The organism is Amycolatopsis sp. NPDC058340, from assembly GCF_042723975.1.
Classification (GTDB): Bacteria; Actinomycetota; Actinomycetes; order Mycobacteriales; family Pseudonocardiaceae; genus Amycolatopsis.
On sequence record NZ_JBHXIB010000049.1, the window covers coordinates 1 to 55,382 of the forward strand.

Sequence of the window (55,382 nt, forward strand, 5' to 3'; positions counted from 1 at the left end):
CACCACCAAAGCCGCACTCCGAGCACTCAAACGACACCTCACCAACACCATCTACCAAGCACTCAAAGCAGACTTGACATAGAAGCTTCTTTCGCAACCTTGAACGTTGCGAAAGTGGCTTTCGCGACATCCCTGGCTCCGGCGAGCATGGATCAGCCGACCGGGTGGCGTCGAAGGCCGAACTCGCGTGATTGAGGCCGTAACTCGCGTGATTGGAGCCGTAACTCGCGTGATTGGAGCCGGAACTGCGTGTTCCGGCCGGAGACACGCGAGTTCCGGCTCCGATCACGCGTTATCCGGCCGGGTGCAGCTGCCGTCCCGGGATCACCTGCTGTGGAGTGTTCGGGCTGGACCACAGCAGTTTCATCGACGCCTCCCCGCCGCGTTCGGTGTGTTCGAGCCGGATCGCGTACGACCGCCCGGCGACCAGGTCGAGTGTCGCTTTGTCGACAGTCGGGCCGTGTGGGGTGGTGTTGTCGATCAGGAGTTTCCCGTCGACCCACAGCCGCACGGTGTCGTCCGAGACCGTGGTGAACGTGTACTTCCCGGTGTCGCGCGCGGTGACCCGCCCGGTCCAGCGCGACGAGAAGGACTCCGCCGGGATCTTCGCGTCCGGTGAGCCGGTGAACTTCCAGTTGTGGTTCACGCCCGGCTCGACCCGGCGCACCGACGGGGTCCCGGTGAAGTCCGCGTTCGGCCAGTACTCCGCGGTCAGCCCGGTCCCGCGACCGGCGGGCGCCTGCGGCAAGGGATCGACACTCAGCTCGATGACGGTCGCGATGTCGTTCGTCCGGCCACCCGACGGCGTGAGCTTCACGCTTCCGGACGACTGCTCGACCCGCACGCGCTGACGGCTGCCGAGCACCCGCGCGTCACGCACCCGGAAAGACGCCAACGCGTCGAGCGTCAGCGAACCGCCCGACGCGGGCCAGTCGAACACCGACGCGTAAAGCTTGTCGCCACGACGGCTGACCACACCCCAGCCCGGTTCGGCGACCAGGCCCGGCGCGCCCGCCCCGTAGGCGGCGGCGGACTGACCGTTCGTCCGCAGCCACCGGCCCATCTGCTTCAGCCGGTCGATGGATTCCCGCGGCACGCGGCCGTTGCGATCGGGCCCGACGTTGAGCAGGAAGTTCCCGCTGCGCCCGGCGATCGAGAGCAGTTTCCTGGTCAGATCCGCCGAGGACTTCCAGTTGTGGTCCCAGTCGGTGTATCCCCAGCTGCCGTTGAGGGTCATGCACGATTCCCACAGCTGCCCGTCGACCGGCTTGTCCGGGATCTCCTGTTCGGGTGTCCCCGTGTCGCCGTCGACCACCCGCCGTTTGCCGACGCGGTTGTTGACCACAATGGACGGATCGAGGCTGCGGACGTAGGCCTCCAGCTCCTCCCCGTCCCGTTCGGTCCACGGGTTGTTGGGCCGGTCGGTGCTCCATTCGCCGTCGAACCACAGCACCGCCGGGTGGTAGTTGTCGACGAGTTCCTTGAGCTGGGCGTACATCCGCTCCTTGTACTTCGGGAACGTCGCGGGATCCGGGAAGTCCGGGTCGTGCCAATCCCAGATCGAGTAGTAGAAGCCGAGTTTGACGTCGCGCGCGGCCGTCGCGCGTTTCAGTTCGGCGAGGATGTCGCGGTTCTTGTCGAACGCCGAGTGGTCGCGGAGGTTGAACTTGTTGACCTTCGTCGGCCACATCGCGTAGCCCTCGTGGTGCTTCGACGTGATCACCACGTACTTCTGCCCGGCGTCCTTCGCCGACTGCGCGATGGCGTTCGCGTCGAAACCGGCGGGGTTGAACTTCGCGGCGATCCGCTCGTATTCGTCGCGCGGGATCTGGCAGTTCCGCTGGATCCATTCGGCGTCCTGGCAAACGCTTCCATCAGGGCGGGTGTACTTCCCCTGCAGCTGGGAGTACGCGCCGAAATGGATGAACTGGCCGAAGCGGTCTTCGCGCCACCAGCGCGTCCGGTCGGCGGTGAACGGGTCGTCGTAAGCGTGATCGGACGGGAGTGGCGCGGCTTCCGCGGCGGGCACGACGCCCAGTGCGGTGGTCGCGATGACGAGGGCCGCCAGGGCCCGGAGTGGCTTGCGGCGATTCATGCACTCCTCCTCGCTGAGGTGTGGACGTCGGGGACTTTAGGAAGCCAGAGATCGGATGTGAACCCCCGAAAGGTCCATCGATGAGCTAGTTCACCCGGAAAGACGGCAGAAAGGTCGGATCTCTGCCCCGCTGATCGGGACTGTAAGCGCGACATAAGCAACATCGCTTACCGCCCCGGAATCGCCGTCTCCGTAGAAATCGGTGCGCCAAGACGACCGAAGGAGCAGCGATGCGGAAACGACCCATGGCGGTACTGATCGCCGGAGCGGTCTTCGCGCTGGTGGCCGGTTGCGGCGGTGGCGGGGACGGCGGCGACAAGGTCGCCTCGATCTCGTCGCCGCCGGCTCCCGGCGCCGCCGGAGACGGGAAGCAGGCCGACAACGTGTCCGACGAGGACAAGATGCGCAATTTCGCGAAGTGCATGCGCGAGCACGGGATCGACATGCCGGATCCCCAGACCAACGGCGACGGGAAGGGGATGATCTCGATCGAGGCCGGCGAGGGCAGGCCCGACGAGAACAAGATGAAGGCCGCCAGCGACGCGTGCCGCAAGCTGCTGCCGAACGGCGGCGAGATCAAACCGCCCACGCCGGAAGAGCTCGACAAGATGCGCAAGGAAGCCAAGTGCATGCGCGAGCACGGCATCGACTTCCCCGATCCCGATCCCAGCGGCAAGGGCGCCGCCATGACGATGGACGCGGGCGACCCCAAGAAGTTCGAAGAAGCGGCGAAGGCCTGCGGTCTCGGCATGAGCATGAGGGCGGCCCCGGCGAAATGAGCGAACACGAAGGACCCGGCGGCGCACGGCGTTCGCGCCGGGCACGCTGGTTCGTCATCGCGGCGGTGCTCGTCGTCGTGGTCGGGACGATGTCCGTGGTCGTGCTGACCAGGGTCACCTCCGAGGCCCAGCAGGTCGGGCAAGCGCCACCGCCGGTCGAGACCGCGAAGGTCGAGAAGACCGACCTGCAGGAGGAAGAGGAAGCGAACGGGAAACTGGGCTACGGCGGGGAAAGCTCCATCGCGGGCCGGAAACAGGGCACCATCACGTCCCTTCCGGACGCGGGTGCCGTGCTCACCCGCGGCAAGGCCGTGTACGGGGTCGACGCCAAACCGGTCCCGCTGTTCTACGGCACGCTGCCGTTCTTCCGCGACCTCGCCGACGGGGCCACGGACGGCCCGGACGTCAAACAGCTGGAAGAAAACCTGAAGGCGCTCGGTTTCGGCGGTTTCGGCACGCCCGACAAGAAGTTCACCTCCGCCACCGCCGCCGCGATCAAGAAATGGCAGAAATCGCTGGGCCTGGAGCAGACCGGCGCGTTCGGCCAGGGCGACGTCGTCCTCGCGCCCGGTGAGATCAGGGTTTCGCAGCTCGCCGCGCAACTCGGCGGCCCCGGCGGCGGCGAACTGCTGAAGTACACCGGCACCGAACGTCTCGTCGAGGTCGAACTCGACGCCGCCAAACAGGCCATCGCCAAGGCGGGGGACAAGGTCGGCGTCGACATCACCGGCGGCAAGACCACGACCGGCGTGATCACCGACGTCGGCAAGGTCGCGGAGAACGGCAAGGACGGCGCCGGACAGGACGACGGCAAGCCGAAGATCAAGGTGAAGATCAAACTGGACGATCCGGCCGCGGCGGGATCGCTCGATTCGACACCGGTGTCCGTGCGGTTCACCAAGGAAGTCCACAGTGGAGTGCTGGCGGTCCCGGTCGGGGCGCTGCTCGCGCTCGCCGAGGGCGGATACGCCGTCGAGGTCGACGAAGGCGGCAAGCGGCGCCTCATCGCGGTGAAGACCGGACTGTTCTCCGGCGGACGCGTCGAGGTCACCGGCACCGGCCTCGCCGCCGGGATGCGGGTGGTGACGACGTCATGACCCCGGTGCTGGCCGTGCGCAACGCCTCGCGCACCTACCCCGGCGGCGTACGCGCCCTGCACGAAGTGACCCTGTCCATTGAGGACAGGGAGATGGTCGCCATCCTGGGGCCGTCCGGTTCCGGCAAGTCGACGCTGCTGCAGCTGATGGGCACGCTCGACCGGCCGACCAGCGGTGTCATCGAACTGCGCGGGCACGACGTGGCGAAACTGCCCGATCGCAAGCTTTCGGCGTTGCGCTCGCGCTGGATCGGGTTCGTGTTCCAGCAGTTCTTCCTCAGCGAGGGGGTGAGCGCGGTCGACAACGTCGCGACGGGCCTGCTGTACGCGGGGGTGCCTCGGCGGAAACGGCGCGAGCGGGCGCTGGCCGCGCTCGACCGTGTCGGGCTCGCGCATCGGGCCGAGCATTTCCCGAACGAGCTCTCCGGCGGGGAACGGCAGCGCGTGGCGATCGCGCGGGCGGTGGTCAACTCGCCGTCGATCCTGCTGGCCGACGAGCCGACCGGGAACCTCGACACGGGCAACGGCGCGGCGATCCTCAACCTGCTCGCCACGTTGAGCTCGCAGGGGACGACGGTCGTGATCATCACGCACGACCGGGAGATCGCGGCGGGCATCCCGCGGCGCATCGAGCTGCGGGACGGCCGGATCCGGCTCGACACCGGGACGGGGGTGCTGGTGTGAGCGCGCCCGTCCTCGAAAAGACACCGGATCCGGCCCGGCTCGGCCCGCGTGACGTGCTGAACCTCGGCGCGCACGGGATGCGGACGCGGCCGATGCGGGCGGTGCTGTCCGCGCTCGGCATCGGGATCGGGATCGCCGCGATGGTGGCGGTGCTCGCGATCCCGGCGTCGGGCGCGAAGGCGTTGCAAGACCAGCTGGCCGCCCTCGGCACCAACCTGCTCACGGCGGGGCCGGGCAAGACGATGTTCGGCGGCGACGCGACCCTGCCGGACAGCGCGGTGCCGATGGCGAAGCGGATCGCGCCGGTGACGGCGGCGTCCGCGACCGGCACCACCAGCGCGACGGTGCGGCGCACGGACAAGATCGACAAGGACGAGACGTCCGGCCTCGGGGTCTACGCGGCGACGCCGGACCTTCTCGACGTCATCGGCGGCGCGGTCCGCGACGGGCAGTTCCTCCGGGACGCCACTCGCGGCTATCCGGTCGTCGTACTGGGTTCGGTCGCGGCCGCGCGGCTCGGGATCGACCACATCGACCCGGCCAAACCGCCGCAGGTGTACATCGACGGGAAATGGTTCACCGTTGGCGGGATCCTCGGGCCGACGCCGCTGGCGCCCGAGATCGAACGCTCGGTGCTGGTCGGCTGGGACGCGGCCAAGCGGCTCCTCGATTTCAAGGGCCACCCCACGACGGTGTACGTGCGGGCGAAGGATTCGCAGGTCGAGAACGTGCGTTCGGTGCTCGCGCAGACGATGAACCCGGAGGCGCCGAACGAGGTCGAGGTCCGTCGTCCCTCGGAGGCGCTTGAGGCGCAGAAGCTGACGGAGAACACCTACAGCGCGCTGTTCCTCGGGCTCGGCGGGGTGGCGTTGCTGGTCGGCGGGGTCGGGGTGGCCAACACGATGGTGATCTCGGTGCTGGAACGGCGCCGTGAGATCGGCCTCCGCCGGGCGCTCGGCGCGACGAAACGGCAGGTGAGAGGCCAGTTCCTGGCCGAGTCGGTACTGCTGTCCGGGCTCGGCGGGATCGCCGGGGTCCTGGTCGGGGTGCTGGTGACGTCCGGGTACGCGCTCAGCCAGGGCTGGCCGGCGGTGCTGCCCGTCGGCGCGCTGCTCGGCGGGGTCGGGATCTCGGCACTGGTCGGTGCCGTCGCCGGTGCCTATCCGGCGATGCGCGCGGCGCGCCTGCCCCCGACCCAGGCCCTCGCCTAGCTCGCGGGGGCTGAAGGGAGCTTTCCCCGCATGTCACGCGGTGAAAGCTCCCTTCACCGCGTGACATGCGGTGATGGTCCCCTTCAGCCCCGGGACGCGGTGGGTAATCTCGCCGGGTGCTGGTGGGATTGTCGGGGCGGAAACTCGCGGGGGCGTTGATCGCGCTCGAAGCCGTCGTGGTCGGCGTGCTGTTCACGCTCAAGGTGTTCGACGGCCAGGACCTCGAGGTCTACATCGGTGGTGCGCGGCTGCTCGTCGACTCCGGCGACCCGTACGGCGCGTGGGTGCAGACGCACGGCGGCTGGCTGCCCTTCACCTACACGCCGTTCGCGGCCGCGGTCTTCCTGCCCGGCACGCTGCTGTCCGCCGCGCTGGCCACGAGACTGGTCGGGCTCGCGTCGATCATCGCGGGCGGGATCGTCGTCTACCTCTTCGTCGCGACGCTCAACGGCTCGCTCACCGACCGCGCGAACGTCCGCGGCCGCGCCATCGCCGTCCTGGCGGCGATCGGGGCACAGGCCGTCGGCGGGATCATGGAGCCGGTCCGTTCGACGCTCGGCTTCGGCCAGGTGAACACCCTGCTGATGCTGATCGTCGTCCTCGACGCCCTGCTGCCGGGCCGCGCCCGCACGAAGGGCCTGCTGATCGGGGTCGCCGCGGCGATCAAGCTGACCCCGGCGTTCTTCATCCTGTTCTTCTTGTTCCGCAAGGACTTCCGCTCCGCGGCCCGGGTGGTGGCCGGTTTCCTCGGCGCGGGCGCGCTGATGTTCCTGACCGCGCCGTCCGCGTCCGCGAAGTTCTGGACGGACATCCTCTTCGACACCGGCCGGATCGGCGATCGCGCCTACGTCGGCAACCAGTCGCTGCGCGGGATGCTCGCGCGGTTCGGGTTCGGCTCGGCGGAAGACGTCGTCTGGGTGCTGGCCTCGATCGCCGTGGTCGCGCTGACCGCGTTCGTGATCGTGCGCGTCGCGGAGCCGGTGTTCGCGCTGACCGCGTGTGCCGTCGGCGGGCTGCTGGTCTCGCCGGTGTCGTGGACGCATCACTGGATCTGGTGCGTGCCGATCCTCGTGCTGCTGATCTGGTCGCGCTCGGTCGTTTCGTACGCGCTCGCGGCCGTGACGGTCGCGCTGTTCGTGATCGCGCCGATGTGGCTCGCGCCGCGGCCCGCCGGGAGTTTCGGCTGGTGGCTGGCGACTGAGTCCTACGTGCTGTACGGCCTTGCGCTCCTGCTCTATTCCGCCCTGGTAGCGCGTGAAGGCCCCCTTCCCTCGGCTCAGCCGAGGGAAGGGGGCCTTCACGCGTGAAAAGAGTCCTCAGCCCAGGCGCTCGACGACGTACTCGATGCTCTGGGTCAGCTTCGTGATGTCGTCCGGGTCGATGGCCGGGAACAGGCCGACGCGCAGCTGGTTGCGGCCCAGCTTCCGGTACGGCTCGGTGTCGACGATCCCGTTGGCGCGCAGCACCTTCGCCACCGCGGCGGCGTCCACCTCGTCGGCGAAGTCGATGGTGCCGACGACCTGCGAACGCAGCGACGGGTCGCTGACGAACGGCGTCGTGTAGCTGGTCTTCTCGGCCCACTCGTACAGCCGGGTCGACGAGTCGCGGGTCCGCGAGGTCGTCCACTCCAGACCGCCGTTCGAGTTCATCCACTCGATCTGGTCGGCCAGCAGGAACAGCGTCGACACCGCCGGGGTGTTGTACGTCTGGTCCTTGCGCGAGTTGTCGAGTGCCGTGGTCAGCGACAGGAACTCGGGGATCCAGCGGTCGCTCGCGCCGATCTCGCCGATGCGCTCGACCGCGGCGGGCGAGGCCAGCGCGATCCAGAGGCCACCGTCGGAGGCGAAGGACTTCTGGGGCGCGAAGTAGTAGACGTCGAAGTCCTCGGCCTTGACCGGCAGGCCGCCCGCGCCGGAGGTGGCGTCGATGGCGACGAGGGCGCCTTCGCTGCCTTCGGGACGGCGCACCGGCACCGCGACACCGGTCGAGGTCTCGTTGTGCGCCCAGCCGACCAGGTCGGCGCCGGACTCGTAGGCGATCTCGGGCGCGCTGCCCGGATCGGCCTTGACGACGATCGGGTCGGCGAGGAACGGGGCGCCCTTGGTCACCGTGGCGAACTTCGAGGAGAACTCGCCGTAGGTGAAGTGCTGCGCACGTTCCCGCACGAGCCCGAACGCGGCGGCGTCCCAGAATGCGGTCGTCCCGCCGTTGCCGAGGACCACTTCGTAGCCTTCGGGCAGGGAGAACAATTCGGACAGACCCGCACGCACGCGGCCGACGAGGGACTTCACCGGCTTCTGACGGTGCGAGGTGCCGAGGTAGGTGGCACCGGATTTCGCCAGGTTGGCGAGCTGCTCGTCACGGACCTTGGACGGTCCGCAGCCGAAGCGGCCATCGGCAGGCTTCAGGTCCGCGGGGAGGGTCAACTCAGGTGCGTCGGTCATGTGCCCAGTCTCTCAGGTCGGGATGACCCTGCTGAAAGTCGGTGTCGCCTGTCCGGTATGTGGGATCGGAGAACTCGCTCCCGCGGGTGCCACTCGTGCGGGTAGCTTCTCGCGTCATGGCGACAGTGCACGAGCGATTCTCCCTGCCCCCTGAAGCGTTGTGGCAGGCCCTTCCGAACGGGGTCGCGGCGGTCAAGGGGAAGAACCCTTTCTACGACGCGGCCGCGGGCTACGTCACCTTCTCCACCAGCATGGGCCTCTTCAGCTACGGGCAGACGGTCACCGTGAAGGTGGAGCGGACGACGGAGGGCTCCGGGCTGGCGATCCAGACGAGCTTGAAGTTCGGTTTCGTCGACTGGGGCGAGGGCAAGCGCATCGCGCGCAAGTTCATCGCGGCGGTCGGGCAGCCCCAGCCGGCCTGATGCCCGAACCGTGGAGACCCAGATGGGGTTTCCTGTTCCTGTACGTCCTTGTCGTCGTCGTTCATGTGGTCTTCGCGGAGTGGGACGAGACGGCGGCGATCGGCGCACCGCTGGGTTTCGTGGCGACGCTTGTGCTCGTGTTCGTTCCCGGCTTGCCGCGCTGGGTGCACGGAGACGGGCCGGACGAGATCTCTTCGCCGAAGACCCGTCAGTGGTGGGCGGCGTTGCGGTTCACGATCCGGCGTCGTAAAGGCGTCCTCGACGTCGTGTTCGGCCCCTGGACGCTGGCCACCGCGACCCTGGATCCGGCCGCCGTCACCGCGCGCGGGTGGGCCGTCCTCGACGGCCGCCCGGCGAAGTTCGTCATCGGGCACTGCCCGGACGAACTCGCCGAGTCGCTACGCGGGCGGCGCCGCATGTGGGTCGTCGGCGACGCCGAGTGGAGCGACGTCCTCGTATGCGCCGACGGCGGCCGCGAGTTCACGACCGCCGCCGTCCGCTTCCGCTAGCGCCAGCCCTCGGGATCGACGCCGCCCGGGATGGGCGCGGCCGGGTCGAACGGGGTCCGCGAGAAGATGAACGTCGCGAGGTCGAGGTGGTTCGGCTTGCCCGCCGAATCCCGGCCGACACGCAGCGTTTCGCCCGCGTAGTAGGCGTCGAGACCGACCCAGGTGTCGTCGCCCACCGGAGCGAACCGCGACGCGCGGCCAGGGCCGTCGGTCGGCGCGAGGGAGAACAGGCCGCCCGGGAGCAGCCGCAGGTGGTACGGCGTCGGGCCCCAGTGCCACAGCCCGGTCAGTTCGAGCAACTTCGGGTCCACAGTGGACGGTTGCCATTCCGCGGGCATGGACGGCTCATGCTGTTCCGTCAGGTTCATCAGATCGAGGCACAGCTGCGTGATGCCGACACCCGCGGTCGAGTTCGTCAGCACCAGCGCGCCGATACCGGCGTTCGCGTCGACCAGCGAGCAGGCGAGGAAGCCCGGCATCGATCCGGTGTGCCCGGCCAGCCGCCTGCCCTCCGTGCGGACCAGCATGACGCCGAGGCCGAATCCGGTGGTCCAGGTGTCGCCGTCGTCCACGGTGACCATTTCGCGCATCTCCGCGACGGTCTGCTCGCTCAGCACGCCGCCGGTGTGCCCGCCGAGGAACGCCGTCCAGCGGGCGAGGTCGGTGGCCGTCGACCACAGCTGCCCGGCGGGTGCCATCGCGCCCGCGTCCGGCGACGGCTCCGGCATGAGGAGATCGGCGAAGGGATGCACGGCGAACCCGTCCGCGTGCGCGCCTTCCGGATGCGGCGAGGTCCGGTTCATCCCGAGCGGGCCGAGGATCTCGGCGCGGACGACGTCGAGCCAGGACTGTCCGCGGTGCCGGGCGACCAGCTCGCCGAGCACCCCGTAGCCGACGTTGCTGTAGTGGAACCTGCTGCCCGGCCGCAGCCGCGTCGCGCCGTCCTTGAGGCTCTCGACGAGCGCGTCCCAGTCGGCGCCCACGGTGCGCTCCCACCAGGAACCGGGCGATTCCGCGGTCAGGCCCGAGGTGTGCGAAAGCAGCTGCGCGATGGTGGCCGAACCGAACGCGGTGCCGGGAAGGTGCTGCTCCAGTGGGTCGTTGAGGTCGAGCTTGCCCTCGTCGCGCAGCCGCATCACGGCCGTCGCGACGAGTGTCTTGGTGATCGAGCCGAGCCGGTACTGCGTGTCGGCGCCCGGTGTCTCGCCACCGACGCGCCCGCGCCCTCCTGACCAGGCGAGTTCCCCGTCGCGGACGACGGCGGCGACGATGGACGGGGCGCGGCACGAGGATTGCTCGTGCGCGAGGCGGCGAAGCAGCGCCAATTCGGTCGAGGCAAGCATGGGACGCATTCTGCCTACCCGAGCAGGCCCAGTCGCATAGCGGTGGTCACAGCGGCCGTGCGGTCCGAAACGTCCAGTTTCCCGAATACGCGCAGCAGATGGGTTTTGACCGTCGCCTCGCTGATATGGAGCGTGCGGCCGATGTCGGCGTTCGTGCTTCCCTGCGCCACCAGCCGCAGCACCTCGATCTCGCGTGCCGACAAGGGCGACGGCGCCGGGTTGCGCACCCGGTTCACCAGCTTCCCCGCGACCGAAGGCGCCAAGACCGTCTCGCCGCGCGATGCGGCACGAATCGCACCGGCCAGCTCCGCACGCGAAGCGTCCTTCAGCAGGTAGCCGGAGGCCCCCGCTTCGACCGCGCGCAGGATGTCCGCGTCCGTCTCGTAGGTGGTGAGCACGACGACCCGTTGACCCGGCCGGTCGGCGAGGATCTTCCGCGTCGCGCCGACGCCGTCGAGCCCGGGCATCCGCAGGTCCATCAGGATCACGTCCGGCTGCTTGACGCGGCTCAGCGCGACGGCCTCGTCACCGGAGCCCGCTTCCCCGATGACGGACAGGTCCGGCTCGGCCTCCAGCATGCCGCGCAGGCCTTCCCGCACCACGGGGTGATCGTCGACCAGCATGATCGTGATCACGCGGGCACCTCCAGTTCCAGTGTCGTCCCCGCACCGGGTTCGCTCTTCAGCGTCACGATGCCACCGACCTGGCCGGTGCGCGTGCGCATCCCCGCCAGGCCGAAGCCGGCGGTGGGCGCGGCGGGGTCGAATCCGGTGCCGTCGTCGGTCACCGTGAGCCGGACCTGTCCATCCATAATGGACAATCGCAGGGCGGCCTCGGTGGCACGGGAGTGCTTGCGGATGTTGCTGAGCGCCTCCTGTGCGCCTCGCAGGAGGACGACCTCGGTGGCCATCGGGAGCGCGGGCAGCGGGCCGTCGACGTCGATCGACGTCTCGATCCCGGTCTCCTCGGTCAGCCGTTCCACCTGACGGCGCAACGCTTCCTCCAGTGAAGTGGCGGCGAGCGCCGACGGACCCTGAGCCGCGACGATCGCCCGTGCCTCGGCCAGGTTCTCGCGCGCCGTCCGCGCCGCGAGCTCCAGATGACGGCGGGCCGCCGCCGGGTCGGTGTCCATTTCGGACTCGATGGCCTGGGTGAGCGCGACGATGCTGGTGAAGCCCTGCGCGAGCGTGTCGTGGATCTCGCGGGCCATACGCTCGCGTTCGGCGGCAGTTCCCGCCTCTCGTGAGAGCCGGGAGACCTCCGCCTGGCTGGCTTGCAGCTGTTCGATCAACGCGGCCCTGCTCTTGCTCTGGTCGATGATCTGGGTGGTGTAGCGGCCGGCGAGGAGGCTGAAGATGATCAGGATCGCCGTCATCGGCAGCAGGACCGGCTGCTCGTCGAGCCCGCCCCGGACGAGCAGGGACGCGGGGCTCGACAGCACCGCCGCCGTGGTGAGGATGGACGCGGCCTTCGTCGGCATCGTCATGTACAGCACCGGGCAGACCAGGAAGAGGATGAAGCTCGAATTGCCCGAGGCGAAAACGGCGCCGAGCGTGAAGAGCATCATCATCCCGGCGAACAGCCACGGCGTGTGCTCGTACTGGGGACCTTTGACGAGGCGGCGTCCATGGACCAGATAGGTCACGCCGAGCCCCGCCATGCACAGGAGCGCGACCGTTTTGCCCGTCGTCGCCCCGTCTTCGAGGATGACCAAGGCCGTCGTCGCGACGAAGGTGACCCCGAACAGGACTTCCCAGAGCCAGTAGAACCGCTCCCAGGCGTTCACTTGCCTTCGTTCGACCAGCGGAACGTCAGCTTCGCCAGCAGCAGCCCCGCGGCGCACCACGCCGTGAGCACCAGTGCCACCATCGGAAGTTCCCATGTCCCCGCCATCTCCTGTGTCGCGGCTTCGGCCGGCAGGAACACCGAGCGGAAGCCCTGGCAGATCCACTTCACCGGGAAGAACGAAGCGATGTCGACCATAACCTTCGGCAGCGTGGTGATCGGCGTGACGAACACCCCGGAGACGAACTGCAGCGCGATGTAGATCAGGTTGGTCACCGCGACCGCGCCGCTGACCGTCTTGGTGACGGAGCCGAGCGCGATACCCAGCAGCGTGCAACCGGTGACGCCGAGAAGGAAGACCCACAGCGCGGTCAGCAGTTTCGCCGGTTCGGCAGGCAGTTCCAGATCGAACAGCAGGCTGCCCACGATCGACATCAGCGCCACCTGGGCGATGCTGGTGAAACCGACCAGGATGATCTTGCCGACGAAGTACGACGCCGCGGGCATCGGCGTGCCGCGCAGCCGCTTCAGCGCGCCGAGCTCGCGATCGGACGCGAGGTTGATCCCGACGCTGTTGAACGACGTCGAGACGATGCCGGAGCCGATCATGCCCGCGGCCAGCACCTGCCCGGTGGTGATCGCCATGCCGGGCATCGAGGAGTTCAGCATCGAGCCGAGCAGGATCATCAGCAGGGACGGGAACGCGAAGGTGAAGATCACCTGCTCCCGGATGCGGAAGAACTGTTTGATCTCCGCGGCGCCGCGGACGAGACCGAGCGAGAAGGTGCCCGGGAGGGTCAGCGTGCTCATCGGGCTTCTCCGATCAGGTCGAGGTAGGTCTCTTCGAGGGTGGGGCGGTGGACGGTCAGCTCCGACGGCTCGCGGCCGTCGGCGGAAAGCTCGCGGATCAGCTTGGCCGGGAAGTGCGTGCGCTCCTGGTGGCCGCCGCGTTCGTCGGTCCAGCGGACGGTGGCCTCCGCGGTCGCCCTGCCGCCGAGCGTCTGCGGCGTCCCTTCGGCGGCGATCGCCCCGCGCGTGATGACCGCGACGCGATCGGCCAGCGCTTCGGCCTCGTCCAGATAGTGGGTGGTGAGCAGGATCGTGGTGCCCTCGCGGGCGAGACTCCTGATCAGCTCCCAGAACTGGCGCCGCGCCGCCGGATCGAACCCGGTCGTGGGCTCGTCGAGGAACACCAGCTCGGGCCGTCCGATGATCCCGAGCGCGACGTCCACGCGACGCCGTTGCCCGCCGGAAAGGTTTTTGACGCGGGCACCGGCCTTCTCGGCAAGGCCGACCTGCTCGATGACTTCTTCGGTGTCACGAGGATTCGGGTAATAGCGGGCGAAGTGCCGGACGGTCTCGGCGACGGTGAGCTCGGCGGCGTCGTTGGCCGTCTGCAACACGATCCCCAGCCGCGCCCGCCAGGCCCGGCCCGCCGTGCCGGGATCCTCGCCGAGGACGTCGACCTCGCCCTCGGTTCGTTCGCGATGCCCCTCCAGGATCTCGACCGTCGTCGTCTTGCCGGCCCCGTTGGGGCCGAGCAGCGCGAACACCTCGCCCTCCTCGACGTCGAGGTCGATCCCCCCGACGGCTGTGTGGCCCGGGTACTCCTTGCGCAGGCCGCGCACTCTCACTGCCGTTTTCATACGTCGATCGTGCTGTGCGGGGCCCGGGTCGCGGGACGTCCGCAGGACTGAACCCGGCTGTCAACCGATCGATGGACACCGCCCTCCCGCACTTAGTCCTCTGAATGCGGTCCTTGCACGCGCAACTACCGCATTCAGAGGACTAAATGCAGGTCTTCCACAGGCGCGGAGCGTTGTGGACAACTCGCGTGAAGATGATCTTGAACGCAGGGTCGGCCGCGTAGCGGATGTCATCGTTCGACCATGCCCAGTGATCGTTACGCGACGACTACCGAGTTCTTCGGCCCCTTCTTGGGCAGCCGCGTCGTCAGCGAAGGAGACTTGACCCGCGCCCAGCTCCGGTCGGGGCTGTACAACCGGCTCTTCCAGGACGTCTATGCCCCGATACGGATCCCTCTGACCCACGAGCTGCGGTGCAAGGCCGCGATCCTCGTCGTACCCGACGGCGCGGTGCTGACCGGGTGTTCGGCCGCGACGGTCCGTGGCTTCCCGTTCTCACTCGAGAACGACCCGGTCGAGTTCGTGGTGCCCGAGGTGAGGGGTTTTCACAGCCTGCGGGGAACGCACCTCCGCCGGACCAGGCTGCTCGGCCGGGACTTCGTGCCATGGCGGGAGGGTCTCATCGCGACGCCTTTGCGCATGACGATGGACATCTTGACCGATACTCGACTTCGCCGTTCCTTCCCGCGTGTCGTCGGCCTGCTGGACACATTGCTCCGTGCCGGCTTCATTGACGGCGAGGCACTCAAGGTGTACCTGGAACACCGGCACGACAACGGGATCGTCCGAGCTCGTCAGGCATTGGCCTTCTCGGATGAGCGCGCGGAGTCCATTCCGGAGTCGGAGGTCAGAGTGTGGTTGAGACTCCACGACATCGAAGCTGAGCCGCAGGTCGAGGTCTATCGCGGCTCCCGGTTCCTCGGCCGCCTCGATCTCGCGATCCGTGAGGCCAAGGTTGCTGTCGAGTACGACGGGGCTTGGCATCTCGAAGGCGAGCAACCCCACTTGGACGCGCGCCGACGAGCGATGATCGAGGCTGAGGGTTGGGAGTTCGTCATCATCACCAAGGAAGAGCTCTATGTCGACCCGCGGGCGATGGTGCGCCGGGTGCGGGAAGCCGTCACCTCCCGCATTTAGTCCTCTGAATGCGGTCCTTGCACGCGCAACTACCGCATTCAGAGGACTAAATGCGGGGAGTCAGGAGGGTGCGCAGGGAGGTTTCGAGGGACGGCAGGAGGGCGGCCGGATCGGCGGCGGTCAGCATCCGGTTCGCGAAGCCGTCCGACAGGGCGAGGACGGCATCGGCCAGGTCGGAGGCCGCGAGGTCGTCACGCACGTGGCCCGCCTCCTGGGCCTTCTCGATGTACCGCGTCGTGATCTCCGCGAGTTCGTCGTAGCCGGTGCGGATGAACTCGGCCCACGACGGCCGGACGGCGGCGCGGGCGGTGAAGGCGTTGATGACGATCACCTCGGCGCGGCGCTGCTCGTCGAGCGGCATCGCCTCGACCAGCAGGCGCAGCAGCAGATCCAGCAGGTTCCCGCTCTGGTCGAGGGTGTTCCACCGCTGCTCCAGGAACTCGCTCGTCATGTCCAGCGCGAACCGGAACAGGTCTTCCTTGGTGGAGAAGTACTTCTGCACCGCGCCCGCGGACACCCCGGCTTCGACGGCGACCGAGCGCACGCTGACGGCCTCGACGCCTTCGCGCGCGACGATGCGCAGGAGCGCGCCGGCGATCTCCCGGCGGCGTTCGGCGCGGTCCACGATCTTCGGCACGAGGGCATTCTTCCTCTCCTGGGGGCCGCCTTGCCTGCCCAGCCCGTTTTAGAATACGGTCGTATCCGAACAGGGGGTACTGGGGTGGACGAAGTAGTACAGAAGCGACGAGCGGAGGAGAACCAGCTCGCCGCCGCGTTGACCAAAGGTCCGGCGGAGGTTCTCGACTTCCTCCTGCCGTTGTGGGTGGGGAGCCAGCTGGGCGCGTCGGCCGCCGAGGTCGGGGCGCTGACCGCGTTGGAGACGTTGGTGTCGTTCGTGGTCCGGCCGATCGCCGGTTCGCTCGCGGACCGGTTCGACCGGGGCCGGATCGCGGCCATCGGCGCCGTCCTCTATGGACTGTCCTTTGTGGTCTACGCGGTGACGCCGGGGATCGGGGTCGCCTATCTGGCCGCGATTCTCGGCGGCGCGGGTGGCGCGCTGTTCTGGGTCGCGTTGCGCGCCAGGGTCGGGGAGGGGCTCGCGGCGGACGACGGCGCGTTCAGCAAGCTGTTCGCGGCAGAGGGCGGCGGCACGTGGATCGCCTTCGTGGTCGCGCTGACCGCCATCGCCTGGATCGACTACCGGGGCGTGTTCTGGCTCGGCGCGGCGGCATGTGCGGTGGCCGCGGTGGTCCTGCTGAACGCGAAGTCCGCGCAGGTACGCGAGGAGGGCGCACCGCGGCTGCGGCAACTGGGCAAGCGGATGCGCCCGATGCTCGCGCTCGTCGCGTTGACCGCGATGGCCGAGGCCGGCGTCGCCCTCTTGCTCCTGATGCATCTGCAACGCGGGCATCAGCTCCAGCTCGGCGAGATCGCCGCCGTGTTCATCCCCGGCTTCATCGTCTACAGCCTGCTCCCGGACTATCTGCACGGGTTCGTCCGCAAGGTCGGACGGACGCGGGTGCTCGCGCTGGCGATGGTGGCGAGTGCGATCTTTGCCGCCGGGCTGTCCTTCGCGCCGAGCCCGCCGGTGCTCGCGGTCATGTGGGTCCTGTCCGCGGCGGCGTTCGCGGCGGCGATCCCGGTCGAGCAGGCGGTGGTCGCCGAGGCGGCCGGGCTGAGTCTCGGCCGGGCGATGGGGATCTACGAGAGCGCGACGCTACTCGGAGCGACGATCGGGACCTTCGTGGCGGGCCAGCTCTACGGTTCGGATGCCGGCTGGCGCGTCGCCTGCTTCGGTGCGGCGGGGCTCCTGCTCTTCGGATCGTTCGTGGTTCGTGGCGCCGTACGGCGTGTCGGAGTTGCGGAGTTTCCCGTGGAACCACGAAAAACGGTGTCACAAAAGGAAAAGCCGGTGCCCCGCACGATCGAGGACGGTCCGCAAGCGGCCGAATCGGTGATGGGGGAGGCGAACAAGCGCGCGAACCCGTTCCGGAACTGGGCGATCCACGTCGGGGTCTACGTCGTCGCGCAAGCGGCTCTGGCGGTCGCCGGATACAGCTGGCCCGTCGAAGCGTTGTTCGGCGGCTCTCACCCGGCCGGCTGGTACTGGAACTCCAGTGGTCACTGGCTGTTGAACATCGGCCGGATCTGGAGCTTCGTCCTGGTGATCGACACGGCGTGGACCGTCGGCCGCGCGGTGCTGAAAAAGCGGCCTTATTGACAAGTTGTCTAACATGACATCATGTCTCACAAGTGGGTGACGGCCAGCGACGGTGTCCGCCTTTCGGTCCGGGTGACCGGCGTCGACGACGCGCCCACGGTGGTGCTCGTCCACGGCTACCCGGACAACGGCTCCATGTGGGACGGCATCGCCGCCCTGCTCGAACGCCGCTATCGGGTGGTCGTCTACGACGTCCGCGGCGCGGGCCGCTCGGACAAGCCTTCGGGACGCGCGTCCTACAGGCTGGACCAGCTGTCCGAAGACCTCGCCGCGGTCGTCGACGAGGTTCAGCCCGAGGGCAAGGTCCACCTGCTCGCGCACGACTGGGGTTCGATCCAGACCTGGCATTCGGTCACCGGGGACAGGCTGCGCGGACGGCTCGCGTCGTTCACGTCGATCTCCGGGCCGAGCCTCGATCACGCGGGGGCGTGGTTCCGCGCGCAGGTGCGCCCGAATCCGAAACGCCTCAAGAACGCGCTCGTCCAGTGGGCGCATTCCACCTACATCCTCGGTTTCCAGATCCCGCTGATCCCGCAGGTGCTCTGGCGCACCGGCGCGATGGGCGCGCTGATCGGCCGGATGGATCCGGCCGCCGCCGCACCGTCCACTTCGGACGGCTTGTACGGCCTCAACCTGTACCGCGCCAACATGTTCACGCGCCTCTCCCGGCCGAAGCCGCGACCCGCCGAAATCCCGGTGCAGGTGCTCGCGCCCACCGGCGACAAGTTCGTCACCACGCCGCTGCAGACCGAGATCGAGCGCTGGGTGCCGGACCTCCGGATCCGCCGGATCGTCGGCACGCACTGGGTGGTCCGCGAGAAGCCGCAGGTGATCGCCGACGCCGCGGCCGAGCTGATCGACCACGTCGAAGGCGGCGAGGAGAGCCGCGCGCTCAAACAGGCCAGGACAAAGGGCTTCGCGCACAAGCTGGTCGTGATCACCGGCGCCGGCAGCGGGATCGGCCGCGCGACGGCGCTCGCGTTCGCGGACAGGGGCGCGGACGTCGTCATCACCGACATCAACGGATCCGCCGCCGCCGACACCGCGAAACTGCTGCGGGACAAGGGCGTGACCGTCGGCGAGTACACAGTGGACTCTTCCGACGCCGAGGCGGTCGAGAAGTTCGCCCAGCAGGTCAAGGAGGAGTTCGGTGTCCCGGACATCGTCGTCAACAACGCGGGGATCGGCCTGTCCGGCCCGTTCCTCGACACGACGGTCAAGGACTGGGAACGCCTCATCGACGTGAACCTGTGGGGCGTCATCCACGGCTGCCGCGTCTTCGCCGAGCAGATGCGTGAGCGCGCGGAAGGCGGCCAGATCGTCAACGTCGCATCGGCCGCCGCGTACCTGCCGTCGAAAATCCTTTCCGCCTACGCCACCACGAAATCCGCGGTGCTGACACTGAGCGTCTGCCTGCGGGCCGAACTGGCCGCCGAGAACATCGGCGTCACCGCGATCTGCCCCGGCATCGTGAACACCAACATCACCAGCACCACCCGGTTCGTCGGGGTCGACGAGATCGAGCAGAAGCGACGCCAGAAGTCGAGCAGCAAGCTGTACGCGAAACGCGGCTTCGGGCCCGAGAAGGTCGCGCGCGACATCCTGCGCGCCGTCGAGAAGGACAAGGCGATCCAGCCGTCGACGCCGGAGGCCAAGGCCGCGCTCGTCCTCTCCCGGCTCACCCCGGGACTGCTGCGGGCCGCGGCGAAACTGGACGTCACCCCGTGACCGGACGCCCTCGCCGGATGTCGCCGGAAGCGCGCCGCGAGGACCTGATCCGCTCCGCGCTGGATCTGTTCGGCTCGCGCGCGCCCGAACTCGTCACGGTCGACGACATCATCGCCCGCGCCGAGGTCTCCCGGCCGCTGTTCTACCGCTACTTCTCGAGCCTGCGGGAACTGCAGGTGGAGGCGCTGAAAACGGTCACCGAAGGGCTCATCGACGGCTTGGCCGGGCTTGAGGAAGGCCCGCCCGAAACCCGGCTGCGAGCCGCTGTCCGCGGGCTGATCGACGTCGCGGACCACTACCGGGCGGGTTATGTCGCGCTGCTGCGCAGCGGCTCGGTGATCGCGACGTCGGAGACGGACGCGGCGATCGACGAGGTCCGTAACCGCGCCGTCGAGCTGATCCTCGGCGCGCTCGAGGTGCCGGAGCCCTCGCCGATGCTGCTGCTGACGTTGCGCTGCTGGACCGCGGTGGTGGAGGGCGCCCTGCTGAGCTGGCTGCAGGAGCGCTCCGTGCCCCGCGAGGCGCTGGACGGGTGGCTGGTCGACCAGCTGACGGCCATGCTCGCGACGACCGAACGACACGAGCAGGCAGTGGGCCTCGTGAGTGGCAAGGACGGTTAGAACCGTCCTTGCCACTCACGAGACCGGACGCAGAGCGCGCGTCAGGACTGCTTGATCACCAGGTCCCAGCCTTCGACGTCTTCCGGCTTCCGCGGCTCCGGCCCGACGTACTTGGCCGACGGGCGCACGAGACGGCCGGTCTTCTTCTGCTCCAGGATGTGCGCGGCCCAGCCGGCGGTGCGCGCCGAGCTGAACATCGCGGGCATCATGTGCGGCGGGACCTGCGCGAAGTCCAGGATCACGGCCGCCCAGAACTCGACGTTGGTCTCGATCGGGTGGTCCGGACGCCGCTCGCGCAGCTCCTTCAGCGCCACCTGCTCCAGCTCCGCGGCCGCCTCGTAGCGCGACGCGCCGAGCTCCTGGCAGGTCCGGCGCAGCACGCGCGCCCGCGGGTCCTCCGCGCGGTACACGCGGTGCCCGAAGCCCATCATCCGTTCCTTGCGGTCCAGGATGCCCTTGACCAGGCCGACCGCGTCACCGGTCTTCTCGACCTCTTCGATCATCGGCAGCACCCGCGCCGGCGCGCCGCCGTGCAGCGGGCCGGACATCGCGCCGATCGCGCCCGACAGCGCCGCGGCGACGTCGGCGCCGGTCGAGGCGATGACCCGGGCGGTGAAGGTCGAGGCGTTGAGACCGTGCTCGGCGGCCGAGACCCAGTAGGCGTCGATGGCCTTGACGTGGGCCGGGTCCGGCTCGCCGCGCCAGCGGACCATGAAGCGTTCGGTGATCGACTTCGCCTCGTCGACCCGGGTCTGGGGGACGGCGGGCTGCCCGATGCCGCGAGCGGACTGCGCGACGTACGAAAGCGCCATCACCGAGGCGCGGGCCAGCTGGTCGCGCGCCTCGTCGTCGGTGATGTCCAGCAGCGGCCGGTAGCCCCAGATGGGGGCGAGCATGGCCAGCGCGGCCTGGACGTCGACCCGGACGTCGCCGGTGTGCACCGGCAGCGGGAACGGCTCGGCGGGCGGTAGCCCATGGCCGAAGCGGCTGTCGACGAGAAGACCCCAGACGTCACCGAAGGTCACCTTGCCGGCGAGATCCTCGATGTCGACACCGCGGTAACGCAGCGCGCCGCCGTCACGGTCGGGCTCGGCGATTTCGGTCTTGAAGGCGACCACGCCTTCAAGACCCGGTCGGAAACCGTCGTCGACCTGCTCGGACGGCTGATTGGTGCTGATCGTGGAGGTACTCACTGTGGTGAAACCTTTCGATGCGCATTCCCCGGCTTTGTGTTCATGCGTGGACGGGATACACGCAGCGAAGGCGCGCCTCATCGCACGGATGGACAAACTTTGCTCCACGTCGAGGCCTGGGGCAATCGAAAGATGTGGTGCTTTCGGTCACGATTACGAGAACGATTCAGTGAAAAGCGTCTTCGTACGCGAAGAGTTACGGCGACGTTCACTTTGCGTGTACCGGGCGCCGACGTAAATCCTGTGTTTCGAGAACCGGCGGCCGGCCGTTTCCGGTGATAGACCTTTCCCATGCACCTGAGCCCCCAGGAGCGGGACAAACTGCTCATCCACGTCGCGGCGGACGTAGCTCGCAAACGCCTGGAGCGCGGGGTCCTGCTCAACTACCCCGAGGCGGTCGCGCTGATCACCGACCACGTCCTTGAAGGCGCTCGCGACGGCCGGACGGTGAGTGAGCTCGTCGCGAGCGGGCGGTCGGTGCTCGGCCGGGCGCAGGTACTGGACGGCGTACCGGAGATGGTCGATTCCGTGCAGGTCGAAGCCACTTTCCCGGACGGCACGAAGCTCGTCACCGTGCACGACCCGATCGTCTAGGAAGGGCCGCGAGTGCGACCAGGAGAGATCATCACCGGCGACACGCCGGTCGAGCTGAACCCGGGCAGGCCGCGGATCCGGCTGCTCGTGCGGAACCTCGGCGACCGGCCCGTCCAGGTCGGTTCGCACTACCATTTCGCGGCCGTCAACCCAGGGCTCGAATTCGATCGTGAGGCCGCCCGCGGACATCGGCTCGACGTGCCCGCGGGAACGTCGGTGCGGTTCGAGCCGGGGGTCGAACGCGAAGTCGACCTCGTCCCGCTGGCCGGGAACCGCGCGGTGCCAGGGTTGCGGAAGGAGTCCTGATGCCGTCGATCGATCGCGAGCGGTACGCCGAACTGTTCGGCCCGACCACCGGCGACCGGATCCGCCTCGCCGACACCGATCTGATCGTCGAGGTCACCGAAGACCGCAGCATGGGGCCGTCGGGCAGTGGTGACGAGGTGCTGTTCGGCGGCGGCAAGGTGATCCGCGAATCCATGGGCCAGGGGATGGCGACGCGGGCCGAAGGCGCGCCCGATCTGATCATCACCGGCGCGGTGATCCTCGACCATTGGGGGATCGTCAAGGCCGACGTCGGGGTCCGCGACGGCCGGATCGTCGGCATCGGCAAGGCGGGCAACCCGGACACGATGGACGGTGTCGACCCCGCGCTGGTCGTCGGACCGTCCACGGAGGTGCTGTCCGGCAACGGGAAGATCCTCACCGCGGGCGGCATCGACTGCCACGTCCACTTCATCTGCCCGCAGCTCACCGACACCGCGCTGGCGTCCGGGCTCACCACGCTCGTCGGCGGCGGGACCGGCCCGGTGGAGGGCAGCAAGGCCACCACCGTCACACCGGGCGCGTGGAACCTCGGCCGGATGCTGCGGGCGATGGACGGCCAGCCGGTCAACGTCCTGTTGCTGGGCAAGGGGAACACCGTCCGGCACGAGGCGCTGCGCGAACAGCTCGCCGCCGGCGCGGGCGGGTTCAAACTGCACGAGGACTGGGGCAGCACCCCGGCCGCGATCGACGCCTGCCTGACCGTGGCGGACGAATCCGGTGTCCAGGTGGCGATCCACACCGACACGCTGAACGAAGCGGGCTTCCTGGAGTCCACTGTGGACGCCATCGGCGGCCGGTCGATCAACGCGTATCACACCGAAGGCGCGGGCGGCGGGCACGCGCCGGACATCATCCAGGTCGCCGGGCTGCCCAACATCCTGCCGTCGTCGACGAACCCGACGCGCCCGCACACCGCGAACACGCTCGACGAGCATCTCGACATGCTCGTCGTCTGCCACCACCTGAACCCGTCGGTGCCCGAGGATCTGGCGTTCGCCGAAAGCCGGATCCGGCCGACGACCATCGCCGCCGAGGACGTCCTGCACGACCTCGGCGCGATCTCGATGATGAGCTCGGACTCGCAGGCGATGGGCCGCATCGGCGAGGTGATCATCCGGACCTGGCAGACCGCGCACGTGATGAAACGGCGGCGTGGCGCGCTTCCCGGCGACGGCGCGGCCGACAACCTGCGGGCTCGCCGCTATGTCGCCAAATACACGATCAACCCCGCGATCGCGCACGGCATGGAGCGCGAGATCGGCTCGGTGGAGGTCGGGAAACTCGCGGATCTCGTGCTGTGGGAGCCGAAGTTCTTCGGCGTGCGGCCGCATGTGGTGCTCAAAGGCGGATTCCCGGCCTGGGCGGCGATGGGCGACGCGAACGCGTCCATCCCGACGCCGCAGCCGGTGCTCGCGCGGCCGATGTTCGGCGCGGCACCGGCGGTCGCCGCCGCGAGCAGCTTCCATTTCGTGGCGCCGGAAGCGCTGGAAAGTGGCGTGGCGGAACGGTTCGGCATCGCACGGAAGCTCGTGCCGGTCTCGAACACCCGCTCCCGGGGCAAGGCCGACATGGTGCTCAACGACGCGACGCCGGATATCCGGGTGGATCCGGACAGTTTCGCCGTGCACGTCGACGGCGAGCTGATCGAGCCGCGGCCGGTGACGGAACTGCCCATGGCGCAACGGTATTTCCTGTTCTGATGGACCTTTCCGCGCTCATCCTCGCCGACTCCCGGTTCCCCGGGGGCGGGCACGTCCATTCCGGCGGGCTCGAAGAGGCCGTCACCCGGAAGCTGATCACACACGAACGGGACCTTCCGCGGTTCCTTTCCGGGCGTTTGCGTACTGCGGGTGCGCTGGCCGCGGTGTTCGCCGCCGCGTCGGCGCACGCGGCCGCACGGAATGTCCAGAGTGGACACTGGCGCAGGCTGGACCTGGAACTGGACGCCAGGACGCCTTCGCTCGCGCAGCGGGAGGCGTCACGCGCGCAAGGTCGCGGGACGGCCAGGGCGGGAAAGGCGGCCTGGCCGTCGCCGGTGCTTTCCCAGCTGCTGAAGGAAACCCCGCGACCGCATCATCCGGTGATCGTCGGCGCACTGGTCGGGGTGCCCTTCGACGCCGCGATGGCGGTGGCGTATCTCGCGATCAGCGGACCCGCGAGCGCGGCCGTACGGCTGCTTGGTCTCGATCCGTTCGCCGTCAACGCCGTCGTGGCCCGGCTCGCGGACGAGGTCCGGGAGGTCTCCCGGCGGGCCGCCGAGGCCGCGGGCGACGATCCGGCCGATCTCCCGGCGCCGGGTTCACCGGCGCTCGATCTGTTCGCCGAGGCACACGCCCGGCATCACCAGGAAGAGGTGCGTCTCTTTGCCAGCTGAGCATGGTCACGGTCACGGACATGTGCACCCGGTCAACTTCGACCCGACCGCCGCGGAACCCGACCACTACGAGCAGGCGCCGACCGCGGGGCGCGCGTACCGGATCGGGATCGGCGGGCCGGTGGGCAGCGGGAAGACCGCGCTCACCGCGGCCCTGTGCCGGGCGCTCGGCGACGAGGTGAACCTCGCCGTCGTCACCAACGACATCTACACCACCGAGGACGCCGACTTCCTGCGCAAGGCCGGGGTGCTCGACCCGGAGCGGATCGAGGCCGTGCAGACCGGCGCGTGCCCGCACACCGCGATCCGCGACGACATCACCGCGAACCTCGACGCGGTCGAACGGCTGGAGGAGCGGTTCCCCGGGCTGGACCTGGTGATCATCGAAAGCGGCGGGGACAACCTCACCGCGGTGTTCAGCCGCGGGCTCGCCGACAGCCAGGTGTTCGTGGTCGACGTCGCCGGTGGAGACAAGGTGCCGCGCAAGGGCGGGCCGGGGGTCACGACGGCGGATCTGCTGGTGATCAACAAGATCGACATCGCGCATCTGGTCGGGGCGGACATGGACGTGATGACCTCGGACGCGCACCGGATGCGCGGCGAACTGCCGGTGATCACCCAGTCCCTTGTGGACACTCCGAACGCTCCGGCGGTGGCGGACTGGGTCCGCTCGCTGCTCCCGGTCCGCGCGGGGTGAAGGCGCACGCGCGGCTGACCGCCTGCTTCGAGGGCGGCCGGACCGTACTGCGCGAGCTGCGCTCGATGGCGCCGCTCACGCTGCTGCCCAAGCGGGGCACCGGTGCGACGGCGGTGGTGCACCTGGTCAACTCGGCGACCTCGCCTCTGGGCGGGGATGAGCTGAAGCTGACCATCCGCGTCGGCGCCGGGGCTTCGCTACGGCTTTCCGGGGTCGCGGCGACGATCGCGCTTCCCGGCCTGCACGGTGAGGGTAGTTCGTCCCTTGTGGACATCGTCGTGGACGATGGCGGGTCTTTGGCGTACTTGCCGGAGCCGACGGTGGTGACCGTCCGTGCTCGGCACTCCGCCGTGTTCCGGGCCGCCTTGGCTACTGACGCCTTCTTGCATACGCGGGAGGTGCTGGTGCTCGGCCGTGCCGGTGAACGGCCTGGCTCTTTGGTGACCGCGCAGCACGTGACTCGAGGTGACGTGCCTGTGTTGCGGCAGACGTTGGAGATCGGGGATTCCACTTTGGACGCCAGTCTCGCGCATCTGGCCGGGCGCCGGGTGCTGGCGACCGATCTGGTCGTCGGGGGCCCTTCGCTGCCCGAGGCTTCCGGTGAGTGGTGGTCGCGTACGTCTTTGGCCGCCGGTGGGACGCTCACGACTTCCTTGGCGCCGGATGCCGTGACCGCGCTCCGCGTGTTCGACACCGCCTGATGCCGGTCGGGACAGGACGACACGCGTGACCAGACGGACGACACGCGGCGAAATCCGGCCTCGGTCGTGTCGTCCCTTCAATCACGCGAGTCGTCCATCCGGTCACGCGTGTCGTCCGTTCAATCACGCGTGTCGTCTCTGTGGTGCCGCGATCGCTAGCGCTGCTAGTAAACCTAGCGATACTAAAGGTCCCTTGCTTCCCACTGGAGGGGCTGGTGGGGCTTATGTGGCGACGGGAAGCGTTGCGAAAGCCACTTTCGCAACCTTCAAGGTTGCGAAAGTGGCTTTCGCGTCATCCCCGACTCCCCGTCAGAACTTCGTGCCCAGCCAGGTCATCGCGACCGGGCCGCCCGCCGAGACGCCACCGATGTGTTCCAGCAGCGGGAACTCCTGCCAGGTGACGTCGGCGCCGAGGGCGCGGTAGCGGTCGAGCAGGCCCTTGCCGACCGAAAGCGGGATCAGTTCGTCCAGTGACGCGTGGTACAGGAAGACCGGCGCGCCCGGTTTGGTCTTGCCCGCAAAGTTCTCGCCGAGCCGGGCCTGCCAGCGCGGGTCGGACGAAACGTTCGGAACGGTCGTGAAGTCGTTGAGCCGCGCGAAAGGCGCCGCGGCACCGAGTTCGACGGTGCACGCTTCCTTGACCTTCGCGACGGCCCGCTCGCCCTTCGCGTTGAGCACCTCGTCGAACGGCAGTTCCGGATACGCGGTCGCGTAGCCGACGGCGGCGCCGAGCACCAGCCCGAACGCCGGACCGCCGTCGTTGAACTTCAGGACCGCGTTCAGATCCGCCGGCACCCCGCCTTCCGCGACGCCGACCAGGTTGACGTCGGGAGCGTAGGACGGCTGCAGTTCGCCGGCGAACGCCGCGGCCTGACCTCCTTGCGAGTAACCGAAAACGCCGACCGGTCCGGTCTTGGACAGGCCCGCCTCGGGGACGTTCGAGGCGGCGCGGGCGGCGTCGAGGACGGCACGGCCTTCGGACTGGCCGACGGCGTAGGTGTGCGTGCCGGGGGTGCCGAGGCCTTCATAGTCGGTCACGACGACCGCCCAGCCGCGCGAAAGCGCTTGGCTCATCAGGAGGACTTCGTTCTCGGACCCGTTCGTCAGCCGGGTCGACGGCGCGCAGCGGTCGCCGAGGCCGTGAGTGCCGACGGCGTAGCTGACCAGCGGGCGCGCGCCCTTCGTCCACGGCGTGTGCGGGACCAGCAGGATGCCCGACACCGTGTTCGGCTGTCCCGTCGCCGAGGTGGAGCGGTAGTGGAGTTTCCATGCCTTCGCCGGGGCGGTGGCGACGACCGATTTGTAGTCGACCAGATCCCCGGGCGCGCTCGGCGCGGCTTGCGCGGCGGGCGCGCCGATCAGGGTGGCTGCGAGGGCTGAGACCAGAACTGTCCGAAGCACCGTTGCCTCCAGTTTGGTAATCGAGATTTTCGCAATGTAGGCGCTGTTGCTAGCATCTGGCAATCCCTGTTACCGAATCGGGGGAGGTCGAGTGGCCCGCACCTATGGCGGGGTCGCGCCCGAGCAACGGCGCGCCGAACGGCGTGAACGCCTGCTGCTGGCGGCCCTGGACCTGTTCACCTCGACGGGCTACCAGCAGGCGAAGATCACCGAGTTGTGCACCCGCGCCGGCGTCTCGACGCGGAACTTCTACGAGGAGTTCGAGAACAAGGAGAAGGTGCTGCTCACCCTGCACGAGCGCATCAACGCGCTCGCGCTGGAGCACGTCACCGGCACCCTGGAACGCCTGCGGGACGCCGACGCGGTCACCCGGATCGGGACGCTGCTCGACGTCTTCGTCAGCACGGTCACCTCGGATCCCCGGATGCCGCGGCTGAACTACGTCGAGGCCGTCGGCGTCAGCGCCGCCTTGGAGGCGCAGCACCAGGAATGGGTCGACCGGTGGGCCGCGTTCATCGAAGCCGAGGCCCGGCACGCCGCCGAGCACGGGGTGGCGCCCGACCGCGACTACCACCTGACGGCGATCGCGCTCGTCGGCGCGGCGACCGGCCTGCTGCGCGAGTGGCAGGCGCACACCCCGCCGCTGCCGGTCGCCGACGTCGCCGCCGAACTCCGTGCCCTGATGCTGGCCGCGATCACCCGGCCCGCCTGACCCCGCGTTTAGTCCTCTGAATGCGGTCCTTGCACACGCAAGTACCGCATTCAGAGGACGAAACGCGTCAGGAGGCGGCAGAGGCCCGCCGGAAGGTGTTGTGCAGGACCGCCAGAAGGGCGTCCCGCACCGAGAGGCGCTGCCGCGCGTCGAAGGTGATCAGCGGGACGTCCTCGCTCACCGCGAGCGCCCAGCGCACGTCTTCGAGATCGTGTTTGAGCGAGCCGTCGAAGACGTTCACCCCGACCACGAACGGCAGCCCGGCCTTCTCGAAGTAGTCGACGGCCGGGTAGCAGTCGTCGAGCCGCCGGGTGTCGACGATGACGAGCGCGCCGAGCGCGCCCAGCACGAGGTCGTGCCACATGAACCCGAACCGGTCCTGCCCCGGCGTGCCGAAGAGATACAGCTTCACCTCTTCGTCGATGGTGATGCAGCCGAAGTCCAGCGCCACCGTGGTGGTGGTCTTCGACGGCACCTCCCCGCCGGAGCCGTCGACGGCCGCGCCCGCCGAGGTCATGGCGGCCTCGGTGGTCAGCGGTTTGATCTCGGAGATCGCGCCGACGGTGGTCGTCTTGCCGACCCCGAACCCGCCGGCGATGACGATCTTGACCGGTGTCGGCGGTTTGGCCGGCGCCGGTTCAGCGAATTGCTTCGAGTCCACGAATGACCCTTTCGATCATGCCGAGGTCCTGGGTGAAGGCTCCCGCCGGGCGGCGGAGCACGACGTAGCCGAGCGCGGCGAGATCCGCAACGAGCACCCTGGCCACGCCGATGTGCAGGCCGAGCATCGCCGCCACCTCGGCGACGGATTTCGTTTCCCGGCAAAGGGAAACGATCTCCCGTCGTTCGAAGGTCAGCCTCGCGTGCGACGCCGCGCCGAGCCTGCTCGTGAGCACCTGAGCCTCGATTTCGAGCGTGCCGTCCACCGGCTGCGCGCGGCCGGCGGTGAGCAGATACGGGCGTAGCGGCGAGATGCCCTGTTCGGCGCCTCGCGGCTGGGGTACCTGATCGTCGCTCATTCCCTTGTCCCCTCGTCAGTTCAGCTGCCGACGCTCTTCTTGAGTTCCTCGATCAGCGCGGGGGTGAGCACTTCGGTGGCCCGGTTGGCGAACATCGCCATCTCGTAGGCGATCGTGCCGAGGCTGGCCTGTTTGGTGGCGAGCACGCCGAGCGAACAGCCGATGCTGATCGTGCAGACCAGCAGGTAGCCCTGCTCCAGCTCGATGATGATCTTGTCGGGCGAACCGAGCGGGTGGCTCTCGGAGACACCGTGCGCGAGGCCGAGCATCGCCGAGCAGATCGCGGCCAGCCGGTCGGCGTTGGCGCGTTCCAGCTCGGACGACATCGCGATCAGCAGGCCGTCCGCCGAGACGGCGATCGCGCCCATCGCGCTCGCCGTGTTCTGCGCGAAGCGCGTCACCAACCAGTTGAAGTTCCGGGCTTCGACGCTGACTCCGGTCGTCATCTCTTGCTCTTCTCTCTCTGTTCCATCTCCGGGTTGACGGCTTTCTCCAACCCGTCACTGAAGGCGTCGAACGCGGCACGCTCGGCCTCGGGGTCACGCATGCCCTTGGGCTTGGTGGTGTTCAGCGCCGCCCGCGCGGTCTGGTGCCGCGCGGCCGGGCCTTTCGCCAGTCCCGGCGCCAGCTGCGCGCCGGGGACCCGCCTGGTGAGGCCGCCGCGCGAGGCGGCGGGCACCGGTGTCGGGGTCGGCATGGGCGCCGGGGCGGGCGCGGGCGGTGCGGTGGCTTTCGCGAGTCCGGCCTCGAACCCGTCGAAGGCCGCTTTGGCCGCTTCCGGATCATGCCTGGACTTCTGCCGCGCCGGCGCTTCGGGGGCACCGGGAAGCTGCGCGCCCTTGACCCGCCGGCGCAGCCCGCCGCGGGTCTCGCCGGGGTCGGCGGCGGTGAGCGTCGGCGCGGGAGCTTGGTAAACGGGCTCCGGCGGTGGCGCAGGTTCCGGGATGGCCCCGTCGGTTTTGCGGAACCACCGGAAATCCCTTGGCTGCAGGCCGTCGCGCGGGATCATCCCGGCGATCGCCAGTGTCGGCGGTTCGCTCCGGGCCGCCTTCTGCCGCGGCTCCGGCAGCGACGGCGGTTCGGGTTCGTCGACCGGTTCCGCCGTCGGCCACACCGGCGGCGCTGGGACGGACTTCGGCGCGGGAGGCCGATAGGTCAGCAGATCCGGCGGGATGGTGATCCGCGCGGTGATACCCGCTCCCGGCTCGGTCTCGGCCAGTTCGACCTTGAGGCCGTGCCGTCGCGCGAGGCGTCCGACCACGAACAGGCCGAGCACACTGGTCGGCGCGAGTTCGAGCCGTTCGCGTTCGACCAGCCGCTGGTTCTCCTCGGCGAGCCGTTCCGCGGTCATGCCGATGCCCTGGTCCACGATCACGATCAGGCACGAGCCGTCGGGCAGGATCCTCGTGCCGACGTCCACGAAGGACTCCGGCGGGGAGAACGACGTCGCGTTCTCCAGCAGCTCGGCGAAGATCAGCACCAGATCGGAGCCGAACGGCGACGACAGCAGGACGTCGCCCATCGAGCCGAGCCGCACCCGCTGGTAGTCCTCGATCTCCGCGAGCGCCGAACGCAGCGCCGTCGAGAGCTCGATCGGACCGGAAATCCTCGCCTCGTCCCGGTTTCCCGAAACGACGAGCAGGTTGTCCGCGTTCCGGCGCAGGCGCGTGGAGAGGTGGTCGAGCCGGTAGAGGCTCGCCAGCAGTGCGACGTCCTGCTCGTTGCGCTCCAGTTCGTCGACCAGCGCGAGCTGCCTGCCCACCAGGTTCTGCGTGCGCTTCGCGACGTTGGCGAACATCAGGCCGACGTTGCGCCGCGTGACGGCCTGCCGTTCCACCAGTTCGGCCGCGGTGGCCTGCACCCGGTTGAACGCCTCGGCCAGTTTGCCGAGTTCGTCCTGCGAGGACACGTCGATGGTGGCGAGCCGCGGCGCGAGCTCTTCGGCCTGCTCGGTGTCGGTGACGCGGACCAGTTCGGTACTCGCGAGGTCCGCGACCGACGTCGCCGCCGTGGTCAGCTTCCGCAGCGGATCCGCGATCGACCGGCTGACCGCGATCGCGAGCCCACCGACCAGCAGGAACAGCACACCGGCGCCGATACCGATCGTCCACGCCAGGTTCTGCGCCGCGTCCGCCCGCGCGGTCGCCGCGTCGGTGATGCCGGTGGTGACCGCGTCCTGGGCGAGCCGCCGCTGGTTCGACTGGGCGTCGACGGCGCCGAGGATGTCGGGCAGCAGGTTCTGCACGGCCTGCGGGCCCCGGGCCTCGGGGAGCCTTGCCTCCAGCGCGTCGACCCGGCGGCCCGTCTCGCCCTGCTCCACCGCGACGACCTGCGTGGCCTGGGTGACGTCGGCCTGCTGCACGAACCGTTCGAGGAACAGCGACGACTGCTGTTTCGCGTCGGCCAGCACCGGCGTACCCGATTCGGGGGTGACCAGCACGATGATCAACGCCATACCGCGCAACGAGTTCTCCTCGTTCGCGCGCAGCAGCGCGTCCAGCGCCGTCAGCTGCTGGGTGCCCGCCGCGTCACTGGTCTGCTGCGGGACGAGGCGGAGCGAGTTGATGACCGCGTCGATCACCGCGTGATAGGTCCGCGCCACACTGTCGAGTGAGGCGCCGCGCCGCAGCGCGTTCTCCCGGATCTCGTTCAGCGACCCGATGCGCACCAGCGCCGCCGCGAGTTCTTCCGGCGCGTCGGCGCTCAGCTGCGAACGCACCTGGTTCACCGTTTCCGCGACCACGCCCTGCTGTTTCAGCATCGCCGAACTGCTCGCCGACGTGGACGCGATGTAGTGCGCCGTCAGCAGCCGCTCGCGCTGCAGTTCCCAGGCGAGCGTGCCGAGCGCGCGGGCCTGCGACGCGACGTCGGCGGTGGTGCGGGCGGACCGGGCGTCGTCGATTTCCCCGGCGACGTAGGGCACCGACACCAGGACCACGGCGGTCAGCGGCAGCATCAGGAGGAGGTTGAGCTTGCCCCGGATGCCGAGCCTGCCGAGCAATCCGGACCGCGAGGTGCGGTCCTTCCCGTGCCTCATGGTCACCTTTCTCCCCGGCTCCGCCCGAGGTGTCCGCGGTGCTGTTCCCGGACGAGGTCTTCGATGGACGCGCGCAGCGAGACGAACTCGGGCGCGCGTTTGACCGCGAGGTCGCGTTCAGCGGGCAGGTCGACCGCGATGTCCGCGGCCACCCGGCCCGGATCCGAGGCCAGCACCACCACGCGCCCGCCGAGGAACACGGCCTCCTCGACGTCGTGGGTCACCATCAGCACGGTGGTGCGCGTGTCGGTCCAGATCCGGCGGATGAGGACCTGCATGTCCTCTTTGGTCTGGACGTCCAGCGCGCCGAAGGGTTCGTCCAGCAGCAGCACGTCCGGCTCGCACACGAGCGCCCGCGCGATGGCGACCCGCTGCTTCTGCCCGCCGGAAAGCTGTTTGGGCAACGACTTCCGCAGGTGGCCGAGCCCGGTCTCGTCGAGATACCAGTCGATCCGGCGAGCCCGCTCGGCCTTGTCGATGCTCAGCAGTTCGAGTCCGAACGCGACATTGCCCTCCACCGTGCGCCACGGGTACAGCGCGCCGTGCTGGAACACCAGCCCGCGATCCGGGCCCGGCCCGGTCACGGCGTCACCGTCGAGGGTGATCATGCCTTCGGTCGGCTCGGTCAGCCCGGCGATCAGCGACAGCAGGGTCGATTTGCCGGATCCGCTCGCGCCGACGACGCAGACGAAGTCGCCGCGCGCGATGTCGAGGTCGATCCCGTCGAGCGCGCGGGTGGTCTTGCCGCGGACCGTGTAGTCCTTGGCGACCGCTTTCAGCTGAAGCGTCATGCCGCCCACTTCCCGACCCTGGCCCGCAGGAGCCGCAGCGCGATGTCGATGACCAGTCCGAGCAGGCCGATCACGATCAGCAGCGCGAAGATCCGGTCGGTCTGGGTGAACCGCTGCGCCCGCATGATCCGCAGGCCGAGCCCGGCGGTGGCGTTGATCAGTTCCGCGACCACCACGAAGTTCCACGCGGCCGCCGCGTTCACGCGGGTCGCGTCGATCATGCCGGGCAGCGCGTGCGGGACGATCACCTTGCGCAGGACCTCGCCGCGCCGCGCGCCGAGCGTGTACGACACGTCGAGCAGGGACCGCGGCACCCCTCGGACGGCGTCGGCGATCATCAGCGTGTTGAAGAAGACCGTGCCGAGGAACAGGACCGCGACCTTCGACGGTTCGCCGAGGCCGAGCCAGATCATCAGCAGCGGGATGAACGCGCTCGCCGGCAGGTAGCGCAGCATCGCGATGACCGGCTCGAACAGCGCCAGCCCCGCGTCGAACGTCCCCATCACGATGCCGAGCGGCACCGACACGAGGATCGCGAGCCCGAAGCCGAGCAGCACACGCTGGGTGGTGGCCCAGAGGTCACTGAACAGTTCACCCGACTCGATCATCTTCAGCAGCGCGTCGAACACCGCGACCGGTGTCGGGAGGAACAGCGGCTTGATCGTGCCCAGCGCGTTCAGCGTCACCCAGATCAGCAGCGGGACGACGAACGACGCGACCGCCAGTGCCCACCGCCAGCGCGCGGGGATCGGTGTCCGGAGCGAGAACAGCGGGGAGGCGTTCGGTTTGAGGCCCGCCCGGCGGGGCAGTGGCGACCAGTCCGGTCGCGTGCCGCGCCGCGCTTCCTGCGCTTCGGCGAGCCGCTGCTCGTCTTCGAGACGTCGTGCTTCGGCCTCGTCGGCGGCGTCCGTCCGCTGGGCGGCCCGGCCCGTCGCGTCCGTGGCGCTCACTTCACCGCCTTGACGAACTGGTCGTCGAACAGCCCGTCGAAGTTCGGGCGGCTCTGGGCGAGCCCGTTGGAGACGATGAAGTCGGCGATCTTTCCCGCCTGGAAGTTCAGGTGGGCGGGGGTGACGCCGGGGGTGAACGCGTCGAGGTTCTGCTGCTTGGTGAAGATCGTGGTGCCCGCGTCGTAGGACTTGTACTCCTCGACCGACACCGCGCCGCGTTTCGCCATGATCTTCACGGCCTCTTCGCGGTTCTGCTTGATCCAGGCGATCGTTTCGAACCAGGTGTTCACCAGCGCCTGGACCTCCTGCTTGCGCTCCTTCGACATCTGCTCGGAGACGACGAGGTGGTCCGGGATGGCGCCGGGGAACTCGGCGGACGTCGCGATCGCACGGCTGCCGGGACGCTCGAGCGCCTTCGAGGTGAAGGGGGCGAAGGCGGCGACGGCGTCGACCTGCTCGCCGACGAACGCGGCCGCGGCGGCGTCGGTCAGCAGCGGGACGATTTCGACGTCCTTCTCGGTCAGCTTCGCCTCCTGCAGCGCGAGCAGCAGCAGGTAGTGGTCGACGGTGCCCTGTTCGACGGCGATCTTCTTGCCCTTGAGGTCGGCGACGCCGGTGATGCCCTGGCGGGCGATGATCTTGTCGTTACCGGTCGAGTTGTCGTTGACCAGCACCACGGACAGCTTCGCGCCACCGCTGACCGAGGCGAGGGTGTCGTTCAGGGTCTGGCTGTTGGCGTCGATCGCGCCGGAGGAGAGGGCGTTGATGCTCTCGGTGTAGCTGTCGAACCACTTCAGGTCGACGTTCACGCCGTTCTTCTCGAAGAGCCCCTTCTCCTGGGCCACCGCCCACGGGAACCAGCCCGGCCAGGCGCTGTAACCGATGGTGACCTTGGTGCCGGAAGCGGCCGTACTGTCGGAACAAGCCGAAAGGGCGGTCACGCCCGCCAGCGAAAGGGCGCACAACAACGCCGTCATCAGACGGCGGGAACGGGAAATCACAACGCACTCCTGGGGAAGGGGAGTAACTCGGGCGTGGAAAGTTCCGGCTGTTCGAGCGCAGGACTGATCGACCGGTGTCGAACTCCCTCAGTGGAAGCCCGGCCGGCAATGGCGGATGGTGCGGCCGCACACCCGGCCGTCCCGTCCTAACCTCTGAACATATTGGATAGAGGTGATCACCCCGTTGCTCTCGGCGGCGATCCTATCGAGTGGCGCAAGGTCTACCTAGTGTGATCGTCGGCTCTTGCACGATTCGCTGTCACATTCTGCTAAATCCGCCCGTTCGCCCCAATGGGCGGACTCGCGCGGGGTGGACAACCCGGTCCCGGAGGCCGTACGTCCATCGGGTGGCGGGTGAAATCTCCGCCCGCCCTTCGGGAGGGAGCAGAGGATGAAAATTCGTTCGGCCGCGTTGTGCGTCGCGGGGGCGGCGATCTTGTCCACCTTGGCCGGTGCGGGACAGGCGAACGCGACGAGACCGTCGAGTCTGGTCATGAGCCCGAGCGCCGTCGCCGCAGGTGGGACGGTCACCGCGGATATCTACTGCCTGCGCCCGTCCGGCGCCGGCGAGCTCGCGACGACCCTCGTCGCGGACGGTCTCGCCGCCCCGATCCCCTTGCGGGTGGTCGGCGACGGCGGCACCGGCGGCATCGGTGTCGCGTTGCGCGGCGACGGTCCGGTGGGGACGGTGCCGGGGCGCTACACGGCGGCTTACGACTGCTGGGGCTGGATCGTCCGCGCGGAGTTCACTGTCACGAACTGACAGAAGCGAAGGCCGGTTTCGGGACGCGAATTGCCGTCACGGAGCCGGCCTTCGCTGACACATCTCGCGAAGATGTTCCGGCGGTAATTTCTGTCAATCGACAGAATTGGCCCGGGTCCGGAAGAATTGTTCGCGGAGTGGCGGAATGCCGGTGAAACAAAAGGGGAAGAATTCCTTGCCGATCCCGCGCGGACCCGGTCTGTCCAGGGCATTTCCGCCGTTTGTGAGTCCGGGCCCGATTTCGCGGGACCTACGTTCGACCTTGATCGATCAGGCCGGGCCAGGTAACGGGGAGGTGACGGCTTGCGGTCCAGTGGCTACACACAGATGATCCAGGAGGGGTGGCGGGTGTCACCGTTCAGTGGGTTTCGCCGTCGCGTCCGAGGCAATACCGTCGGCGGCAGAGCCGAAGTCATGGGCCCCGATCGGGTACGGAGGTTTGGCGGATGATGCCGGAGATCAAGGAAGGCGCTGCCGGGAACGGCGACGCCGTCGTACGCCTGCCCGGGATGCGGGTGGCCTACGAAGGGGCCGCCTTCGACGAATCCGCGCTGGCGGAGACCTGGACCGCCCAGCTGCAGGACTGGCTGAACCAGGCCGTCTCCGCCGGGATCGCCGAACCGAACGCGATGGTGCTCGCCACGGCCGACCCGGAGGGCAGGCCGTCCTCCCGGACCGTCCTGTGCAAGGGCCTCGACGAGCGCGGCGTCGTGTTCTACACGAACTACACCTCCACCAAGAGCCACGACCTCACCGCGACGCGCTACGCGTCGATCACCTTCCCGTGGTACCCGTTGCAGCGCCAGGTCCATGTGCGCGGCGAGGTGGAGAAGGTCAACGTCGCCGAGACCGCCGAGTACTGGGCGTCCCGCCCGCGTGGTTCGCAGCTCGGGGCCTGGGCCTCGCCGCAGTCCCGCGTCGTCGACGGCCGCCGTGCCCTCGAGACCGCGCTGCACGGCATCGAGCGCCGCTTCGCCGACGTCGAGAACATCCCGTTCCCGCCGCACTGGGGCGGGTGGCGCATCCGGCCCGACGTCGTCGAGTTCTGGCAGGGCCGCGAGGACCGCATGCACGACAGGCTCCGCTACGTCCGGACCGACGACGGCTGGCAGATCGAGCGCGTCGCGCCCTGATTCAAGGCGCGTGAAGGCCCCCTTCCCTCGGCTCAGCCGAGGGAAGGGGGCCTTCACGCGTGACCGGGTGACTTAAATCGCGCGCGGATGGTTAGTTAGCGCGGCTAAGCTGTCGGGTTGTGAGTGACGACGTGGGGGTTGACCAGCGCAAAGGTGTCCGCAAGCTGTTCGGCTCGATCGTCGTCGACACCCGCCCGCTCAAGATCCCCGCGTTCCGCCGCCTCTGGCTCTCCACCGCGGTCACCGCGATCGGCAGCCAGCTCACCGCCGTCGCGGTCCCCAAACAGGTCTTCGACCTCACCGGCTCGTCGGCGTACGTCGGCCTGACCGGTCTGGTCGCCCTGATCCCGCTGCTCGTCTTCGGGCTCTGGGGCGGCGCCATCGCGGACGCCGTCGACCGCCGCAAACTGCTCCTCGTCACCAACGTCGGGGTCACGCTCACTTCGGCGGTCCTGTGGCTCCAAGCGTTCCTGAACGTCGGCTCCGTCTGGCTCGTACTGGGCCTGCTCGCGGTCAACCAGGCGTTCTTCGCGGTCAACATGCCGACCCGCAGCGCCGTCGTCGCCCGCCTGGTCCCGGACAACCTGATCGCGCCCGCGACCGCGCTGAGCAGCACGATGGCCACCTTCGGCGCGGTCTTCGGCCCGCTGCTCGCCGGTTCGCTGATCCCGATCCTCGGCCTCTCGACGCTCTACCTGATCGACGTCATCGCACTGACCTTGACCCTCGTCGCGGTCTACAGGCTTCCCCCGATCCCGCCGCTCGGCGAGATCGCGCGCCGGGCCGGGATCCGCGACATCATCGACGGCTTCAAGTACTTGGCCACGCAGAAGATCCTGCTGGCTTCGTTCCTCGTCGACATCATCGCGATGGTCGCGGGTATGCCGCGCGCGCTGATCCCGGAGATGGCGGAGCGCACCTTCGGCGACCCGCCCGGTGGTGGCCCGGCGTTGGGCTGGCTGTACGCCGCGCTCCCGGCGGGCGCGATGCTGATCGGCCTCTTCTCCGGCTGGCTGACCAGGATCCGCAACCAGGGCGCGGGCGTGATCGTCTCGGTCTGCGTCTGGGGCGCCGCCGTCGCCGGTTTCGGGCTCGCGAACTCGCTGTGGCTCGCGGTGTTCTTCATGGCGCTCGCCGGCGCCGCCGACATGGTCAGCGCGATCTACCGGATGTCGATCCTGCAGGTCGCCACCACCGACGAGATGCGCGGACGGCTGCAGGGCGTGTTCACCGTCGTCGTGGCGGGCGGCCCGCGGATCGCCGACCTCACCCACGGCTGGGCGGCCGCCGGTGTCGGCACCGCCGCCGCGGCCTCCGGCGGTGGGGTGCTGGTCATCGTGCTGGTCGTCGGCGCGGCGCTGCTGATCCCGTCGTTCTGGCGGTACCGGGCCCCGGTGGACTGAGCCGCCCGGTCTATCGTCGGGCCCATGCGTATTTCACGGGCGATCGTCCTGTTCGCCGCTGTCATCGCGACCCTTTCCGCCTGCTCGTCCGGTGACGAAAAGACGGGCAACGCGGCCAAGCCGTCGAGCCAGGCCCCCGCACCCTCAGCCGCGCCGAGTTCCTCGGCCGCTCCCACCGGTGGCGCCGGCTCGAAGGAACCGTGCGCGCTGCTGCCGGCCGAGGCCGTCGGCAAGGCCGTCTCCCTCCAAGGTGTGACGTCGGCGCCGGGCCCGGTGCAGGACAACGCCGCCAACGGGGGCAAGGCCAAGAGTTGCGTCTTCTCGGCCGCAGGCAAGCAGATCGGCGCGCTCGCCGTGACCCGCTTCGAAGGCAACAAGATCAAGCCCGCCGAGATGGTCGCGGCGCTGAAGAAGGCGAAGGCGAACGCGAAGGACGTCGCCGGTGTCGGCGAGGGCGCCATCTACTACACCGACGAGAACAAGACCGCGACGCTGGCGGCCGCCGAACTCGTGGACAACGTCCCGGTGCTGGTCAACTACACCGGCCCGGCGAAGATGACGCAGGACATGATGGTCCCGCTGGTGAAGACCGCGGTCGACGCCAACTGAGCGAATTACCCAAAGGCGGCCTTCGTCAACCCGTGACGAAGAACTGACCAAACCGGACTGTCGGCCACAGACGTGATGCGGCACACTCTTGCCGCATGGCGGACACGACGACAACAGAACAGACCGGTCCGGCCGGTCAGCCGAGCCTCAAACGGGTCATGGGTTCCAAGCTCCTGCTGTTCTTCGTGGTGGGGGACATCATCGGGACGGGCGTCTACGCGCTCACCGGGCAGGTGGCCGGCCGGGTGGGCGGCGCGCTCTGGCTGCCGTTCCTGATCGCGTTCGTGGTCGCGTTCATGACCGCGTTCAGCTACCTGGAACTGGTCGGGAAATACCCGCAGGCGGCGGGTGCCGCGCTCTACACGCACAAGGCGTTCAAGATCCGCTTCCTCACCTTCATGGTGGCGTTCGCGGTGATGTGCTCCGGGATCACGTCGGCCTCCTCGGCGGCGAAGGCCTTCGGGGAGACCTATCTCAAGGAGTTCATCACCGCGCCGATGCCGCTGGTGGCGATCCTGTTCGTGATCGGCCTCGCGCTGATCAACTTCCGCGGGGTCTCCGAATCGGTGAAGACCAACGTGGTGCTGACCTGCATCGAGATCGGCGGTCTGCTGATCATCATCGGGGTCGGGGTATGGGCGGTGCTGAACGGCAACGGGGACGCCTCGCGGCTGGTCGAGTTCGACACCGAGAACCAGACGATGCTGGTGGCGATCACGTCGGCGACGTCGCTGGCGTTCTTCGCGATGGTCGGTTTCGAGGACTCGGTGAACATGGCCGAGGAGTGCAAGGACCCGATCCGCATCTTCCCGAAGGCGATGCTGTGGGGCATGGTCATCGCCGCGACCATCTACATCATGGTCTCGGTGACCTCTTCGCTGCTGGTGCCCGCGGACGATCTGGCGGCGGCCAAGAGCAGCGCGCTGCTGAAGGTGCTCGACGTCGGGGCGCCCGGCTTCCCGCGCGAGGTGTTCTCCGCGATCGGTCTCTTCGCGGTCATCAACTCGGCCCTGATCAACATGCTGATGGCCAGCCGTCTGCTCTACGGCATGGCGAACCAGCGGATCATCCCGAAGCAGCTGGGCACCGTGCACCCGTTCCGCCGCAGCCCGTGGGTGGCGATCGTGTTCACCAGCCTGATCGCGATCGGCCTCGTGTCCTTTGTGGACATCGGGGTGCTCGGCGGTACGACGGCGCTGCTGCTGCTGGCGGTGTTCGCCATCGTCAACGTCGCGGTCTTGGTGCTGCGCAAGGAGAAGGCGGCGCACAAGCATTTCCGGGCGCCGACGATCATCCCGGTGCTGGCCGCGATCTTCTGCGTCTACCTGGTGACGCCGTTGTCCGGGCGGCCCGCGCGCGACTACAAGGTCGCCGCGATCCTGCTCGGCGTCGGCATCGTGCTGTGGGGGATCAACTGGCTCCTCATGCGGGCCACGCACAGTGAAGAGGACCGGCAGCCCGTCGAGCCGCCGGTCGGCTGACCTCGCCGGGCGGTTTCGGGTGGTGTGAAGGGGACTTTCGCCGCATTGGACGCGGGGAAAGTCCCCTTCACGCTGCCGTCACACCGTGTTCTTGAGCTCGATCAACCGCGGCTGAGCGCCTGGTACTCCACCGGGCTGTGGGCCGAGAACACGGTGACCTCGTCGGCGTGTTCCCGGCTCAGCTCACGAAGCCGCTCGACGTTCTCCAGCCGCGGTTTGCGCAGCGTCTGCACCATGTTCTGGAACGCGGTCATCCCCGGCGGGCAGTGCGGCTTCACGGGATCCATCTGGCCGTGGAAGAAGTACGCGTCGCCCGCGTGCAGCAGCCAGCCGTCGCCGGTGTCGACCGCGACACCGGTGTGGCCCTTGGTGTGTCCCGCGAGCGGCACGAGCAGGATCTCCGGCGGCAGGCCCTTGAGCTCGCGGACGGCCTGGAAGCCGAACCAGTCGTCCCCGGCCTCGTCGTACATGCTCCACAGTGGACGATGGGCGAACTGGTTGGCGCGGAAGCGCAGCTTCTCGCTCTGGTTGGACGGCGACGTCGCCGCGTCGTGCTCCGCGGTGCGGACGTGCACGACGGCGTTCGGGAAGTCCGCGAGCCCGCCCGCGTGGTCGACGTCGAGGTGGGTGCAGATGATGTGCCGGACGTCTTCGAGCCGGTGGCCGAGCGCCTCGACGTGATGGGCCGCCGTCTCCGTCTCGACCGGCTTCGCGCCGACCATGATCGTGAACGGCGTGCCGAGCCACGCGCCGGGGTTCTCGACACCCTTGCGGCCGAACCCGGTGTCCACCAGAACGAGCCCGTCGCCGGTCTCGACCAGCAGGCAGTGCGCCACCAGCTCCGAACGGCGCAGCAGCCCCGGCTGGCCGTCGAGCAGCTTGCCGCCCGGTGCGCGCATCGTGCCGCAGTTCAGGTGGTGGACCTTCATAGCCTGCTCCTCTGGCTGAGCCGTTCGAATGCGGCGGCGTCGTGCGCGGCGAAGACCGTCACTTCGGCACCGTTGTTACTGACAAGTTCGCGCAGCCGGCGCTGGTTGTCCAGTCGTGCCGTCTTCTCCGTCTGCATGTACGACTCGAAGAAGCCCAAGGCGAAGGGGATATGCGGGTTTCGCTCCAGCTCGCCGCCGTGGAACACGGCGTCGCCGGCGTTGAGGAGCCAGCCGTCACCCGTGTCGACCGCGACGCCGGCGTGGCCGCGGGTGTGCCCGGCCAGTGGGATGATCAGGACGTCCGGGACCCCTTCGAGCTCGCGGACGGCGTCGAAACCGAACCACGGCTCGCCGTCGGCGCGGTACGACCGCCAGAGCGGCCCGTGGTCGAACTGGACCTTGCGGTAGCGGCTCGCCTCCTTGCGGTCGATCGGCTTCTCCAGCGCCTGGAGCTCGCGGGCGTGGACGTGGACCCGGGCCTGGGGGAAGTCGACGAGCCCGCCCGCGTGGTCGAGGTCGAGATGGGTGAGCACGATGTCGCGCACGTCGGCCGGATCGAAGCCGAGCTTGCGGATCTGGGTGGTGGCGCTGAGGTCGTCGTCGCTGTCGGGGTGCACCAGCCGGACGAAACCGGCGCCGAGCCATTCCACCGGCCGGGTGACGGTGGGCGTCCCGACGCCGGTTTCGACGAGCACGAGCCCCGTGTCGGTCTCCAGCAGAAGACAGTGGCAGATCAGTTCGGCGCGGCGGAACAGGCCGGGCTTGCCGTCGATGAGTTTGCCGCCGACCGGCCGCATGGTCCCGCAGTTCAGGTGATGGACGCGCATCAGGAGAGCTCCCGTTCGAGTGTGGTGCGGAGATGAGGGGCGATCGCGCGCAGCGGCGCGGTGTCGTGCAACGTCTTGGCCAGCAGCAAGCCGCCCTCGATGGCGGCGAGGACGACCGTCGCGAGGTGGTCCGCCTTGTCGGTGGCCAGCGCGCCGGCGATGACGGTGTGCCAGGAGTTGTAGCCGTCGGCGCAGGCCTGGCGGATCACCTCGCTGTCACCCGACGCGTCGAGCGCGACCGTCGCGAGCGGGCAGCCGCGCTGGAAATCCGACTCCTCCAGCGAGGTCGCCAGCGCGTCGACGACGGTCTCGATACCGGTGACGATGTCGGGCGCGTTCGCGGCGATCGTGCGCAGCTGGTCGCAGAGCCGGTCGGCGGATTGACGGATGGCCTCGGCGGCCAGCTGCTCCTTGCCGCCGGGGAAGTGGAAGTACAGCGATCCCTTGGGCGCGCCGACGGCGGCGACGAGCTGGTTGAGCCCGGTGGCGTGGTAGCCCTGCTGGTGGAAGAGGTCGGCGGCGGAGTCGAGCATGCGCTGCCGGGTGTCGGTACGGCGAACCATGCGGCCGACTGTAACCCAAACTATGACGACCGGTCTAGTAAGACTAGTTTACACAATCCTCCTTGTTCGCGAAGGTTTGTGTAAACTCAGTGGCGAACCGATCAGCGATCGAAGGGAGCGGACATGGTCGATTCGGCCCAGTTGCTCCCGGTCGCGCAGGCGGCGCGGGCTCTGGAGATCTCGCGAGAGCGCGTCCGCGAACTTGTGCACGGCGGCGGTCTTGACGCGGTCCGGATAGGCCGTGAACTGCTGGTCGACGCCCGGTCGGTCGAGCATCGGAGGAGCGTGGTGAAGCCCGCTGCCGGCCGTCCGTTCTCCGCCCGGATGGCGTGGGGATTCCTGTGGTCGTTGAGCGGCTATCAGCCGTCGTGGATCTCGCCGTCGGAACGAGTCCGGCTCAAGCGCTACGCGCGGGATCACGAGCCCGCCCAATGGCCGCGCCTGCTCTCCGGTCGCGCTCGCGTGCACCGCGTACGGATGCTGGCCGGACCGCTCGCACGCCTACGGGACGATCCGCACGCCGTCGTCAGCGGTCCTGTCGCCGCGGGGCGCCACGGTGCCGACCTGATGGCGGGCGGCGCCGATGAAGAGTTCTACGTGGACGCCGCCCGGTTCGACGAACTCGCGCGGTCACGGCGGCTCCGCCTGGACAGCCCGGAACCCAACGCGGTGATCCGTGTTCCCGCTCTGCCCGGCGTTCTGCGTCCGCCGGGAGCGGGCGGCCTTGCGATCCCGGCGGCCGTCGCAGCGGATCTGCTCGACGCGGGTGATGAGCGTTCTGTCCTTGCGGCGCAACAACTTCTCACTCGTTTGGGCGAGGTGCATAAGCTCGGCGGATGAGCGATTCCGCGCCGCCGCCCAGCCTGGGGACGCTGGCTTTGCCGCCGTTGCAGGGCGAGGGTGACCGTATCGTCTGGCCCGCGATGTTCGACCTCGCCGATCGGTTGCCGACGCCCTGGGTGATGATCGGCGGGCAGATGGTCATTCTGCACGGACTGCTGGCCGATCGTTCGATCCCACGGGTGACGAAGGACATCGATCTCCTTTTCGACGTCCGTTTCACGCTCGACGCGTTCCCGCGCGCACATGAAGTACTCAAGAAGCTGGGGTATGAGGTCGACGGGATCAGCGCCGACGGCAAGGCGCATCGCTATCTCCATCCGGCGACCGGCATGATGGTCGACCTTCTCGCCCCGGACAAACTCGGCGCCCGTGCCGCCCCGAAGCTCCGGACGCCTGCGGGAAGGATCGTCTCGATCCCCGGTGGCAAGACCGCGCTCGACGATGCACGGCCGCTCACGGCGACCTATGGCGGGAGAACGTCGACCTTGTACCTGCCGGGGCTGGCCGCCGCGCTGGTGGTCAAGGTGAAGGCCTTGATCGACGAGCCGCCGAGGCCGGGGATGTCCAGTCGTCACGTCTCCGACATCGCGTTCCTGGTTTCGCTCGTCGAGGACCCCGATGGACTCTTTCCCGGGGATCCGCCTGCCACTCCTCGTTTCGGACGTTCGGTCGATCCCCTCGACGACCCACTCCATCCTGCCTGGCTCGCGCTCGGCACTCCTCATGCCGAAGACGGGTTCAATGCTTGGGAAATCTTGCGCGAGACCGGGTAGCGTCGCGGTCCGTGTACACGCCCTACGCCGAACTCGACCAAGTCCTCACCGAGCTGGTCGCTTCGGCCCGCGAGATCCTCGGCGACACCTACGTCGGCGCGTACGTCCAGGGTTCCTTCGCGCTCGGCGCCGGTGACCTCCACAGCGACTGCGATTTCATCATCGCGACCACCGAACCGCCGAGCGGCCGGGCAGAAGCGGAACTTCGCGTGCTCCACGACGAGCTTCCCGCCAGGGAAGGCTTCTGGTGCAAGGAAATCGAGGGCTCGTACGCGGACATCGCGTCCCTGAAAACGAGCGAGGGGCTCGGAACCCCGTGGCTCTACTGCGACCACGGCCATCGCGTCCTCATCTGGGACACCCACTGCAACAGTCTCCACACACGCTGGATCCTGCGCCACAAAGGCATCGTGCTCGACGGCCCGCCGATCGCGACCCTCGTCGACGAGCCGCCACCGGACGCGATGCGCGCGGCGATGCGTGAGGAGTTGCACGGCCTGGTCGACGGCGTCCGGACGTGGGCGCCTTTCGACATCGCGTGGACCCAGCGCTACCTCGTGTCGACTTGCTGCCGCGTGCTCTACACGTTGCGCACGGCCGAGGTCGAGTCGAAACGCGGCGCGCTCGAATGGGCGCGCGAGCATCTCGATCCGCGCTGGCGCCCGTTGCTCACGCAGGTGCTCCTGGACCGCGAACTCGGCTGGGACCCGGAGGATCCGCCGCGCCCGGGCAGCCTCGAAGCGGCCTGCGAGTTCGCCGCGTACGCCGAGTCGCTAGACGCCGATCGCGGACGCTGACCCGCCGAACTGTTGCCGCAGCTCGCGTTTGAGCAGCTTCCCGGACGCGTTCTTCGGCAGTTCGCCGACGAAATGCACCGACTTCGGCACCTTGTGCGCCGCCAGCGACTTCTTCGCGAACTCGATCAGCTCGCCTTCCCCGACGGGTTCCTTCACCACGACCACCGCGGCGATCGCCTCGATCCACCGTTCGTGCGGCAGGCCGACGACGGCGACCTCGGCGACCGCGGGATGCGCGTACAGCGCGTCTTCCACCTCGCGTGACGCGACGAGCACGCCGCCGGTGTTGACGACGTCCTTGATCCGGTCGACGACGAACAGATAGCCCTCCTCGTCCTGCCGCACCAGGTCGCCGGAATGGAACCAGCCGCCCGCGAACGCCTCCACCGACTCCTCCGGCTTGCCCCAGTAGCCGGTGCACAGCTGGGGAGAGCGGTACACGACCTCGCCGAGTTCGCCCGGCGGGAGGTCGTTCATCTCGGCGTCCACCACCCGCGTCTCGACGAAAAGGACCGGGCGGCCGACGGAATCCGGCCGCGCGTCGTGCTCTTCGGGACGCAGGACCGTCGCGAGTGGACCGATCTCCGATTGCCCGAAGCAGTTGTAGAAACCGACTTCCGGCAGCCGTGCGCGCAGCGCGTTCAGCACCGGGACGGGCATGATCGAAGCGCCGTAATAGGCCTTGGTGAGACAGCTCAGATCCGCGTCCGCGAGTCCGGGATGGTTCGCGAGTCCCACCCAGACGGTCGGCGGGAAGAACAGTGAAGTGATGCCCTGACGCGGAATCCGCGCCAGGATGTCGCCCAGATCGGGCGCCTCGACGAGATGGTTCGTCGCGCCGACGGCCAGCCCCGGCATCAGGAACACGTGCATCTGCGCCGAGTGGTACAGCGGCAACGCGTGCAGCGGCACGTCGCGGTCGCTCAGGTCGAGCGCGGCGATACAGGACGTGTACTCGTGCACCAGCGCGCGATGGGTGAGCATCGCGCCCTTCGGCCGCGAGGTCGTCCCGGACGTGTAGAGCAGCTGGACGAGGTCGTCGTCCGACACCCCGGATTCCTCGTGCGGCACGACGGTCTCGTCCAGTGCCCAGTCCAGAACGTCCAGTGTGGACACATGCTCGACTCCGACGTGCTCGGCCAGTGCGGGATCGACGAACGCGACGGCCGGCTCGGACTGGGTGAGCAGGTACTCGAGCTCCTCGCCGCGGGCGTTGAAGTTCACCGGCACGTGCACCAGCCCGGCCCGCGCGCAACCGAGGTACAGCAACAGGTACGCGTCGGAGTTCTTGCCGAAGGCGGCGACCCGGTCACCGTGGACGAGTCCGCGATCGAGCAGCTTGGCCGCGACCCGGCCCGCCGCGCGGTCGAGCTCCGCGTACGTCCACACGCGATCGGCGAAGGTGAGGGCGACCCGGCCCGGGACGCGGCGCGCGCTCCGTTCCAGGACGCGGCCGACGGTGCTGGGGTAGCCGGGAACGGTCATCGCGGCGGTCTCCTTCGTCCGGGCGTGGCGTTCTCACAGTAACCTCGTCCGCATGGCCAATCCCACCGGAGAGCAGTTCGAGATCACCCGCGGCAACGCGCGAGCCGTCGTCACCGAGATCGGTGCCGGGCTGCGCGCGTTCGAGGTCGGCGGGGTGCCCTACGTCGAGGCGTTCGCCGAGGACGAGAAGCCGCCGAAGGGCGCCGGGCAGGTGCTGCTGCCCTGGCCGAACCGCACCAAGGGCGGCCAGTGGGACTACCAGGGCGAGAAACAGCAGCTCCCGATCACCGAAGAGGCGCGCGGCAACGCGATCCACGGCCTGACCCGGCACGAGGAGTGGGAGCTCCTCGAACACGCCGAGTCGTCGATCACGATGGCCATCGACGTCCCGGCGCAGGAAGGCTGGCCGGTGCCGCTGCGCGCGACGATCACCTACGAGATCTCGCCGCGTGAACTGGTGGTGACGCACGAGATCCGCAACGAGGGCGAGAGCCCCATCGGGGTCGGGCTCGGCACGCACCCGTATTTCCGCATCGGTGACGTGCCCACCGACGAGCTGACCCTGACGCTGCCCGCGAGCCGGGTCCGGCCGTATCTCGGCGACGAGCAGATGCCGTACGCCGACGAGCAGGACGTCGAGGGGTCCGAGTACGACTTCCGGTCCGGCAAGCTGCTCGAAGGCGTCGAGCTGGACACGGCGTTCGGCGGGTTGAGCGTCGCCGAGGACGGCAACCACCACCACGTCCTCTCGCACGGCGACCGGGAGCTGCTGGTCTGGGCCGGGCCGGATTTCCGCTGGGCGCAGGTGTTCACGCCGGACGACCTGGTCGGCCGCGGCCGGGCGGTGGCGATCGAGCCGATGACCTGCCCCGCGGACGCGCTGAACACCGGCACCGACCTGATCGACCTGGAGCCCGCGTCGTCGTGGACCGGGAGCTGGGGAATCCGGGTGCGCTGAGATGTCGCTTCTGCGCCTGGGGCCCGAGGACGCGGGCGAGGTGCTCACGCTGCAGCGCGCGGCGTACGTCCCGGAGGCCAGGGCGCACGAGAACATCGACCTCCCGCCGCTGACGGAGACGTTCGAGCAGGCCAAGGCGGCGTTGGCTGATCCCGCGTGTTCCACCTGGGGCATCAGGGAATCCGGGCGGCTGGTGGCGAGCGTCCGGATCGTCGTCGACGGCGGCGCCGGTCTCGTCGGCAGGCTCGTCGTCGCCCCGGACAGGCAGGGACACGGGCTCGGCAGCTCGTTGCTGCTCGCCGCCGAAGCGGCCGCGCCGCCTTCGGTGACCGTGTTCCGCCTGTTCACCGGGGAGCGGAGCGCCGGTCCGCTGCGGATGTACCGGAAGCTCGGCTACGTCGAGACGCACCGCACGCCCGAGAAGCACTACGAGCTGGTCCATTTCGAAAAGCCCCGCGTGCGGACCGGCGGCCCAGTTCGTTAGCGTGTCAAAGTATGTCTGACAAAGCACAGGTCAAGGCCATCGTCGGTGGTTACGTCGTCCCGGTCGACGGCGATCCCATCGACGGCGGCACGGTCCTCATCGAGAACGGGAAGATCGCCGCGGTCGGCACGGCCGCCGAGGTCGACGTCCCCGACGACGCCGAACTGATCGACGCCGCGGGCAGCTGGGTGCTGCCCGGGTTCATCGACGCGCACGCCCACCTCGGCGTCCACGAAGACGGCGAAGGCTGGTCCGGGAACGACACCAACGAGATGACCGACCCCAACGGCGCGCGGTTCCGCGCGATCGACGGGATCGACCCGTACGAGCCCGGTTTCGACGACGCGCTCGCGGGCGGGGTCACCAGCGTCGTCATCAAGCCCGGCTCGGGGAACCCCATCGGCGGGCAGACGATCGGCGTCAAGACCTGGGGTCGGACCGTGCTCGACATGATCTTCGCCGAGGGCGTCAGCGTGAAGAGCGCGCTCGGCGAGAACCCGAAGCGCGTGTACGGCGAGAAGAAGCAGACGCCGTCGACCAGGCTCGGCGTCGCGTCGACCATCCGGGACGCCTTCACCGCCGCGCGCAACTACGCCGCCCAGCGCGAGCACGCCGCCGGCGAGGGCAAGCCGTTCGACGTCGACCTCACCAAGGAGACGCTGGCCAAGGTCCTCGACGGGGAGCTGTACTGGGATCAGCACGTCCACCGCGCCGACGACATGGTCACCGCGATCCGGCTGGCCGACGAGTTCGGCTACAAACTGGTGATCAACCACGGCACCGAAGGGCACCTGATCGCGGATCTGCTCGCCGAGCGGGACGTGCCGGTGATCCTCGGGCCGCTGTTCACCACCAAGTCCAAAGTGGAACTGCGCAACCGCACGCTGCGCGCGCCCGGCATCCTCGCCAGGGCGGGCGTGCGGATCGCGATCACCACGGACCATCCGGTCGTGCCGATCAACTTCCTGGTGTACCAGGCCGCGCTGTCGGTGAAGGACGGCCTCGACCCCGAGACCGCGCTGAAGGCGCTGACCGTCAACCCGGCCGCGATGCTGGACCTCGACGACCAGGTCGGCTCGCTGAAGCCGGGCCTCGACGCCGACGTGGTCATCTGGTCGGGCGACCCGCTGGACGTGATGAACCGGGCGATGCGCGTGTTCGTGCGCGGCCGCGAGGTCTACCACTTCGACGAGGAGACCGGGGTCGGCGTCACCGAAGACCGCCGGTACCGCGAGGCCTGACCGTCCGGCTCGTGAGTGGCAAGGACGGTTCTAACCGTCCTTGCCACTCACGAGGACGTCAGCCGACCGAGATCCAGCTTCACCGGGAACGGTTCGACGGTCTTGAATTCGCCGGTCATGGCCGGAGCGTCCTGGTAGCCGAGTTCGCCCGCCTGGTGGCAGGCGACGAGTGAGACCGGTTCGCCGAGGTCGACGATCCAGTAGTGCGGAATCCCCGCGTCGGCGTACTCGCCGTGTTTTGTCACGTAGTCGGTGCGTTTCGAGCCAGGTGACACGATCTCGACCACCACGACGACGTCGTCCGCGTGGTACATCGTGTCTTCTTCGTCGATCCGTTCTCCCGCCTCGCGAAGGGCGATGATCAGATCCGGCCGCCTGGCGAAACCCGGCTCGCCGGGCGGAACCAGCCCCAGATCGACGTCGATGTCCTGGACGAACTCGAGGTGATCGGGCAGCTGCGATTCCAGTTGCCTTGCCAAGGCGTACAGCGCCTTGTTGTGTCTCCTCTTGGGACTCGGCGACATGACGAGGCGGCCTTCCACGAGCTCGGTGAATCCGGAATCGGGCTCACCGAGCGCCGCGTATTCCGCGACCGACAGCAGGTGATCCGGGATGGCCAACCCTGGTTCACCGTGCGACCCGGTCGTGGAATAGGGAAGGGCTGTCACAGCGTCTCCTCACGTCATCCACAGTGTCTCACGGCCACAGGTTGACCATCGGTGATCGTATCAGCGCGGAGCGTCAGCCTTTCCGCAGTTCCCGCGCGATCACCATGCGCTGGATCTGGTTCGTGCCCTCGAAGATCTGCGGCACCTTCGCCTCCCGCATGTACCGCTCCACCGGGAAGTCCTTCGTGTATCCGGCGCCGCCGAGGACCTGCACGGCGTCGGTGGTCACCTTCATCGCGCCGTCGGTCGCGACGAGCTTCGCGATGGACGCCTGCCGCTGGAACGGCAGCCCGCGGTCACGGCGCCGGGCCGCGTCGAGGTACATCGCCCGCGACGTCTCGACGGTCGCGGCCATGTCGGCCAGCAGGAACTCCAGGCCCTGGAACTCGATGATCGGCCGTCCGAACTGCGTGCGGCCCTTCGCGTATTCGAGCGCCTCGTCCAGCGCGGCCTGCGCGAGCCCGACGGCGCAGGCGGCGATGCCCAGCCGCCCGGAGCTGAGCGACGACAGCGCGATCTTCAGCCCCTGGCCCTCTTCGCCGATCCGCCGGTCGGCGTCGACGGCGGCGTCCTCGAACATCAGTTGTGCCGTGGTCGACCCGGTGAGGCCCATCTTCCGCTCGGGCGGCGCGGCCGAGAGGCCCGGCGTCGCCGCGTCGACGAGCAGGCAGGAGATGCCCTGCCCGCCGTCGTCGCTGGTGCGCACCATCGTCGTGTAGAAGTCGGCCTCACCCGCATGGGTGATCCACGCCTTCGTGCCGTTCACGACGTACCGGTCGCCGTCGAGCCGCGCGCGGGTGGACAACGCGGCCGCGTCGGAGCCGGCGTGGGTCTCCGAGAGCGCGTACGCGCCCAGCAGGCCGCCTTCGAGCATGGCGGGCAGCCAGCGGTCGCGCTGCTCGTCGGTGCCGTGGTGCGCCAGCGCGAAGCAGGACATCGTGTGCACGGAAAGCCCGACGCCCACCGACATCCACGCCGCGGCGATCTCCTCCAGGACCTGGAGGTACACCTCGTACGGCAGTTCGCCGCCGCCCCAGCGCTCCGCGTACGGCAGGCCGAGGAGCCCGGCCTGCCCGAGCAGCCGGAACTGCTCGCGCGGGAAATGCGCGGTCTCTTCGTACTTGCTCGCGATCGGGGCGAGTTCCTCGCGCGCGATCTCCTTGGCCAGGTCGATCAGATCCTTGGCCTCGGTGCTGGGCAGCAGACGGTCCGCCGGCATGGCTCCTCCGAGCTGAACGGTACTAAAAACAGTACTGTGGGCTGATTCAGAGTACAGTAGACGGCGCTGGGGGTACACCGTCCGCGTAGGGGATAGTGATCCGATGACCTCGCGCCGCCAGCCCACCGCGCGTCAGAGAGCACTGCTCTCGGAGCTTGAAGCGCTCTTCCTTGCCGAAGGGTTCTCCCAGTTCACGCTGGACGACCTGGCCGCGAGGCTCCGCTGCTCGAAGTCGACCCTCTACGCGCTCGCCCCCAGCAAGGAGCAGCTCGCGGTCAAGGTCGTCACCCACTTTTTCAAGGGGGCCGCCGAGCTGCTGGAGGAGCGGATCGCCGGGATTGACGACGCCCGCAAGATCCTCGGCGAGTATCTCGCCGGGATCTCCGAATACCTGAATCGCGCCTCGGCCGCTTTCATGACCGACATCGCCGAATTCGCGCCGGCGCGGGACGCGTATCAGCTCAACAGCCGCGCCGCGGCCGCCCGGATCCGGTCGTTCATCGATCGCGGCGTCACCGACGGTGTTTTCCGTGAGGTGCACGCGCGGCTGATCGCGGAAATGGCGGGACTGATCATCGAGGGAATCCAGACCGGCGTGATCGGGCAGCGCACCGGGGTGACCGACGCCGAAGCGTTCACCGCCTTGTCCGAACTTCTCCTTGGCGGGATAGCGACAAAAAATGTCCTGAACTGACAATTCTGGTGGTGGAACCACCGCCTCGGCTAGCATCGCGCCCGTGATCGTGGTGGGTGGAGAGGCGCTGGTCGACCTCGTTCCTGGTGAACCGTTGGATTCCACTGTGGACGGTGGGTTGCGCGCGCTGCTGCCCCGGATGGGTGGTGGTCCCTACAACGTCGCGCTCGCCGCCGGGCGGCTCGGCGTCCCGACGGGCTTCCTCTCGCGCGTCTCGAACGACCGCTTCGGTGTCGCGCTGGTGGACCGGCTGCACGCCTCCGGTGTCGGCACCGCGTTGCTGCAGCGGGGAAACGAGCCGACGACACTCGCCGTGGTCGCGCTCGACGACAAGGGTTCCGCCCAGTACACCTTCTACACCGAGGGCACCGCGGACCGGCTCGTCGCCGACCCCGGCCCGCTCCCTGAAAATGTGACGGCGCTCTCCCTTGGCACCCTCGGCATGGTCCTGGAGCCGGGTGCGAGCACATACGAAACGCTGTTGCGCCGCGAATCCGCGCGCGGGGTGCTGACCGTGCTCGATCCGAACATCCGTGCGGCGCTGATCGACGATCCGGCGGCCTACCGGGCGCGGTTCGAGTCCTGGCTGCCGCATGTCCGCCTGCTCAAGATCTCCGACGACGACACGGAATGGCTCGCCGAAGGCGCCGACCCGGTCGACGCGGCAAAGGTCTGGACCTCTTGCGGAGTCGATGCCGTCGTGCTCACCCGCGGCGCGCGGGGGTTGTCCGTCATCACACGAGCGGGCGAAATCGCGCAGGTCCCGTCACGCCGGGTCGACGTCGTCGACACGATCGGCGCCGGTGACACCGTGCAAGGCGCCCTGCTGGCGTGGCTGTACTCGCACGGGGTGCGTGACGTGTCCACTCTCGACGCCGACGGCTGGTGTGCGGCGCTCGAATTCGCGGCGAAAGCGGCGTCGATCACCGTCTCGCGGAGCGGGGCGGAACCGCCGACGGCCGAAGATATGGCTTCCGCTGTGTGAACCTGGTCCCAAAGGGGCTGTTGTGAGCAACTCACCCGCTGCGCGTTGACCCCATTCTCGACTAGCGTAGAGGGGAATTCATACCCCAGCGGGGCGGTGTGCAGCGAGGCCGTGGGTCACGCGCGTGAAAGAGGGCGTACCTGTGGAACCTACAGGCGCCGCCGGCCCGTGCTGAACGTGAGAGGGACTTACATGTCCGACGCGACGACGGCCGCGGGGCAGTCCGGCGAGACCGCGACGCTGCGCCTGCCCAACGGCGAGCACGAGTTCAAGGTGATCCACCCGGTCGAGGGCGCGCCTGGCATCGAGCTGGGGAAGCTGCTGGCGACCACCGGGTACATCACCCACGACCCGGGGTTCGTGAACACGGGCGCCGCGTCCTCGGCCATCACCTACATCGACGGTGACGCCGGCATCCTGCGCTACCGCGGGTACCCGATCGAGCAGCTGGCCGAGAAGTCGACCTTCATCGAGGTCTCGTACCTGCTCATCTACGGCGAGCTGCCCACCCAGACGCAGCTGTCGGAGTTCACCGAGAAGATCCAGCGCCACACCCTGCTGCACGAAGACCTGAAGGCCTTCTTCAGCGGCTTCCCGCGCGACGCGCACCCGATGCCGGTGCTGTCCAGCGCCGTATCCGCGCTGTCGACCTTCTACCAGGACTCGCTCAACCCGTTCGACGAACCGAACGTCGAGCTGTCCACCATCCGCCTGCTGGCCAAGGTCCCGACCCTGGCCGCGTACGCGTACAAGAAGTCCGTCGGCCAGCCGCTGCTGTACCCGGACAACTCGCTCGGCCTGGTCGAGAACTTCCTGCGGATGACCTTCGGCTTCCCGGCCGAGCCCTACGAGGTCGACCCGGACGTCGCCAAGGCGCTCGACCTGCTGTTCATCCTGCACGCCGACCACGAGCAGAACTGCTCCACCTCGACCGTGCGCCTCGTCGGCTCCTCCGAGGCGAACCTGTTCGCCTCGATCTCGGCCGGTATCAACGCCCTGTTCGGCCCGCTGCACGGTGGCGCCAACAGCGCGGTCCTGGACATGCTCGAGGGCATCCAGGCCGAGGGCGGCGACGTCGCGAACTTCGTCACCCGCGTGAAGAACAAGGAAAAGGGTGTCCGCCTGATGGGCTTCGGGCACCGGGTCTACAAGAACTACGACCCGCGCGCGAAGATCATCAAGAACACCGCGGACGAGATCCTCTCCAAGCTCAAGGGCGGCGACCAGCTGCTCGACATCGCGAAGAAGCTGGAAGAGACCGCGCTCTCGGACGACTACTTCATCGAGCGGAAGCTGTACCCGAACGTCGACTTCTACACCGGCCTGATCTACCGGGCGCTCGGCTTCCCGACGAAGTACTTCACGGTGCTGTTCGCGCTCGGCCGTCTCCCGGGCTGGATCGCGCACTGGCGCGAGATGATCCAGGACCCGGCCACCAAGATCGGCCGCCCGCGGCAGATCTACACCGGCTACGCGTCGCGGGACTACGCGCCCATCTCGGAGCGCTGAGCCCCTCCGCAAGTGCGATGAAGGACGCTTTCACGGCGAAGTTCGCCATGAAAGCGTCCTTCATCGCATCCGGGCATGCAGGGGGAGGCGAGGGCGCTTAGGGTTTCTGGAGTGACCAGAGAAGCCCCGGTGGTGCTGTGGTTCCGCCGCGACCTCCGGCTCGGCGACCACGCCGCCCTCCTGGAGGCCTCGAAGCACAGCAAGCACGTCCTCGCGCTGTACGTCCTCGACGACGCGCTCCTCAAACCCTCCGGCGCGCCGCGGGTCGCGTTCCTGCACGGCTGCCTGAAGGCACTGGACGACCAGCTCGGCGGACGGCTGATGCTGGTCAAGGGCGACCCGGTCAAGGAGGTCGTCAAAGCCGCGCGCGAGGTCGGCGCCGCGACCGTGCACGTCAGCTCCGACACCGGCCCATACGGCCGCCGCCGCGACGACGAGGTCAAGAAGGCGTTGGCGGAACACGACATCGCCTGGGCCGAAACGGGTTCCTCGTATGCGATCACCCCCGGCCGCATCACGAAGCCTGACGGCGACCCGTATCGCGTGTTCACCCCGTTCCACCGTGCGTGGGTGCGTCACGGCTGGCCGCGCCCCGCCGACACCGGAGCGTCCATTGTGGACTTCGTGGATCCGCCGCGTTCGGTCAAGCTCCCGAAATCCCCTTCGCTCGAAGGGATGGAGCTGCCGGAGCCTGGTGAGCAGGCGGCGTTGAAGCGCTGGCACGAGTTCCTGGACGACGGCCTCGAAACCTACGACGAGGACCGCGACCGTCCCGATCGCCCCGGTACGACAAGGCTTTCGCCGTATCTGCGGTGGGGTTGCGTCCATCCGCGCACCCTGCTGGCCGACCTGGCCGGGAACGAGGGCTCCGGCGCCAAGGCGCTGCGGGGAGAGTTCGCCTGGCGCGAGTTCCACGCCGACGTTTTGTGGCATCGCCCCGAAACGGCGCGGAAGAACTACGATTCCCGGTTCGACGCCATGGAATACGAGAGCGATGAAGAGGCTTTCCGGCGGTGGTGCGAGGGACGCACCGGGTTCCCGGTCGTCGACGCCGGGATGCGCCAGCTGCTCGCCGAGGGCTGGATGCACAACCGCGTCCGGATGATCGTGGCGAGTTTCCTGGTCAAGGATCTGCATCTGCCGTGGTGGCTCGGCGCGCGGCATTTCATGCGGCATCTGGTCGACGGCGATCTCGCGTCGAACCAGCTGAACTGGCAGTGGGTCGCGGGCAGCGGCACCGACGCCGCGCCGTACTTCCGGATCTTCAACCCGACCACGCAGGGAGAGAAGTTCGACCCCGCCGGTGACTACGTCCGCCGCTATGTCCCCGAACTCCGGTCTGTGCAAGGCAAGGCCGTGCACAGACCGGAGGACGTCGAGGGCTATCCGGCGCCCATGGTCGACCACGCCCACGAACGCCAAGTGGCCCTCGAACGCTATGGCGCCATCAAAGGTAGCTGAACGCGCGTGAAGGCCCCCTTCCCTCGGCTGAGCAGAGGGA

56 protein-coding genes are annotated in these 55,382 nt (G+C 68.7%); 33 read left to right on the plus strand and 23 right to left on the minus strand.

All coding sequences use genetic code 11. The annotated features are described in order from the left end of the window. Positions 1–292 precede the first annotated feature (292 nt). Positions 293–2,095, minus strand: a complete 1,803-nt coding sequence (locus ACFWIW_RS34140; protein WP_378372249.1) for an alpha-L-fucosidase — start codon at positions 2,093–2,095, stop codon at positions 293–295. Between the two features lie 230 nt (positions 2,096–2,325). Here ACFWIW_RS34140 and ACFWIW_RS34145 point away from each other — a divergent pair, with 230 nt between their 5' ends. From ACFWIW_RS34145 to ACFWIW_RS34165, 5 genes are all read left to right on the plus strand, one after another. After that, a complete protein-coding gene (locus ACFWIW_RS34145; protein ID WP_378372250.1) occupies positions 2,326–2,874 on the plus strand; it encodes a hypothetical protein in 549 nt (182 codons plus the stop codon). Next, the gene (locus tag ACFWIW_RS34150) at positions 2,871–3,971 is read left to right on the plus strand and encodes a peptidoglycan-binding protein (protein WP_378372251.1); all 1,101 of its coding nucleotides are present in this window, start codon (positions 2,871–2,873) and stop codon (positions 3,969–3,971) included. Before ACFWIW_RS34145 ends, ACFWIW_RS34150 begins: the two co-directional genes overlap by 4 nt. After that, positions 3,968–4,654, plus strand: coding sequence for an ABC transporter ATP-binding protein (locus ACFWIW_RS34155; RefSeq protein WP_378372252.1), 687 nt, complete (start codon positions 3,968–3,970; stop codon positions 4,652–4,654). The genes ACFWIW_RS34150 and ACFWIW_RS34155 overlap by 4 nt, the downstream gene beginning before the upstream one ends. Next, positions 4,651–5,865, plus strand: coding sequence for an ABC transporter permease (locus ACFWIW_RS34160; protein WP_378372253.1), 1,215 nt, complete (start codon positions 4,651–4,653; stop codon positions 5,863–5,865). Before ACFWIW_RS34155 ends, ACFWIW_RS34160 begins: the two co-directional genes overlap by 4 nt. 116 nt (positions 5,866–5,981) lie before the next feature. Further along, positions 5,982–7,172, plus strand: a complete 1,191-nt coding sequence (locus ACFWIW_RS34165) for a glycosyltransferase 87 family protein (protein WP_378372254.1) — start codon at positions 5,982–5,984, stop codon at positions 7,170–7,172. Positions 7,173–7,181: 9 nt separating this feature from the next. On the opposite strand, the gene serC is transcribed toward ACFWIW_RS34165, so the two are convergent. Continuing rightward, positions 7,182–8,309 (minus strand): phosphoserine transaminase, encoded by a 1,128-nt coding sequence (serC, locus tag ACFWIW_RS34170; protein WP_360134119.1) that lies wholly within the window; start codon positions 8,307–8,309, stop codon positions 7,182–7,184. Positions 8,310–8,425: 116 nt separating this feature from the next. Between serC and ACFWIW_RS34175 the strand changes: the two genes are divergently transcribed. Both ACFWIW_RS34175 and ACFWIW_RS34180 read left to right on the plus strand, forming a co-directional pair. Then, positions 8,426–8,731: a hypothetical protein gene (locus ACFWIW_RS34175; RefSeq protein ID WP_378372255.1), complete on the plus strand. Its 306-nt coding sequence runs from the start codon at positions 8,426–8,428 to the stop codon at positions 8,729–8,731. Next, the gene (locus tag ACFWIW_RS34180; protein ID WP_378372256.1) at positions 8,731–9,240 is read left to right on the plus strand and encodes a hypothetical protein; all 510 of its coding nucleotides are present in this window, start codon (positions 8,731–8,733) and stop codon (positions 9,238–9,240) included. Before ACFWIW_RS34175 ends, ACFWIW_RS34180 begins: the two co-directional genes overlap by 1 nt. Here the strand turns inward: ACFWIW_RS34180 and ACFWIW_RS34185 are convergent. Genes ACFWIW_RS34185 through ACFWIW_RS34205 form a run of 5 tightly spaced genes read right to left on the minus strand, consistent with a single transcriptional unit; the run spans position 9,237 to position 14,014 of the window. Further along, positions 9,237–10,583 (minus strand): serine hydrolase domain-containing protein, encoded by a 1,347-nt coding sequence (locus ACFWIW_RS34185; protein ID WP_378372257.1) that lies wholly within the window; start codon positions 10,581–10,583, stop codon positions 9,237–9,239. The two genes, ACFWIW_RS34180 and ACFWIW_RS34185, sit on opposite strands and share 4 nt — an antisense overlap. Positions 10,584–10,597: 14 nt before the next feature. Continuing rightward, positions 10,598–11,218 carry a response regulator gene (locus ACFWIW_RS34190; protein ID WP_378372258.1) on the minus strand — a complete coding sequence of 207 codons (621 nt, stop codon included), beginning with the start codon at positions 11,216–11,218 and terminating at the stop codon, positions 10,598–10,600. Further along, on the minus strand, positions 11,215–12,369 hold the full coding sequence (locus ACFWIW_RS34195) for a sensor histidine kinase (RefSeq protein ID WP_378372259.1): 1,155 nt from the start codon (positions 12,367–12,369) through the stop codon (positions 11,215–11,217). Before ACFWIW_RS34195 ends, ACFWIW_RS34190 begins: the two co-directional genes overlap by 4 nt. Further along, positions 12,366–13,178, minus strand: a complete 813-nt coding sequence (locus tag ACFWIW_RS34200) for an ABC transporter permease (RefSeq protein ID WP_378372260.1) — start codon at positions 13,176–13,178, stop codon at positions 12,366–12,368. Before ACFWIW_RS34200 ends, ACFWIW_RS34195 begins: the two co-directional genes overlap by 4 nt. Beyond that, a complete protein-coding gene (locus tag ACFWIW_RS34205) occupies positions 13,175–14,014 on the minus strand; it encodes an ABC transporter ATP-binding protein (protein WP_378372261.1) in 840 nt (279 codons plus the stop codon). The genes ACFWIW_RS34200 and ACFWIW_RS34205 overlap by 4 nt, the downstream gene beginning before the upstream one ends. Before the next feature lie 321 nt (positions 14,015–14,335). Here ACFWIW_RS34205 and ACFWIW_RS34210 point away from each other — a divergent pair, with 321 nt between their 5' ends. Next, on the plus strand, positions 14,336–15,151 hold the full coding sequence (locus ACFWIW_RS34210; protein WP_378372262.1) for an endonuclease domain-containing protein: 816 nt from the start codon (positions 14,336–14,338) through the stop codon (positions 15,149–15,151). A 46-nt stretch (positions 15,152–15,197) separates the two neighbouring features. Here the strand turns inward: ACFWIW_RS34210 and ACFWIW_RS34215 are convergent, their stop codons facing one another. After that, positions 15,198–15,788: a TetR/AcrR family transcriptional regulator gene (locus tag ACFWIW_RS34215; protein ID WP_378372263.1), complete on the minus strand. Its 591-nt coding sequence runs from the start codon at positions 15,786–15,788 to the stop codon at positions 15,198–15,200. An 84-nt stretch (positions 15,789–15,872) separates the two neighbouring features. On the opposite strand from ACFWIW_RS34215, the gene ACFWIW_RS34220 reads away from it, so the two are divergent. Genes ACFWIW_RS34220 through ACFWIW_RS34230 form a run of 3 tightly spaced genes read left to right on the plus strand, consistent with a single transcriptional unit; the run spans position 15,873 to position 19,720 of the window. Beyond that, a complete protein-coding gene (locus ACFWIW_RS34220) occupies positions 15,873–17,372 on the plus strand; it encodes an MFS transporter (protein WP_378372264.1) in 1,500 nt (499 codons plus the stop codon). A 36-nt stretch (positions 17,373–17,408) separates the two neighbouring features. Next, entirely contained in the window at positions 17,409–19,100 is a 1,692-nt protein-coding gene (locus ACFWIW_RS34225; protein WP_378372294.1) for an SDR family oxidoreductase, read from the plus strand. A gap of 17 nt (positions 19,101–19,117) precedes the next feature. Beyond that, on the plus strand, positions 19,118–19,720 hold the full coding sequence (locus ACFWIW_RS34230; RefSeq protein ID WP_378372295.1) for a TetR/AcrR family transcriptional regulator: 603 nt from the start codon (positions 19,118–19,120) through the stop codon (positions 19,718–19,720). Positions 19,721–19,761: 41 nt separating this feature from the next. Here the strand turns inward: ACFWIW_RS34230 and ACFWIW_RS34235 are convergent, their stop codons facing one another. Next, positions 19,762–20,913, minus strand: a complete 1,152-nt coding sequence (locus tag ACFWIW_RS34235; protein ID WP_378372265.1) for a citrate synthase 2 — start codon at positions 20,911–20,913, stop codon at positions 19,762–19,764. 291 nt (positions 20,914–21,204) lie between these two features. Between ACFWIW_RS34235 and ACFWIW_RS34240 the strand changes: the two genes are divergently transcribed. The 6 genes from ACFWIW_RS34240 to ACFWIW_RS34265 are packed head-to-tail and all read left to right on the plus strand — an operon-like array spanning position 21,205 to position 25,606. Continuing rightward, positions 21,205–21,507, plus strand: a complete 303-nt coding sequence (locus ACFWIW_RS34240; RefSeq protein WP_016337506.1) for an urease subunit gamma — start codon at positions 21,205–21,207, stop codon at positions 21,505–21,507. 12 nt (positions 21,508–21,519) lie between these two features. Further along, a complete protein-coding gene (locus tag ACFWIW_RS34245; protein WP_378372266.1) occupies positions 21,520–21,813 on the plus strand; it encodes an urease subunit beta in 294 nt (97 codons plus the stop codon). Then, positions 21,813–23,534, plus strand: a complete 1,722-nt coding sequence (locus tag ACFWIW_RS34250) for an urease subunit alpha (RefSeq protein ID WP_378372267.1) — start codon at positions 21,813–21,815, stop codon at positions 23,532–23,534. Before ACFWIW_RS34245 ends, ACFWIW_RS34250 begins: the two co-directional genes overlap by 1 nt. Next, positions 23,534–24,208 (plus strand): urease accessory protein UreF, encoded by a 675-nt coding sequence (locus tag ACFWIW_RS34255; protein ID WP_378372268.1) that lies wholly within the window; start codon positions 23,534–23,536, stop codon positions 24,206–24,208. The genes ACFWIW_RS34250 and ACFWIW_RS34255 overlap by 1 nt, the downstream gene beginning before the upstream one ends. After that, positions 24,198–24,905, plus strand: coding sequence for an urease accessory protein UreG (ureG, locus tag ACFWIW_RS34260; protein ID WP_037348019.1), 708 nt, complete (start codon positions 24,198–24,200; stop codon positions 24,903–24,905). Before ACFWIW_RS34255 ends, ureG begins: the two co-directional genes overlap by 11 nt. Beyond that, the gene (locus tag ACFWIW_RS34265) at positions 24,902–25,606 is read left to right on the plus strand and encodes an urease accessory protein UreD (RefSeq protein ID WP_378372269.1); all 705 of its coding nucleotides are present in this window, start codon (positions 24,902–24,904) and stop codon (positions 25,604–25,606) included. Before ureG ends, ACFWIW_RS34265 begins: the two co-directional genes overlap by 4 nt. Positions 25,607–25,915: 309 nt before the next feature. Here the strand turns inward: ACFWIW_RS34265 and ACFWIW_RS34270 are convergent, their stop codons facing one another. Continuing rightward, positions 25,916–27,007 (minus strand): lipase family protein, encoded by a 1,092-nt coding sequence (locus ACFWIW_RS34270; protein WP_378372270.1) that lies wholly within the window; start codon positions 27,005–27,007, stop codon positions 25,916–25,918. Between the two features lie 91 nt (positions 27,008–27,098). On the opposite strand from ACFWIW_RS34270, the gene ACFWIW_RS34275 reads away from it, so the two are divergent. Next, a complete protein-coding gene (locus ACFWIW_RS34275) occupies positions 27,099–27,719 on the plus strand; it encodes a TetR/AcrR family transcriptional regulator (protein WP_378372271.1) in 621 nt (206 codons plus the stop codon). Between the two features lie 67 nt (positions 27,720–27,786). Here the strand turns inward: ACFWIW_RS34275 and ACFWIW_RS34280 are convergent, their stop codons facing one another. From ACFWIW_RS34280 to ACFWIW_RS34310, 7 genes are read right to left on the minus strand one after another with little or no spacing between them, the layout of a single operon-like run. Beyond that, positions 27,787–28,380, minus strand: coding sequence for an ATP/GTP-binding protein (locus ACFWIW_RS34280; protein WP_063274257.1), 594 nt, complete (start codon positions 28,378–28,380; stop codon positions 27,787–27,789). After that, on the minus strand, positions 28,358–28,738 hold the full coding sequence (locus tag ACFWIW_RS34285) for a DUF742 domain-containing protein (RefSeq protein WP_034308529.1): 381 nt from the start codon (positions 28,736–28,738) through the stop codon (positions 28,358–28,360). Before ACFWIW_RS34285 ends, ACFWIW_RS34280 begins: the two co-directional genes overlap by 23 nt. Before the next feature lie 20 nt (positions 28,739–28,758). Next, positions 28,759–29,184 carry a roadblock/LC7 domain-containing protein gene (locus tag ACFWIW_RS34290; RefSeq protein WP_005156032.1) on the minus strand — a complete coding sequence of 142 codons (426 nt, stop codon included), beginning with the start codon at positions 29,182–29,184 and terminating at the stop codon, positions 28,759–28,761. Continuing rightward, a complete protein-coding gene (locus tag ACFWIW_RS34295; RefSeq protein ID WP_378372272.1) occupies positions 29,181–31,775 on the minus strand; it encodes a nitrate- and nitrite sensing domain-containing protein in 2,595 nt (864 codons plus the stop codon). The genes ACFWIW_RS34290 and ACFWIW_RS34295 overlap by 4 nt, the downstream gene beginning before the upstream one ends. Positions 31,776–31,777: 2 nt before the next feature. After that, positions 31,778–32,566: an ABC transporter ATP-binding protein gene (locus ACFWIW_RS34300; RefSeq protein WP_378372273.1), complete on the minus strand. Its 789-nt coding sequence runs from the start codon at positions 32,564–32,566 to the stop codon at positions 31,778–31,780. Continuing rightward, a complete protein-coding gene (locus ACFWIW_RS34305; RefSeq protein WP_378372274.1) occupies positions 32,563–33,516 on the minus strand; it encodes an ABC transporter permease in 954 nt (317 codons plus the stop codon). Before ACFWIW_RS34305 ends, ACFWIW_RS34300 begins: the two co-directional genes overlap by 4 nt. Next, positions 33,513–34,517, minus strand: a complete 1,005-nt coding sequence (locus ACFWIW_RS34310; RefSeq protein WP_378372275.1) for an ABC transporter substrate-binding protein — start codon at positions 34,515–34,517, stop codon at positions 33,513–33,515. Before ACFWIW_RS34310 ends, ACFWIW_RS34305 begins: the two co-directional genes overlap by 4 nt. A gap of 391 nt (positions 34,518–34,908) precedes the next feature. Between ACFWIW_RS34310 and ACFWIW_RS34315 the strand changes: the two genes are divergently transcribed. The 5 genes from ACFWIW_RS34315 to ACFWIW_RS34335 all read left to right on the plus strand — a co-directional run bounded on the left by ACFWIW_RS34315 (position 34,909) and on the right by ACFWIW_RS34335 (position 39,906). Continuing rightward, entirely contained in the window at positions 34,909–35,280 is a 372-nt protein-coding gene (locus ACFWIW_RS34315; protein ID WP_378372276.1) for a hypothetical protein, read from the plus strand. 446 nt (positions 35,281–35,726) lie between these two features. Next, positions 35,727–36,413 carry a pyridoxamine 5'-phosphate oxidase gene (gene pdxH / locus ACFWIW_RS34320; protein ID WP_378372277.1) on the plus strand — a complete coding sequence of 229 codons (687 nt, stop codon included), beginning with the start codon at positions 35,727–35,729 and terminating at the stop codon, positions 36,411–36,413. A 119-nt stretch (positions 36,414–36,532) separates the two neighbouring features. After that, positions 36,533–37,816, plus strand: coding sequence for an MFS transporter (locus tag ACFWIW_RS34325; RefSeq protein WP_378372278.1), 1,284 nt, complete (start codon positions 36,533–36,535; stop codon positions 37,814–37,816). 24 nt (positions 37,817–37,840) lie between these two features. After that, positions 37,841–38,425, plus strand: a complete 585-nt coding sequence (locus tag ACFWIW_RS34330) for a DUF3558 family protein (protein ID WP_378372279.1) — start codon at positions 37,841–37,843, stop codon at positions 38,423–38,425. A gap of 95 nt (positions 38,426–38,520) precedes the next feature. Then, positions 38,521–39,906: an APC family permease gene (locus ACFWIW_RS34335; protein ID WP_378372280.1), complete on the plus strand. Its 1,386-nt coding sequence runs from the start codon at positions 38,521–38,523 to the stop codon at positions 39,904–39,906. A 101-nt stretch (positions 39,907–40,007) separates the two neighbouring features. On the opposite strand, the gene ACFWIW_RS34340 is transcribed toward ACFWIW_RS34335, so the two are convergent. The 3 genes from ACFWIW_RS34340 to ACFWIW_RS34350 are packed head-to-tail and all read right to left on the minus strand — an operon-like array spanning position 40,008 to position 42,225. After that, entirely contained in the window at positions 40,008–40,835 is an 828-nt protein-coding gene (locus ACFWIW_RS34340) for an MBL fold metallo-hydrolase (protein ID WP_378372281.1), read from the minus strand. After that, complete coding sequence (locus tag ACFWIW_RS34345; protein WP_240599524.1) at positions 40,832–41,662, minus strand: MBL fold metallo-hydrolase; 831 nt, start codon at positions 41,660–41,662, stop codon at positions 40,832–40,834. Before ACFWIW_RS34345 ends, ACFWIW_RS34340 begins: the two co-directional genes overlap by 4 nt. Beyond that, positions 41,662–42,225 (minus strand): TetR/AcrR family transcriptional regulator, encoded by a 564-nt coding sequence (locus tag ACFWIW_RS34350; protein ID WP_378372282.1) that lies wholly within the window; start codon positions 42,223–42,225, stop codon positions 41,662–41,664. The genes ACFWIW_RS34345 and ACFWIW_RS34350 overlap by 1 nt, the downstream gene beginning before the upstream one ends. A gap of 123 nt (positions 42,226–42,348) precedes the next feature. On the opposite strand from ACFWIW_RS34350, the gene ACFWIW_RS34355 reads away from it, so the two are divergent. From ACFWIW_RS34355 to ACFWIW_RS34365, 3 genes are read left to right on the plus strand one after another with little or no spacing between them, the layout of a single operon-like run. Continuing rightward, positions 42,349–43,065, plus strand: a complete 717-nt coding sequence (locus ACFWIW_RS34355) for a helix-turn-helix domain-containing protein (RefSeq protein WP_378372283.1) — start codon at positions 42,349–42,351, stop codon at positions 43,063–43,065. Then, positions 43,062–43,841, plus strand: coding sequence for a hypothetical protein (locus ACFWIW_RS34360; protein WP_378372284.1), 780 nt, complete (start codon positions 43,062–43,064; stop codon positions 43,839–43,841). Before ACFWIW_RS34355 ends, ACFWIW_RS34360 begins: the two co-directional genes overlap by 4 nt. 11 nt (positions 43,842–43,852) lie before the next feature. Further along, positions 43,853–44,638, plus strand: a complete 786-nt coding sequence (locus tag ACFWIW_RS34365; protein ID WP_378372285.1) for an aminoglycoside adenylyltransferase domain-containing protein — start codon at positions 43,853–43,855, stop codon at positions 44,636–44,638. On the opposite strand, the gene ACFWIW_RS34370 is transcribed toward ACFWIW_RS34365, so the two are convergent. After that, the gene (locus ACFWIW_RS34370) at positions 44,615–46,123 is read right to left on the minus strand and encodes a fatty acyl-CoA synthetase (protein WP_378372286.1); all 1,509 of its coding nucleotides are present in this window, start codon (positions 46,121–46,123) and stop codon (positions 44,615–44,617) included. The genes ACFWIW_RS34365 and ACFWIW_RS34370 overlap by 24 nt on opposite strands. Before the next feature lie 52 nt (positions 46,124–46,175). Between ACFWIW_RS34370 and ACFWIW_RS34375 the strand changes: the two genes are divergently transcribed. From ACFWIW_RS34375 to ACFWIW_RS34385, 3 genes are read left to right on the plus strand one after another with little or no spacing between them, the layout of a single operon-like run. Further along, positions 46,176–47,081, plus strand: coding sequence for an aldose 1-epimerase family protein (locus ACFWIW_RS34375; RefSeq protein ID WP_378372287.1), 906 nt, complete (start codon positions 46,176–46,178; stop codon positions 47,079–47,081). A 1-nt stretch (position 47,082) separates the two neighbouring features. Then, positions 47,083–47,565, plus strand: a complete 483-nt coding sequence (locus ACFWIW_RS34380; protein WP_378372288.1) for a GNAT family N-acetyltransferase — start codon at positions 47,083–47,085, stop codon at positions 47,563–47,565. A gap of 11 nt (positions 47,566–47,576) precedes the next feature. Continuing rightward, positions 47,577–48,806: an amidohydrolase gene (locus tag ACFWIW_RS34385; RefSeq protein ID WP_378372289.1), complete on the plus strand. Its 1,230-nt coding sequence runs from the start codon at positions 47,577–47,579 to the stop codon at positions 48,804–48,806. A 47-nt stretch (positions 48,807–48,853) separates the two neighbouring features. Here the strand turns inward: ACFWIW_RS34385 and ACFWIW_RS34390 are convergent, their stop codons facing one another. Beyond that, on the minus strand, positions 48,854–49,474 hold the full coding sequence (locus ACFWIW_RS34390) for a Uma2 family endonuclease (RefSeq protein WP_378372290.1): 621 nt from the start codon (positions 49,472–49,474) through the stop codon (positions 48,854–48,856). Positions 49,475–49,547: 73 nt separating this feature from the next. Then, positions 49,548–50,693 carry an acyl-CoA dehydrogenase family protein gene (locus tag ACFWIW_RS34395; RefSeq protein ID WP_378372291.1) on the minus strand — a complete coding sequence of 382 codons (1,146 nt, stop codon included), beginning with the start codon at positions 50,691–50,693 and terminating at the stop codon, positions 49,548–49,550. A 103-nt stretch (positions 50,694–50,796) separates the two neighbouring features. Between ACFWIW_RS34395 and ACFWIW_RS34400 the strand changes: the two genes are divergently transcribed. The 4 genes from ACFWIW_RS34400 (at position 50,797) to ACFWIW_RS34415 (ending at position 55,342) form a co-directional block, all read left to right on the plus strand. Next, complete coding sequence (locus tag ACFWIW_RS34400) at positions 50,797–51,387, plus strand: TetR/AcrR family transcriptional regulator (RefSeq protein ID WP_037347986.1); 591 nt, start codon at positions 50,797–50,799, stop codon at positions 51,385–51,387. Between the two features lie 43 nt (positions 51,388–51,430). Next, complete coding sequence (locus ACFWIW_RS34405; RefSeq protein WP_378372292.1) at positions 51,431–52,372, plus strand: carbohydrate kinase; 942 nt, start codon at positions 51,431–51,433, stop codon at positions 52,370–52,372. Positions 52,373–52,564: 192 nt separating this feature from the next. Further along, positions 52,565–53,881, plus strand: a complete 1,317-nt coding sequence (locus tag ACFWIW_RS34410) for a citrate synthase (protein ID WP_007033295.1) — start codon at positions 52,565–52,567, stop codon at positions 53,879–53,881. A gap of 111 nt (positions 53,882–53,992) precedes the next feature. Further along, positions 53,993–55,342 carry a cryptochrome/photolyase family protein gene (locus ACFWIW_RS34415; RefSeq protein WP_378372293.1) on the plus strand — a complete coding sequence of 450 codons (1,350 nt, stop codon included), beginning with the start codon at positions 53,993–53,995 and terminating at the stop codon, positions 55,340–55,342. Positions 55,343–55,382 lie beyond the last annotated feature (40 nt).

Coding starts and splice junctions, on each gene's coding strand:
- ACFWIW_RS34355 (WP_378372283.1), top strand. CDS start 42,349: ATGGTCGATTCGGCCCAGTTGCTCCCGGTCGCGCAGGCGGCGCGGGCT.
- ACFWIW_RS34295 (WP_378372272.1), bottom strand. CDS start 31,775: ATGAGGCACGGGAAGGACCGCACCTCGCGGTCCGGATTGCTCGGCAGG.
- ACFWIW_RS34285 (WP_034308529.1), bottom strand. CDS start 28,738: ATGAGCGACGATCAGGTACCCCAGCCGCGAGGCGCCGAACAGGGCATC.
- serC (WP_360134119.1), bottom strand. CDS start 8,309: ATGACCGACGCACCTGAGTTGACCCTCCCCGCGGACCTGAAGCCTGCC.
- ACFWIW_RS34145 (WP_378372250.1), top strand. CDS start 2,326: ATGCGGAAACGACCCATGGCGGTACTGATCGCCGGAGCGGTCTTCGCG.
- ACFWIW_RS34395 (WP_378372291.1), bottom strand. CDS start 50,693: ATGCCGGCGGACCGTCTGCTGCCCAGCACCGAGGCCAAGGATCTGATC.
- ACFWIW_RS34255 (WP_378372268.1), top strand. CDS start 23,534: ATGGACCTTTCCGCGCTCATCCTCGCCGACTCCCGGTTCCCCGGGGGC.
- ACFWIW_RS34200 (WP_378372260.1), bottom strand. CDS start 13,178: ATGAGCACGCTGACCCTCCCGGGCACCTTCTCGCTCGGTCTCGTCCGC.
- ACFWIW_RS34335 (WP_378372280.1), top strand. CDS start 38,521: ATGGCGGACACGACGACAACAGAACAGACCGGTCCGGCCGGTCAGCCG.
- ACFWIW_RS34185 (WP_378372257.1), bottom strand. CDS start 10,583: ATGCTTGCCTCGACCGAATTGGCGCTGCTTCGCCGCCTCGCGCACGAG.
- ACFWIW_RS34180 (WP_378372256.1), top strand. CDS start 8,731: ATGCCCGAACCGTGGAGACCCAGATGGGGTTTCCTGTTCCTGTACGTC.
- ACFWIW_RS34375 (WP_378372287.1), top strand. CDS start 46,176: ATGGCCAATCCCACCGGAGAGCAGTTCGAGATCACCCGCGGCAACGCG.
- ACFWIW_RS34400 (WP_037347986.1), top strand. CDS start 50,797: ATGACCTCGCGCCGCCAGCCCACCGCGCGTCAGAGAGCACTGCTCTCG.
- pdxH (WP_378372277.1), top strand. CDS start 35,727: ATGATGCCGGAGATCAAGGAAGGCGCTGCCGGGAACGGCGACGCCGTC.
- ACFWIW_RS34290 (WP_005156032.1), bottom strand. CDS start 29,184: ATGACGACCGGAGTCAGCGTCGAAGCCCGGAACTTCAACTGGTTGGTG.
- ACFWIW_RS34240 (WP_016337506.1), top strand. CDS start 21,205: ATGCACCTGAGCCCCCAGGAGCGGGACAAACTGCTCATCCACGTCGCG.
- ACFWIW_RS34300 (WP_378372273.1), bottom strand. CDS start 32,566: ATGACGCTTCAGCTGAAAGCGGTCGCCAAGGACTACACGGTCCGCGGC.
- ACFWIW_RS34360 (WP_378372284.1), top strand. CDS start 43,062: ATGAGCGATTCCGCGCCGCCGCCCAGCCTGGGGACGCTGGCTTTGCCG.
- ACFWIW_RS34155 (WP_378372252.1), top strand. CDS start 3,968: ATGACCCCGGTGCTGGCCGTGCGCAACGCCTCGCGCACCTACCCCGGC.
- ACFWIW_RS34370 (WP_378372286.1), bottom strand. CDS start 46,123: ATGACCGTTCCCGGCTACCCCAGCACCGTCGGCCGCGTCCTGGAACGG.
- ACFWIW_RS34150 (WP_378372251.1), top strand. CDS start 2,871: ATGAGCGAACACGAAGGACCCGGCGGCGCACGGCGTTCGCGCCGGGCA.
- ACFWIW_RS34410 (WP_007033295.1), top strand. CDS start 52,565: ATGTCCGACGCGACGACGGCCGCGGGGCAGTCCGGCGAGACCGCGACG.
- ACFWIW_RS34380 (WP_378372288.1), top strand. CDS start 47,083: ATGTCGCTTCTGCGCCTGGGGCCCGAGGACGCGGGCGAGGTGCTCACG.
- ACFWIW_RS34250 (WP_378372267.1), top strand. CDS start 21,813: ATGCCGTCGATCGATCGCGAGCGGTACGCCGAACTGTTCGGCCCGACC.
- ACFWIW_RS34230 (WP_378372295.1), top strand. CDS start 19,118: ATGTCGCCGGAAGCGCGCCGCGAGGACCTGATCCGCTCCGCGCTGGAT.
- ACFWIW_RS34340 (WP_378372281.1), bottom strand. CDS start 40,835: ATGAAGGTCCACCACCTGAACTGCGGCACGATGCGCGCACCGGGCGGC.
- ACFWIW_RS34140 (WP_378372249.1), bottom strand. CDS start 2,095: ATGAATCGCCGCAAGCCACTCCGGGCCCTGGCGGCCCTCGTCATCGCG.
- ACFWIW_RS34175 (WP_378372255.1), top strand. CDS start 8,426: ATGGCGACAGTGCACGAGCGATTCTCCCTGCCCCCTGAAGCGTTGTGG.
- ACFWIW_RS34205 (WP_378372261.1), bottom strand. CDS start 14,014: ATGAAAACGGCAGTGAGAGTGCGCGGCCTGCGCAAGGAGTACCCGGGC.
- ACFWIW_RS34345 (WP_240599524.1), bottom strand. CDS start 41,662: ATGCGCGTCCATCACCTGAACTGCGGGACCATGCGGCCGGTCGGCGGC.
- ACFWIW_RS34315 (WP_378372276.1), top strand. CDS start 34,909: ATGAAAATTCGTTCGGCCGCGTTGTGCGTCGCGGGGGCGGCGATCTTG.
- ACFWIW_RS34350 (WP_378372282.1), bottom strand. CDS start 42,225: ATGGTTCGCCGTACCGACACCCGGCAGCGCATGCTCGACTCCGCCGCC.
- ACFWIW_RS34330 (WP_378372279.1), top strand. CDS start 37,841: ATGCGTATTTCACGGGCGATCGTCCTGTTCGCCGCTGTCATCGCGACC.
- ACFWIW_RS34385 (WP_378372289.1), top strand. CDS start 47,577: ATGTCTGACAAAGCACAGGTCAAGGCCATCGTCGGTGGTTACGTCGTC.